At 66.3% G+C, this 56,813-nt stretch carries 52 protein-coding genes, 1 pseudogene and 1 riboswitch (1 of these 54 running past the window's edge); of the genes and pseudogenes, 29 read left to right on the forward strand and 24 right to left on the reverse strand.

The window, feature by feature from the left end:
- Positions 1-316: pseudogene (locus RT697_RS10235) on the reverse strand (MFS transporter); the annotation flags it as partial.
- An 82-nt stretch (positions 317-398) separates the two neighbouring features.
- Here RT697_RS10235 and RT697_RS10240 point away from each other — a divergent pair.
- Complete coding sequence (locus RT697_RS10240; protein WP_313698593.1) at positions 399-1,403, forward strand: Lrp/AsnC family transcriptional regulator; 1,005 nt, start codon at positions 399-401, stop codon at positions 1,401-1,403.
- A 64-nt stretch (positions 1,404-1,467) separates the two neighbouring features.
- Here RT697_RS10240 and RT697_RS10245 read toward each other — a convergent pair whose 3' ends face one another.
- Genes RT697_RS10245 through RT697_RS10255 form a run of 3 tightly spaced genes read right to left on the reverse strand, consistent with a single transcriptional unit; the run spans position 1,468 to position 6,053 of the window.
- Positions 1,468-3,957, reverse strand: coding sequence for a branched-chain amino acid ABC transporter ATP-binding protein/permease (locus tag RT697_RS10245; protein WP_313698595.1), 2,490 nt, complete (start codon positions 3,955-3,957; stop codon positions 1,468-1,470).
- On the reverse strand, positions 3,957-4,835 hold the full coding sequence (locus RT697_RS10250; RefSeq protein WP_313698597.1) for a branched-chain amino acid ABC transporter permease: 879 nt from the start codon (positions 4,833-4,835) through the stop codon (positions 3,957-3,959). The genes RT697_RS10245 and RT697_RS10250 overlap by 1 nt, the downstream gene beginning before the upstream one ends.
- 27 nt (positions 4,836-4,862) lie before the next feature.
- Positions 4,863-6,053: an ABC transporter substrate-binding protein gene (locus RT697_RS10255; RefSeq protein WP_313698598.1), complete on the reverse strand. Its 1,191-nt coding sequence runs from the start codon at positions 6,051-6,053 to the stop codon at positions 4,863-4,865.
- 230 nt (positions 6,054-6,283) lie between these two features.
- On the opposite strand from RT697_RS10255, the gene RT697_RS10260 reads away from it, so the two are divergent.
- The 3 genes from RT697_RS10260 to RT697_RS10270 are packed head-to-tail and all read left to right on the forward strand — an operon-like array spanning position 6,284 to position 8,677.
- Positions 6,284-7,240, forward strand: coding sequence for a polysaccharide deacetylase family protein (locus RT697_RS10260; protein ID WP_313698600.1), 957 nt, complete (start codon positions 6,284-6,286; stop codon positions 7,238-7,240).
- 59 nt (positions 7,241-7,299) lie between these two features.
- Positions 7,300-8,043: a GntR family transcriptional regulator gene (locus RT697_RS10265; protein WP_313698602.1), complete on the forward strand. Its 744-nt coding sequence runs from the start codon at positions 7,300-7,302 to the stop codon at positions 8,041-8,043.
- A 1-nt stretch (position 8,044) separates the two neighbouring features.
- A complete protein-coding gene (locus RT697_RS10270) occupies positions 8,045-8,677 on the forward strand; it encodes a flavin reductase family protein (protein ID WP_313698603.1) in 633 nt (210 codons plus the stop codon).
- A gap of 18 nt (positions 8,678-8,695) precedes the next feature.
- On the opposite strand, the gene RT697_RS10275 is transcribed toward RT697_RS10270, so the two are convergent.
- Positions 8,696-9,619, reverse strand: coding sequence for a LysR family transcriptional regulator (locus RT697_RS10275; RefSeq protein ID WP_313698605.1), 924 nt, complete (start codon positions 9,617-9,619; stop codon positions 8,696-8,698).
- 124 nt (positions 9,620-9,743) lie between these two features.
- On the opposite strand from RT697_RS10275, the gene RT697_RS10280 reads away from it, so the two are divergent.
- The 12 genes from RT697_RS10280 (at position 9,744) to RT697_RS10335 (ending at position 23,378) form a co-directional block, all read left to right on the forward strand.
- Entirely contained in the window at positions 9,744-10,724 is a 981-nt protein-coding gene (locus tag RT697_RS10280) for a tripartite tricarboxylate transporter substrate binding protein (protein ID WP_313698607.1), read from the forward strand.
- Between the two features lie 70 nt (positions 10,725-10,794).
- Entirely contained in the window at positions 10,795-12,216 is a 1,422-nt protein-coding gene (gene leuC / locus RT697_RS10285) for a 3-isopropylmalate dehydratase large subunit (RefSeq protein WP_313698609.1), read from the forward strand.
- Complete coding sequence (leuD, locus tag RT697_RS10290) at positions 12,213-12,863, forward strand: 3-isopropylmalate dehydratase small subunit (RefSeq protein ID WP_313698611.1); 651 nt, start codon at positions 12,213-12,215, stop codon at positions 12,861-12,863. Before leuC ends, leuD begins: the two co-directional genes overlap by 4 nt.
- Positions 12,864-12,900: 37 nt before the next feature.
- Positions 12,901-13,788 (forward strand): alpha/beta hydrolase, encoded by an 888-nt coding sequence (locus RT697_RS10295; protein WP_313698613.1) that lies wholly within the window; start codon positions 12,901-12,903, stop codon positions 13,786-13,788.
- A gap of 90 nt (positions 13,789-13,878) precedes the next feature.
- Positions 13,879-14,115, forward strand: a complete 237-nt coding sequence (locus RT697_RS10300) for a DUF1289 domain-containing protein (protein ID WP_409408354.1) — start codon at positions 13,879-13,881, stop codon at positions 14,113-14,115.
- A gap of 91 nt (positions 14,116-14,206) precedes the next feature.
- Positions 14,207-15,253, forward strand: a complete 1,047-nt coding sequence (locus RT697_RS10305; RefSeq protein ID WP_313698615.1) for a glycosyltransferase family 1 protein — start codon at positions 14,207-14,209, stop codon at positions 15,251-15,253.
- A gap of 61 nt (positions 15,254-15,314) precedes the next feature.
- A riboswitch (S-adenosyl-L-homocysteine riboswitch) is annotated at positions 15,315-15,449 on the forward strand.
- A 100-nt stretch (positions 15,450-15,549) separates the two neighbouring features.
- Complete coding sequence (gene ahcY, locus RT697_RS10310; RefSeq protein WP_313698616.1) at positions 15,550-16,968, forward strand: adenosylhomocysteinase; 1,419 nt, start codon at positions 15,550-15,552, stop codon at positions 16,966-16,968.
- Positions 16,969-17,091: 123 nt separating this feature from the next.
- On the forward strand, positions 17,092-17,427 hold the full coding sequence (locus RT697_RS10315; RefSeq protein WP_056327402.1) for a phage holin family protein: 336 nt from the start codon (positions 17,092-17,094) through the stop codon (positions 17,425-17,427).
- A 127-nt stretch (positions 17,428-17,554) separates the two neighbouring features.
- Positions 17,555-18,397: a methylenetetrahydrofolate reductase [NAD(P)H] gene (gene metF / locus RT697_RS10320; protein WP_313698618.1), complete on the forward strand. Its 843-nt coding sequence runs from the start codon at positions 17,555-17,557 to the stop codon at positions 18,395-18,397.
- 357 nt (positions 18,398-18,754) lie between these two features.
- Positions 18,755-19,633, forward strand: coding sequence for a DUF4123 domain-containing protein (locus tag RT697_RS10325; RefSeq protein ID WP_313698620.1), 879 nt, complete (start codon positions 18,755-18,757; stop codon positions 19,631-19,633).
- Positions 19,634-19,650: 17 nt separating this feature from the next.
- A complete protein-coding gene (locus RT697_RS10330) occupies positions 19,651-22,473 on the forward strand; it encodes a toxin VasX (protein WP_313698622.1) in 2,823 nt (940 codons plus the stop codon).
- A gap of 212 nt (positions 22,474-22,685) precedes the next feature.
- A complete protein-coding gene (locus RT697_RS10335; protein ID WP_313698624.1) occupies positions 22,686-23,378 on the forward strand; it encodes a DUF6708 domain-containing protein in 693 nt (230 codons plus the stop codon).
- Between the two features lie 229 nt (positions 23,379-23,607).
- On the opposite strand, the gene RT697_RS10340 is transcribed toward RT697_RS10335, so the two are convergent.
- On the reverse strand, positions 23,608-24,606 hold the full coding sequence (locus RT697_RS10340) for a tripartite tricarboxylate transporter substrate-binding protein (protein WP_313698626.1): 999 nt from the start codon (positions 24,604-24,606) through the stop codon (positions 23,608-23,610).
- Between the two features lie 181 nt (positions 24,607-24,787).
- Positions 24,788-25,840 carry a LacI family DNA-binding transcriptional regulator gene (locus tag RT697_RS10345; RefSeq protein ID WP_313698627.1) on the reverse strand — a complete coding sequence of 351 codons (1,053 nt, stop codon included), beginning with the start codon at positions 25,838-25,840 and terminating at the stop codon, positions 24,788-24,790.
- A gap of 225 nt (positions 25,841-26,065) precedes the next feature.
- Here RT697_RS10345 and RT697_RS10350 point away from each other — a divergent pair, with 225 nt between their 5' ends.
- The 7 genes from RT697_RS10350 (at position 26,066) to RT697_RS10380 (ending at position 33,322) form a co-directional block, all read left to right on the forward strand.
- Complete coding sequence (locus RT697_RS10350) at positions 26,066-27,157, forward strand: Gfo/Idh/MocA family oxidoreductase (protein WP_313698629.1); 1,092 nt, start codon at positions 26,066-26,068, stop codon at positions 27,155-27,157.
- A 32-nt stretch (positions 27,158-27,189) separates the two neighbouring features.
- Positions 27,190-28,104 (forward strand): sugar phosphate isomerase/epimerase, encoded by a 915-nt coding sequence (locus RT697_RS10355; protein WP_313698630.1) that lies wholly within the window; start codon positions 27,190-27,192, stop codon positions 28,102-28,104.
- 130 nt (positions 28,105-28,234) lie between these two features.
- On the forward strand, positions 28,235-29,413 hold the full coding sequence (locus tag RT697_RS10360; protein ID WP_313698632.1) for an aldose 1-epimerase family protein: 1,179 nt from the start codon (positions 28,235-28,237) through the stop codon (positions 29,411-29,413).
- Positions 29,410-30,171 (forward strand): SDR family NAD(P)-dependent oxidoreductase, encoded by a 762-nt coding sequence (locus RT697_RS10365; protein ID WP_313698634.1) that lies wholly within the window; start codon positions 29,410-29,412, stop codon positions 30,169-30,171. Before RT697_RS10360 ends, RT697_RS10365 begins: the two co-directional genes overlap by 4 nt.
- 31 nt (positions 30,172-30,202) lie before the next feature.
- Positions 30,203-31,396, forward strand: a complete 1,194-nt coding sequence (locus RT697_RS10370) for a CoA transferase (protein WP_313698636.1) — start codon at positions 30,203-30,205, stop codon at positions 31,394-31,396.
- Positions 31,393-32,541 carry a hypothetical protein gene (locus RT697_RS10375; RefSeq protein WP_313698638.1) on the forward strand — a complete coding sequence of 383 codons (1,149 nt, stop codon included), beginning with the start codon at positions 31,393-31,395 and terminating at the stop codon, positions 32,539-32,541. The genes RT697_RS10370 and RT697_RS10375 overlap by 4 nt, the downstream gene beginning before the upstream one ends.
- A gap of 10 nt (positions 32,542-32,551) precedes the next feature.
- A complete protein-coding gene (locus tag RT697_RS10380) occupies positions 32,552-33,322 on the forward strand; it encodes an enoyl-CoA hydratase/isomerase family protein (protein ID WP_313698640.1) in 771 nt (256 codons plus the stop codon).
- 63 nt (positions 33,323-33,385) lie between these two features.
- On the opposite strand, the gene RT697_RS10385 is transcribed toward RT697_RS10380, so the two are convergent.
- The 5 genes from RT697_RS10385 to RT697_RS10405 form a co-directional block, all read right to left on the reverse strand.
- Positions 33,386-34,249 carry a proteasome-type protease gene (locus RT697_RS10385; protein ID WP_313698642.1) on the reverse strand — a complete coding sequence of 288 codons (864 nt, stop codon included), beginning with the start codon at positions 34,247-34,249 and terminating at the stop codon, positions 33,386-33,388.
- Between the two features lie 77 nt (positions 34,250-34,326).
- Positions 34,327-35,130: a transglutaminase family protein gene (locus tag RT697_RS10390; protein WP_313698644.1), complete on the reverse strand. Its 804-nt coding sequence runs from the start codon at positions 35,128-35,130 to the stop codon at positions 34,327-34,329.
- Between the two features lie 13 nt (positions 35,131-35,143).
- Positions 35,144-36,118, reverse strand: coding sequence for an alpha-E domain-containing protein (locus RT697_RS10395; protein ID WP_313698646.1), 975 nt, complete (start codon positions 36,116-36,118; stop codon positions 35,144-35,146).
- 2 nt (positions 36,119-36,120) lie between these two features.
- Positions 36,121-37,551, reverse strand: a complete 1,431-nt coding sequence (locus RT697_RS10400; RefSeq protein ID WP_313698648.1) for a circularly permuted type 2 ATP-grasp protein — start codon at positions 37,549-37,551, stop codon at positions 36,121-36,123.
- Positions 37,552-37,776: 225 nt separating this feature from the next.
- Positions 37,777-38,451 (reverse strand): 5-formyltetrahydrofolate cyclo-ligase, encoded by a 675-nt coding sequence (locus RT697_RS10405; RefSeq protein WP_313698650.1) that lies wholly within the window; start codon positions 38,449-38,451, stop codon positions 37,777-37,779.
- Between the two features lie 69 nt (positions 38,452-38,520).
- On the opposite strand from RT697_RS10405, the gene RT697_RS10410 reads away from it, so the two are divergent.
- Together RT697_RS10410 and RT697_RS10415 are read left to right on the forward strand one after the other, a co-directional pair.
- Complete coding sequence (locus tag RT697_RS10410; RefSeq protein ID WP_409517420.1) at positions 38,521-40,659, forward strand: transglycosylase SLT domain-containing protein; 2,139 nt, start codon at positions 38,521-38,523, stop codon at positions 40,657-40,659.
- Positions 40,656-41,774 (forward strand): CCA tRNA nucleotidyltransferase, encoded by a 1,119-nt coding sequence (locus RT697_RS10415; RefSeq protein ID WP_313698654.1) that lies wholly within the window; start codon positions 40,656-40,658, stop codon positions 41,772-41,774. Before RT697_RS10410 ends, RT697_RS10415 begins: the two co-directional genes overlap by 4 nt.
- Before the next feature lie 126 nt (positions 41,775-41,900).
- Here the strand turns inward: RT697_RS10415 and RT697_RS10420 are convergent, their stop codons facing one another.
- The 5 genes from RT697_RS10420 to RT697_RS10440 form a co-directional block, all read right to left on the reverse strand.
- On the reverse strand, positions 41,901-43,088 hold the full coding sequence (locus RT697_RS10420; RefSeq protein WP_313698656.1) for an SAM-dependent methyltransferase: 1,188 nt from the start codon (positions 43,086-43,088) through the stop codon (positions 41,901-41,903).
- 412 nt (positions 43,089-43,500) lie between these two features.
- Complete coding sequence (locus RT697_RS10425) at positions 43,501-45,300, reverse strand: DEAD/DEAH box helicase (protein ID WP_313698658.1); 1,800 nt, start codon at positions 45,298-45,300, stop codon at positions 43,501-43,503.
- 276 nt (positions 45,301-45,576) lie between these two features.
- Entirely contained in the window at positions 45,577-46,341 is a 765-nt protein-coding gene (locus tag RT697_RS10430; RefSeq protein ID WP_313698660.1) for a uracil-DNA glycosylase, read from the reverse strand.
- A gap of 52 nt (positions 46,342-46,393) precedes the next feature.
- The gene (gene tenA, locus RT697_RS10435) at positions 46,394-47,056 is read right to left on the reverse strand and encodes a thiaminase II (protein ID WP_313698662.1); all 663 of its coding nucleotides are present in this window, start codon (positions 47,054-47,056) and stop codon (positions 46,394-46,396) included.
- A 109-nt stretch (positions 47,057-47,165) separates the two neighbouring features.
- On the reverse strand, positions 47,166-47,555 hold the full coding sequence (locus tag RT697_RS10440) for a DUF488 family protein (RefSeq protein WP_313698664.1): 390 nt from the start codon (positions 47,553-47,555) through the stop codon (positions 47,166-47,168).
- 511 nt (positions 47,556-48,066) lie between these two features.
- Between RT697_RS10440 and RT697_RS10445 the strand changes: the two genes are divergently transcribed.
- Complete coding sequence (locus RT697_RS10445; protein WP_313698666.1) at positions 48,067-49,242, forward strand: glycosyltransferase; 1,176 nt, start codon at positions 48,067-48,069, stop codon at positions 49,240-49,242.
- On the opposite strand, the gene RT697_RS10450 is transcribed toward RT697_RS10445, so the two are convergent.
- From RT697_RS10450 to RT697_RS10465, 4 genes are all read right to left on the reverse strand, one after another.
- The gene (locus RT697_RS10450; RefSeq protein WP_313698668.1) at positions 49,231-49,695 is read right to left on the reverse strand and encodes an HIT family protein; all 465 of its coding nucleotides are present in this window, start codon (positions 49,693-49,695) and stop codon (positions 49,231-49,233) included. The genes RT697_RS10445 and RT697_RS10450 overlap by 12 nt on opposite strands.
- Entirely contained in the window at positions 49,692-50,141 is a 450-nt protein-coding gene (locus RT697_RS10455) for a GNAT family N-acetyltransferase (RefSeq protein WP_313698669.1), read from the reverse strand. Before RT697_RS10455 ends, RT697_RS10450 begins: the two co-directional genes overlap by 4 nt.
- 23 nt (positions 50,142-50,164) lie before the next feature.
- Positions 50,165-51,631 (reverse strand): polyphosphate:AMP phosphotransferase, encoded by a 1,467-nt coding sequence (gene pap / locus RT697_RS10460; protein WP_313698671.1) that lies wholly within the window; start codon positions 51,629-51,631, stop codon positions 50,165-50,167.
- 80 nt (positions 51,632-51,711) lie between these two features.
- On the reverse strand, positions 51,712-52,575 hold the full coding sequence (locus tag RT697_RS10465; RefSeq protein WP_313698673.1) for an MBL fold metallo-hydrolase: 864 nt from the start codon (positions 52,573-52,575) through the stop codon (positions 51,712-51,714).
- A 126-nt stretch (positions 52,576-52,701) separates the two neighbouring features.
- On the opposite strand from RT697_RS10465, the gene RT697_RS10470 reads away from it, so the two are divergent.
- From RT697_RS10470 to RT697_RS10480, 3 genes are read left to right on the forward strand one after another with little or no spacing between them, the layout of a single operon-like run.
- Positions 52,702-53,037 carry a metalloregulator ArsR/SmtB family transcription factor gene (locus tag RT697_RS10470; protein ID WP_313698675.1) on the forward strand — a complete coding sequence of 112 codons (336 nt, stop codon included), beginning with the start codon at positions 52,702-52,704 and terminating at the stop codon, positions 53,035-53,037.
- Entirely contained in the window at positions 53,034-53,465 is a 432-nt protein-coding gene (locus tag RT697_RS10475; protein ID WP_313698677.1) for a YeeE/YedE family protein, read from the forward strand. Before RT697_RS10470 ends, RT697_RS10475 begins: the two co-directional genes overlap by 4 nt.
- Before the next feature lie 2 nt (positions 53,466-53,467).
- Positions 53,468-53,914: a DUF6691 family protein gene (locus tag RT697_RS10480; RefSeq protein WP_313698679.1), complete on the forward strand. Its 447-nt coding sequence runs from the start codon at positions 53,468-53,470 to the stop codon at positions 53,912-53,914.
- 28 nt (positions 53,915-53,942) lie between these two features.
- Here RT697_RS10480 and RT697_RS10485 read toward each other — a convergent pair whose 3' ends face one another.
- The 3 genes from RT697_RS10485 to RT697_RS10495 form a co-directional block, all read right to left on the reverse strand.
- Positions 53,943-55,211 carry a phenylacetate--CoA ligase family protein gene (locus RT697_RS10485; RefSeq protein ID WP_313698681.1) on the reverse strand — a complete coding sequence of 423 codons (1,269 nt, stop codon included), beginning with the start codon at positions 55,209-55,211 and terminating at the stop codon, positions 53,943-53,945.
- Positions 55,212-55,292: 81 nt separating this feature from the next.
- Positions 55,293-56,129, reverse strand: a complete 837-nt coding sequence (locus RT697_RS10490) for an ABC transporter ATP-binding protein (RefSeq protein WP_313698683.1) — start codon at positions 56,127-56,129, stop codon at positions 55,293-55,295.
- Positions 56,130-56,235: 106 nt separating this feature from the next.
- Positions 56,236-56,813, reverse strand: the final stretch of a protein-coding gene (locus RT697_RS10495) for an ABC transporter substrate-binding protein (protein WP_313698684.1). Its footprint extends 760 nt past the window's final position; the window shows 578 of its 1,338 coding nt (coding positions 761-1,338); its start codon lies off the right edge, out of view — the gene reads right to left on this strand; it ends in the stop codon at positions 56,236-56,238.

Raw genomic sequence — 56,813 nt, forward strand, 5'->3', positions numbered from 1 at the left:
CCGCCATCATCAGGATCGTCAGGCCCAGCGCGGCCTTGCGGCCATAGCGGTCGGAGAAGATGCCCAGCACCCATCCGCCGACCGGGCGCATGAAAAAGCCCACTGCAAAGATGCCGAACGTGGCGAGCAGGGCGGTGGTTTCGTTGCCGGGCGGGAAGAACTGGCTGGAAAAGAAGATGGCGAACGACGCGTAGATGGTCCAATCGAACCATTCCACCGCATTGCCTACACTACCGGCCAGAATCGTGCGGCCGCGCGAAACGGGCGGGGCGCTTGCGCCTTGCGCCGCGCGCAAGGTTGCGGATGTACTGCTCATGACGTCCTCAATTTGTGTTTTGTTTTTTGGTCAAATGAACCAATAAATTTTGTATTTTTATCAATGCGCGAACGTTAGATTAATGGATATGGACACGTCAAGTAAGGGTAATTCCCTAAGCGCCGCGTTGGACGACACGGATCTCGCGTGCGTCGTCGCGCTGCAGGCGCAGCCTCGCGCGTCCTGGCGCGAACTGGGCGCGGCGACGGGCATCGCCGAGCGAACCGTCGCGCGGCGCATCAAGCGCCTGATGGACGCGGACGCGCTGCGCGTCATCGCGGAACCGGACCCGCTGGCGACCGGACGCGGTGTGGTGCTGCACGCCTGGGTGCGCTGCCGGTCGGGCCGGGTGCCGGACGTGGCTGACCAACTCGCGCGGCTGGACATCAGTCAGCTCGTCGTGACGCTGGCCGGTTCCGCCGACCTGATGGCCGAGCTGACGTTGGCCGACGCGGCCGACATGCCGGACGTGGTGACGCGTGTGCTGCCGTCCATCGATGGGGTGGAGCACGTGGAGGCGCGCCTGGTGCTGCGGCCTTTCCGGCGCGCGGGCCAGTGGCGCATCCAGCCGCAGCCCGGCGGCGATGCGGACGCGCCGCTGCTTTCGCCGCCCGCAGCGCTGACCGAACCCGAGCAGCGCATGGTCGCGCACCTGATGCGCGATGGCCGCGCCAGCCTGGCTGAGCTGGCCGAACGGTCCGGCGTCAGCGAACCCACCGCGCATCGCCTGCTGCAGAACCTGGTGGAGCGCCGTGCGCTGAGTTTTCGCGTGGAAGTCGAGCCGGCGCTGGTCGGCTTTCCGGTGGAAGCGGTGATCTCGGTGCAGGTGCGCCCGCAAACGGTGGACGCGCTGGCCGCACATCTGGCGCTGGACCCCAATACCCGCTGCCTGTTCGGCACCAGCGGCGCGTCGCAGCTTTTCTGGCACGTGCTGTGCCGCGACAGCCTGCATCTGTGGGATGTGGTGACGCGGCGGCTGGGCGAGCTGGACGGCGTGCTGAACAGCGAGGTCGGCGTGGTGATGCGCGCGCACAAGCGTTGCGGCATCGTGCGGGCCGGCGCGCGGCTGGGGGCGGACGCCGCGTGATGCCCACGGGGGCCGCCTTTCCGCGGCCGCACTTCCAGGCGGCCGCCCAGGTGCTTCTCTTCCGCTATGCCCCGAGATACGCGCGCGCCAGCGCGCCGTCCTTCGCGATGTCTTCCGCGGCCCCGTGCGCGGCAACCCGGCCCGATTCCAGCACGTAAGCGCGGTCGGCCAGCGACAGCGCCAGCGCCGCCATCTGGTCCACCAGCAGGATGGTCATCGACTCCTTGCGCAGCCGGTCCAGCGCGTCGAACAGCTCGTCGATGATCTTGGGCGCGAGGCCCAGCGACGGCTCGTCCAGCAGCAGGATCACCGGCTTGGCCATCAGGCCTCGCGCGATCGCCAGCATCTGTTGTTCACCGCCCGACAGCAGCCCCGCGCGCTGGTGCAGCCGTTCGCGCAGCCGCGGAAAGCGCGTCAGCATTTCCTCGACACGCGCCTCGCGGTCCTGCGGATGCAGGAAGGCGCCCAGGCGGATGTTGTCCAGCACGCTCAGTCCCGGAAACACCTGACGTCCTTCCGGCACCAGCACCAGGCCGCGCGCCACGATGCGGTCGGCAGCCAAGCCGTGCAGTTCCTGACCCTGCAGGTGCATGCCGCCCTGCGCGGGCCGGTGCAACCCGGCCAGCGTGCGCATCAGCGTGGACTTGCCCGCGCCGTTCGCGCCCAGCAGTGCCACCATCTCGCCTTGCCTGACCTGCAGGTCGATGCCGTGCAGCACGGGATTGGCGCCGTAGCCGGTTGTCAGATTGCCCACGCCCAGGACCTCGGGCGGCAGCGCCTCGCCCGCCGGTCTGCGCCGCGCGGCGGGCGCCCGGCGCGCCGCCTCGTCGCCCAGATAGGCCTGCCGCACTTCGGGTGATTGCTGGATCTCGGCAACGCTGCCTTGCGCCAGCTCGCGTCCGGCGTCGATCGCCACGATGTGGTCGGACACGCCCATCACCAGCGTCATGTCGTGCTCGACCAGCAGCACGCCCGCGCCCGCCTCGGCAATGCGCCGCAGCAGCCCGGCAAGCCGCGTCTTGTCTTCGCGCGACAGCCCGGCCGCGGGCTCGTCCATCAGCAGCACGTCGGCATCGGTGGCCAGCGCGCGCGCAATCTCGACCAGCCGCCGGTCCACGTGCGGCAGGTCGGCCGCCGCGATGTTCAGCGCGCCTTCGTAGCCGCAGAACGCCAGCAGGGCGCGCGCGCGTTCGCGCACGTCGGGCGCCAGATACCGGCGCGACGCCAGCAGCCCGCCCAGGCGGCCGCGCAGCATGCCCAGCGCGACGTTGTCCTCGACGCTCAATGTGTCGAAGAGCTGCGAGGTTTGGTAGGTGCGTGCAATGCCGCTGCGCGCCACGCGATGCGCGGGCAGCGCGGCCAGCGGCGCATCGCCCAGCGCCACGCGGCCGCTGGTCGGCTGGTAATAGCCGCTCAGCATGTTGATGACCGTGGACTTGCCCGCGCCGTTGGGGCCGATCAGCGCCGTCACCGCACCGGGCGGCACCGTGAACGACACGGCCTGCACGGCGCGCACGCCGCCGAAGGTCATCGTGAGCGCGTCGGCCTGCAGCGTGCGGCGCGTGCGCGCGGTGGCAGGCAACGCGCCGTGGCGTGGCGCAAGCCCTTGCGTCTGCGTGCGCCGCCGCCAGCGCGCCAGCAGCCCGGCGGCGCCTTCCGGCGCGGCCCACAGCACCACCAGCAGGAAGGCGCCGAAGAACAGCAGGCGGTATTCCTCCAGGCTGGACAGCACTTCCGGCAGCAGGCCCACCACCACCGCGCCCAGCAGCGGCCCGGCCAGCGAGCCGGCGCCGCCGATGGTCACCGCCAGCACGAACAGGATGGACTGCATGAAGTTGAAGTTGTGCGGCGTGATCATGCCCGTGAGCGGCGCGTATAGCCCGCCCGCCAGGCCGACCACCGCGGCCGACACCATGAAGGCCACCGCTTTGACCACCAGCGGATTGATGCCGATGGATTCGCTGGCCGTCTCGCTGTCCTTGACCGCGCGCATGGCCGCGCCCCACGCGCCTCGTGACAGCAGCGCATAGCCGATCAGCGCCGCAAACACCGCCACGATGGCCAGCATGGCCACGCCTCGGTCGCCGCCCAGGCTGCCGAGGGCCGGCTGCACGATGCCCATCAGGCCGTTCTGCCCGCCCGTGACCGAGCCGCCCTCGATCAGCGCATGTTCCACGATGAAGCCGAAGGCGATGGTGATCATCGCCAGATACGGGCCTTTCACGCGCAGCGCGGGCACGGCAAGCAGCAGGCCGAACGCGCCGCACACCAGCGCGGCGGCCGGCCACGCCAGCCAGAAGCTCCATTCGGCCTGGCCGGTCAGGATCGCGACCGTGTACGCGCCGATGGCGTAAAAGCCCGCGTGGCCGAACGACATCTGGCCCGTCAGGCCCAGCAGCACGTTCAGGCCGATGCCGGCCAGCGCCAGTAGCGCCACGTTGCCCAGCACGAAGACGTAGTAGCCGTTGACGGTGGCGGCCAGCACCAGGGCCGCCGCGGCCAGCAGGGCGTACAGCGCCGGCGGCAGCCAGCGCATCGGGGATTGCTTGTTCATCAGACCTTCCTCACATCGGCGCGCCCGAACAGGCCATTGGGCAGCACGGCCAACATGACGATCACCAGCGTGAAGCTGATGATCTGCGTATACCCGGAGCCCAGCGCCACGGTGATCAGCGCTTCGACCACGCCAAACAGCAGGCCCGCGATCATCACGCCCCACGCGCTGGTGATGCCGCCCAGGATGGCGACCACGTAGGCTTTCAATCCGAACAGCGTGCCCATGTCCGCCGTCACGTTAAAGAGCGGCGCGACCAGCGCGCCGGCCACGCCCGCGAACAGCGTGGACACGGCGAAGGCGGCCATGATGGCGTGGCGCACGGGAATACCCATCAGCCGCGCGGCGTTCGGGTTCTGCACGACGGCAAGCAGCGCGACGCCCCAGCGCGTGCGGCGCGACAGCGTGTGCAGCGCGGCCGCCAGCGCCAGGCCGACCACGGGAATCAGCAGTTGCAGCGGATAGATGCCCAGGCCCAGCCCGCCGATCTCCAGCGGCGATTGCGCCAGCGGAGAGGGCAGGCTGCGCGGCTCCTTGCCGAACGTGAACATGACCACGTTGTCCAGCACGATGCCCAGCGCCACCGTGGACATGAGCCACGCATTGGAGCCGCGGCTGGCAAACGGCCGCACCGCCAGCCGCTCCACGACCAGGCCGTAGAGCGCACACAGCGCCAGCGCAAACAGCAGCGCCACGGCCAGCGGCCAGCCCAGCGTCTGGGCAAACGTGTAGGTCAGCACGGCGCCCAGCATCATGGAACTGCCCTGGGCGAAGTTCACCGTGCCGGACACGGCGTAGGTCAGGTAAAAGCCCAGGGCCATCAGCCCGTACATGCTTCCCAGTCCCAGGCCGCTGACGATGGCGGACATCAACAACATGCGCGTCTCCCGCGGCGTCCGGCCGCTTTACTGTGCGCCCTTGACGGGCAGGATGCGGTTGTCGATGAACTGCGTCCACACGTAGTCGTCCTCGCGCAGCGCGTCGTGCGAGGCCGGCGTGAAGGGCTGCTCATACGTCTTGATCAGGCCTTCGTACTTGCCGATCTTGTAGAAGCCCTGGCGCACCGCGTCGCCATCGGTCGAGCCGGCCTGTGCGATGGCCAGCGCCGCGAGCTGCATGCCGTCGTACGCGTTGGCCACGCCGACTGCCGGCGTGATGTCCTGCGGTCCCTTGATGTCGGAATACTTGGTCTTGAGCGCCTGCATCACCTTGTCGCCCACCGGTCCCTGCTTGCCGAAGAAGCTGTAGGTCTGCACGAAGTGCACGTTCTTGGCGTTGGGGCCGGCCAGTTCCGTGAAGCGGCCGCCGGCCGGACCCCAGTGCGACACGATAGGCACCTTCCAGCCCATGCGGTCCAGCGACTTCACCACCTGCGCGGACGGGCCCACGTTGCCGACCAGGAACAGCGTGTCGGCGCCCGCGGCCTTCAGCCGGCTCAGTTGCGGCACGATGTCCAGGTCGTTGGGCTGGAATTTCTCGACGCCGGCGGGCGTGATCTTGGCGGTGGCCAGCGCCGCGTTCAGGCCTTTCTCGTTGGATTCGCCCCAGGGGTTGTTCACCAGGATCATGCCGGGCTTGGCGCTCTGGAACGTCTTCTGTGCGTACTGCACCATCGCGCTGTCGACGATCTCGTCCATCGCCGACACGCGGAACACGAAGTTGGGATTGCCCTTGTTCTGCGTGATGGCGGTGCCGGCGGCCCACGGGCCCATGAACGGCACCTTTTCCTGGTTGACGATCGGCACGATGGCCATGGACACGGGCGTGTCCAGCCCGCCAAACAGCACGGCAACCTTTTCCTTGAAGATCAGCTCGCGCGCGGCGGCCATGCCCTTGGCGGGATTGCCTTCGTCGTCGCGCCGCACCAGCACGACCTGGCGGCCATCCAACAGGCCGCCCCGCGCGTTGATCTCCTCGATGGCGACCGTGATACCGCGCGTCAGCGCTTCGCCGGCGCGCGCCGACTCCCCGGACAACGCGGTGATCAGGCCGATCTTGATCGGGTCCGCTGCCAGCGCCGGCTGCGAGATGAGGCCCGCGGCGAAAAGGGCGGCGGCAGCCGCATGGCGCATGAAGGAACGACGGGTCGGGGTCATCGGGACACTCCTGAAAAAGTGGAATGAATCTTGCATGGGGTTAAGTGCTGCTTCGTTCCCTTATGCAAGATCCATGCCACCTGATCCCCGCAACCTGCCGCATGCCGTCTTCGCCCTGCCGCTGCGGGGCGTAGGGGAAGTAGATCGGATATGTACGCACCGATCGCCGGATTTTGTCGCCAAAACATCTGCGATTTTGTTCACAATCATGCTTCAGGATTTGCACCAAAATGAATCCATCTTCGCTTCCAAGCACTAAACCGGGGCGTGACGGCGACGCCGCCTGGACGCCGCAACCCCTTGCCTGCCACGGCCGGTTTCCGTATCGCGCCATCGCCGGGCGGGCCGACTACGCGTGGCCGAACGGCGCGCGCCTGGCCGTGTACCTGGGCTTCAACATCGAGCACTTCGCGTTCGGAGAAGGACTGGGCGCGGAACTCGGCCCGGCGTCGCCCCACCCCGACGTCCTGAACTACGCCTGGCGCGAATACGGCAACCGCGTGGGCGCCTGGCGCTGCCTGGAATTGTTTGACGAACTGCGCCTGCCTGCCGGCGTGCTGATCAACACCGCGCTCTACGAGCATTGCCCGGATCTGGTGGATGCCTTCCTGGCGCGCGGCGATGAGCTCATCGGACACGGCTACAGCAACGCGCACCGGCAGGGCGGCCTGCCTGAAGCCGAGGAACGCGCGCTGCTGGCGCACTGCCGCGACCGCATCCTGCGGCACGCGGGCAGCGAGCCGGCCGGCTGGCTGTCGCCGTGGATTTCGGAAAGCCACGCCACGCCCGACCTGCTGGCCGAGGCCGGCTACCGGTACACGCTGAACTGGTGCCACGACGATCAACCCATGCGCATGCGCACGCGCGGGGGCGACCTGTGGGCGATTCCGTACCCGCAGGAGCTCAACGACATTCCGATGATCATGGGCCGCAAGATGGACGCGCGCGATTTTGCCGATATGATCCTTGACCAGTTCGAGGAGATGCGCGCGCAGGCGGTACGCCAGCCGCTGGTCATGGGCATTGCGCTGCATCCCTACATCGTCGGCCAGCCTTACCGGCTGCGTCACCTGCGGCGCGCGCTGGCGCCGCTGGCCGCCGCCCGCGACCGTGGCGAGATCTGGTTCACCACGCCGGGCGAGATCTGCCGGCATGTGGACGGCCTGCCGCCGGGCGTGATCGATTAACGGGCCGTCGAACCCATCCGCCTACGTTATGTTGTTTTTCTTGTTGAACCGAGCTTCGCATGTCCACCAAAAGCGCCGCCAAGTCCCGCAGTCCCGCCACCGCTCGGTCCAAGACCGCCAAGCCCGCCATCCCCGACGCCGACATGGAGCGCCGCATCTGCGAAGCGGTCTACGAAAGCGTGATGAGCCAGCGCCTCACGCCGGGCACCAAGCTGCCCGAGGCCGCGATCTGCGACCTGTTCGGCGTGTCGCGGTCGGTGGCGCGCAGGGCCTTGCAGCGGCTGGCGCACGAGCACGTCGTGGACTTGCACCACAATCGCGGCGCGGTGGTGGCCGAACCGACGCCGGAAGACACCCGGCAGATCTTCCAGGCGCGCCGCGCGCTGGAGGCGGCGCTATTGCCGCTGGCTGCGGCCCGCGCGACGCGCGCCGATTACGCGTCGCTGCGCAAGCAATTGCGTGACGAGCACGCGCTGCTGCACCGCGCCGGACAACCGGCCTGGGCGCGGCAGGCCAGCGCGTTTCACGTGCGGCTGGGCGAATTGTCCGGCAACACCATCCTGCACGGCTACCTGGCCGAACTGGTGTCGCGCTGCTCGCTCATCGTGGCGCTGTACGAGCCGCCCGGCAATGCCGCGTGCGAACACGGCGAACACGTCTTGATCGTCGACATGCTGGAACGTGGCGACGTGGCCGAAGCCGTGCAAACCAACGACAACCACCTTGCGGATCTGGAGCGGCGCATCAGCCTTGAGCGCCCGCAGCCCGCGCAAACCCTTGCCCAGATGCTGGGACTGGCCTGACATGGAAATCGACTTCGACGCTATCACCGAGTATCAGCGCTACAAGCTGATGGCCAGCCTGATCGTGCCCCGGCCGATCGCGCTGATCACCACGCTGTCCGAAACCGGCGTGGTCAACGCCGCGCCGTTCAGCATGTTCAACATGCTGGGCGAGGATCCGCCCATCGTGATGGTCAGCATCAACCGCCTGGAAGACGGCGGGCTGAAGGACACCGCGGTCAACATCGCGCGCGATCGCGAGTTCGTCGTGCACCTGACCGACGAGGCCATGGCTGAAAAAATGCACCGCTGCGGCGACCGCCTGCCATCGGATGTCAGCGAGTTGGCGCACGCGGGCCTGGACGCCGCGCCCAGCCACCGCGTCGCGCCGCCGCGCATCGTGCAGGCGCCCGTCGCGTTCGAATGCACGTTGTTTGAAACCATGGAGACCGCCAGCCGCCAGATCTTCATCGGCCAGGTGCGCTGGCTGCATGCGCGCGATGGCTTGATCGATACGGAGACGTGGCGCGTGCGCCTGCAGGATTACTTTCCGGTGGGCCGGTTTGGCGCCAGCTTCTACGTGCGGACGCGGGATCGCTACGCCATCGACGCGGAAAAGAACGCGCCAGCCAGCACGCCCATCGACGAGATCTGAGGCCTCACATCTGAGGCCTCACCACACGGCGGCATCCGAGCCGGGCGCCCGCAGGCGGCGCGCGAAGCGCCGCGACAGGAAATCCACGAACGCCAGCGTCTTGGCCGGCAGGTTCAGCCGCTCCGGGTACAGCGCGTGGATGTCCGCAGGCGGCGTGCTCCAGTCGGACAGCACTTCGCGCAACCGGCCCGCGCGCAGGTGCGCCGCGGTTTCCCATTCGGACCGCATGACGATGCCGTGGCCGTCCAGCGCCCATTCCAGCGCGCTCTGGCCGTCGTTCGAACTGACCGTGCCGCGCACCTTGACGGTTTCCGCACGCGCGCCGGATTCCAGCCGCCAGGTGCCGTAGGCCACGTCGTTCTCCCGCACGACGATGCAGCGGTGGCGCTGCAGGTCGCCGGGCGCGCGCGGCTCGCCATGAATCTCCAGGTAGCGCGGCGACGCGCACAGCAGGCGCCGGTTCGAGGCGATCCGGCGCGCCGTCAGCCGCGCGTCCGGCAGGTCGCCGAAGCGCACCGCCACGTCAAAGCCTTCCTCGATCAGATTGAGCGGCCGGTCGGTCAGGCGCATCTGCACTTCCACGTCGGAATACTGGCGGCAGAAGTCCGAGACGGCGGGCACGATGTGGGCGCGTCCGAAACCGAACGTGGCATTCAGGCGCAGCAGTCCCTGCGGTTGGGCACGGGCGCTGGACACCGAGCGTTCCAGCGCCTGCAGGTCGGCCAGGATGCGCGTGCCCTCGGCCAGGTACAGCTCGCCTTCCTGCGTGACGCTGACGCGGCGCGTGGTGCGGTTCAGGAGCCGAACGCCCAGGCGCTGCTCCAGCTTGGCCAGCCGGGTGCTGACCGCGGGCGGCGTCAGCCCCAGTTCCCGCGCCGTGGCCGAGAGGTTGCCGTGCTTGACCACCAGCGAAAAGAAGGCGAGATCGGAGAGCGCGTCCATGGCTATTTATAAATTGGATTTAATAAAGATTTATAAATTCAGCAAATTATAAGAACGAAACCGGCCTATACACTGGGTTCACCGATACAGAGCCGCGCCACGCGGCCACACGAGGAGACCCGAAATGAAGATAGCCAGATTGGCCGGCGCATTGTGCGCGGCCGTTGCCGCATCCTGTTGGGCCCATGCCGCCGGGGCCAGCAACGCCTTTCCCGAACGCGCGGTGACGCTGATCGTGCCGTTCGCGCCGGGCGGCAGCGTGGACATCGCGGCCCGCCTGATCGCCGATGCCTGGGCGAAGGAACTGGGGCAGAGCGTGATCGTGGAAAACCGCGCCGGCGCGTCCGGCAACATCGGCATGACGGCCGTGGCGCGCGCCGAGCCCAACGGCTACACGCTGGGCATCAACACCATGTCGCTGGCGATCAATCCGGCGCTCTTCAAGACCATGCCCTTCGATACCGCGAAGGACCTGCGCTCGGTCGGCACGGTGGGCACGTCGCAGCATGTGCTGACGGTCACCAACAACCTGCCCGTGGCGTCGGTGAGCGAGCTGCTCGCGTATGTGCGCGCCCGTCCCGCCAACGACCTGAGCTTTGGCTCGGCCGGCACCGGCAGCACGTTCCACATGGCCGCGGAGCTGTTCAAGTCCGTGTCCAAGACGCAGATCCTGCACGTGCCGTACAAGGGCGGCGGCCCCGCGATGCTGGACACGATCAGCGGGCAGGTGCAGATGAGCTTTCCGGTGTTGTCCGCGGCCAAGCCGCAGGTCGACGGCAAGAAGCTGCGCGCTCTGGGGGTGACCGGCACGACGCGTTCGCCGCTGTTGCCCGACGTGCCGACCATCGCCGAGTCGGGCCTGCCGGGCTACGAATTCAATACGTGGTTCGTCGTCAGCGCACCGGCCGGCACGCCGCAACCGGTGATCGACACGCTGAACGCGAAGCTGGCGCAGGCGCTGCGCTCGGACGCGCTGACGCAACGCATGCAGAGGGAAGGGTTTGAGCCCCTGATCACCGCACCGGACAAGACAGACGCCATGGTGGCCGCCGAGATGGCGCGCTGGTCCGGCATCGTCAAGGAAGCCGGAATCCAGGCGAACTGAACGGCGGAAACGCAAGCAATACCCGCCCGCGCGCGCCGCGGGCGTCTCTTTCAAGCAAGGAAGCACTGACATGCCCGGCATGACGCTATACGACAAACTGGTGGCCAGCCATGAGGTGGCCCGGATCGATGCCGAGCACGTGCTGCTCTACGTCGACCTGCACATCATGAACGAGTACACCAGCCCGCAGGCCTTCAGCGGCCTGGCCGCGCGGGGCCGCGACGTGTTGCGCCCCGGGCAGCAGATGGCGGTGGTGGACCACATCATCCCCACACACAACGTGCCGCCCGCGCTGCGCGTGATTGCGGACGATGCCTCGTCGCGGCAGGCGTTGAACCTGAAGCGCAATTGCGACGAACAGCGCATCGCGCTCTTTGACACCACCGATCCGCTGCAGGGCATCGAACACGTCATCGCGCCGGAGCACGGCATGATCCTGCCCGGCATGGTGGTGCTGTGCGGCGACAGCCACACCACCACGTACGGCGCGCTGGGCGCCCTGGGCTTTGGCATCGGCACTAGCGAAGTCGAACACATTCTGGCGACGCAGACGCTGGTGTACCGCGTGGCGCGCAACATGCGGATCCGCATCGACGGCGTGCTGCCGGCGCACGTGTCGGCCAAGGATCTGGTGATCTACGTCGTGCATCGCATCGGCGCGCAGGGCGCGCGCGGGCATGCGGTGGAGTTCTGCGGCGAGGCGGTGGCCGCGCTGTCGGCCGAAGCGCGCATGACCCTGTGCAACATGACGGTCGAAGCCGGCGCGCGCGCCGCGCTGATCGCGCCTGATGCCGTCACCGACGCGTACGTCACGGCGCACGCGCCGCAACTGCGCGGCGCGCTGCTGGACGAGGCGCGCGCCTGGTGGGCCACGCTGCGCTCGGACGGCGACGCGCGCTTCGATGTGGAACACGCGTTCGACGCGGGACGCATCGCGCCGTTTGTGACCTGGGGCACGAGTCCCGATCAGGCGATGCCGGTTGATGGCGCCGTGCCGGATCCGCGGGACGAGCCCGACGCGCTGGCCCGGCTGGCGCTGGAAAAGGCCATGGACTACATCGGCCTGGCCGCGGGCGCGCCCATCGCGGGGGTGCCGATCGACCGCGTCTTCATCGGTTCCTGTACCAACGGCCGCATCGAGGATCTGCGTGTCGTGGCGGATCTGGCGCGCGGCAAAAAGGTGGCGGCGGGGGTGCGCGCGATGGTGGTGCCGGGCTCCGGCGCGGTGCGCGCGCAAGCCGAAGCCGAAGGGCTGGCCGCCGACTTGATCGCGGCGGGCTTTGAATGGCGTCAGCCCGGCTGCTCGATGTGCCTGGCCATGAACGACGACGTGCTGCGCCCCGGCGAGCGCTGCGCGTCCACCACGAACCGCAATTTCGAGGGACGGCAGGGGCGGGCAGGGCGCACGCACCTGATGAGTCCCGCGATGGCCGCGGCCGCTGCGCTGGCCGGCCGTATCGTCGACGTGCGCACCTGGAGGGATGCCAAATGAATGCCATGACCGAAGGCGTGGCCGCGCCGCTGCCGTATTCCAACCTGGACACCGACCAGATCATGCCCAAGCAGTTCTTGCGCATCATCGACAAGGCCGGGCTGGACAAGGGCCTGCTGTACGACCTGCGTTTTGACGAAGCGGGCGCGCCGCGGCCGGACTGTGTGCTGAACCAGCCGGCGTACGCGGGGACATCCATCCTGGTGGCCGGCCCCAATTTTGGCTGCGGTTCCAGCCGCGAGCACGCCGTCTGGGGCTTGCAGCAGTTCGGCATCCGGGCGGTCATCGCGTCCAGCTTCGGCGAGATCTTCTACTTCAACGCGCTCAACAACGGCCTGTTGCTGGTGACGTTGCCGCCCGCCGAGGTCGACGCCTTGCTCGCGAAGGTGTCCAATACGACGGCGCCCGGCGCCAACCGTGTCGGCATCGACGTGATGGCCGGGCAGGTGCGCGCGGCCGACGGCTGGACCGCACACTTTGACCTGCCGGCGCGGCATCGGCAGATGTTCGCGCAGGGGCAGGACATGGTGGGCGCGACGCTGCAGCAACTGCCCGAGGTCGAGCGCTTCGAAGCCGCCCATTGGGCGCGCTTTCCGTGGATGAAGGACGTGGCGCGTCAGGTGCGCGACCGGCTGGACGCCGCCTAGCGCGCGACGCGCGGGACAACGAAAGGAGATGACGCAGATGACCGCCTTTTTCGACCTGCCGGTGCGGCGCTTTCCGGCCAACGGCGTGGAGATCGCCGCCCGCATCGACGGCTCGGGTCCGCCCCTGCTGCTGTTGCACGGCCATCCGCAGACCCACGCCATCTGGCACCGCGTCTGGCCCGAACTGACGCGCCATCGCACCTGCGTGGCCGCCGATCTGCGCGGCTACGGCGACAGCGGCAAGCCGGCCGGCAGCGCGGACCACGCCGCGCACTCCAAACGTGTCATGGCGGCGGACATGGTGGCGCTGATGCGCGGACTGGGCCACGAGCATTTCGAGATCCTGGCGCATGACCGCGGCGCGCGCGTCGCGCACCGGCTGGCGCTGGACCACCCCGAGGCCGTAAGCCGGATGATGCTGCTGGACATCGCGCCCACGCTGGATATGTACGAAGGCACGACGCGCGCGTTTGCGCAGGCCTATTTCCACTGGTTCTGGCTGATCCAGCCGGCGCCCGTGCCGGAAACGATGATCGAGCATGACCCCATCTTCTACCTGCGGTCCGTAATGGGCGGGCGGCCGGGCGGATTGGCGCATTTTTCCGCCGAGGCCATGGCCGAATACGAACGCGCCGCGCGCCAACCGGGTTGGGCCACCGGCCTGTGCGAGGACTACCGAGCGTCCGCCACGATCGACCTGGACCACGACAAGGCCGGCCGCGCCGCCGGCGAGCGCCTGCGTATGCCGGTGCGCGCGATGTGGGGCGAACGCGGCGCCGTGGGCCGCAATTTCGACGTGCTGGCGCTGTGGCGTGCGGTGGCCGACGACGTGACCGGCGGCCCGCTGCCCGGCGCGCATTATCTGGCCGAGGAAACGCCGGATGCGGTGCTGGCCGAAGCGCAAGCATTCTTCGGCTGGCGTTGAACAAGCGGGCCGCGCCCGCTGTCAATCAAGCCTCGGCAGGCGATAGGGCTATCCAAAAAGGGACGCACCCCTGGTGTTAACCTTCGGCCCATGAATCGTTACTTCGCCGATCTTTCCGAATTGCCCGACGCCGAGGATGCGCAACGCGCCTTCAAGATGTCGGATTCACCCTGCGTGGCGGTGTGCTCCACGCTGTTCGACGACATCTGCCGCGGGTGCGGGCGCACCGCCATGGAAGTCGCCAACTGGGTGTTCATGACGGAAGAAGAAAAGCGCGAAGTCTGGATCCGCATCAAGTCGCAAGGGTATCCGCGGCGCAACAACTGACGCCGCTGCGCACGGACGCGCTTGCGTCCCCGTCTTGGGCCTGTCACATGGCGCAGGCTGAATAGCGCCATTGCCCACTTCCGGCTCCATCATGCGCATCGTTCTCGTCACGGATGCCTGGCATCCGCAAGTCAACGGCGTCGTCCGCACCTGGTCGACCATGCGGCAGATCCTCAGCGACTGGGGCCACGAGCTGATCGTGGTCAGTCCCGAGGGCAGCCGAACCATCCCCGCGCCCTCCGAACCCGATCTGCGGCTGTGCCTGCAACCCGGCCGGCAACTGCGCCGCATCCTGGGCGACACCATCCCCGACGCGTTGCACATCGCCACGGAAGGCCCGCTGGGCCTGGCCGCCCGGCGCATGGCGCTGCAGCGGGGCTGGCGCTTCACCACGTCGTTTCACACCATGTTCCCGGACTACCTGCAGGCGCGCATGGGCATCCCCGCCGCGCTGCCGTGGCGCTACCTGCGCTGGTTCCACCGGCCGTCGCAATGCGTGCTGGTGCCCACGCCCACGGTGCGCGACATCCTCGTGCAGCGGGGCCTGGCGAATCTGCGCGTCTGGTCGCGCGGGGTCGATCCACGCAAGTTCCAGCCGTCGGCCAGCCAGGCGTTTCAGGATCTGCCTCGGCCCGTCTGGCTGAGCGTGGGCCGCGTGGCCAAGGAAAAGAACCTGGATGCCTTCCTGTCCCTGGATTTGCCGGGCAGCAAGGTGGTGGTGGGCGCGGGACCGGACGAGGCGCGGTTGAAGAAGCGCTTTCCGGACGCGATCTTCCTGGGCATGCAGCAGGACGGCGCGCTGCCGGGCTTTTACGCGGCCGCCGACGTGTTCGTGTTTCCCAGCCTGACCGACACGTTCGGGCTGGTGATGCTGGAGGCGATGGCCTGCGGAACCCCGGTGGCGGCCTTTCGCAGTGAAGCGCCGCTTGCCGTGGTCGAGGAGGGCGTCACGGGCCGGCTGGACGACGACCTCAAGCGCGCCTGCCTGGCCGCGCTGCCGCTGCACCGCGACGTGGTGCGGGCGCAGGCGCTGACCCGCAGCTGGGATTCGGTCGCCTCGGATCTGCTGGACGCACTGGTGCCGCTGACTCAGGGCGATTCGCGTGGGGCGGCCAACGACTGGGCGGCCACAACCTGAATCAGACGCGCCGCCCGGATTTTCTAGCCGTGCGGCGCGCCAACCTTGTACAATGCCCGGCAATCCTGAGGAGCGTTGCGACGACCCTGCGGTCCCCCATGTGTCTTACCCATGCGGACCCCGGCTCGCCAGGCTCAGGAATCCTTGTTCAAGCGCCGCGCCTTGCGCGTCGCTACAGCAACGGCGCTCACCTTTGTCGCGTATGGCGGGAAAGGCGAGCACTCGACTGTCGTGGTGTATTCGCGTTGTCCGGCCATATCGTGCGCCGTTCGTATTTCACGTGGAGCCTACACACCATGAACGCTGTGACTGATAAATCCTTTTCCGACTACCTCGTCGCCGACATGTCGCTGGCCGGCTGGGGCCGCCGCGAACTCGCCATCGCCGAAACCGAAATGCCCGGCCTGATGGCCATCCGCGAGGAATTCGCCGCGTCGCAGCCCCTCAAGGGCGCGCGCATCGCCGGCAGCCTGCACATGACCATCCAGACCGGCGTGCTGATCGAAACGCTGGTGGCGCTGGGCGCCGAAGTGCGCTGGGCCTCGTGCAACATCTTCTCCACGCAGGACCACGCCGCCGCCGCCATCGCCGCGTCCGGCACCCCGGTCTTCGCCGTCAAGGGCGAGACGCTGGAAGAGTACTGGCAGTACACCCACAAGATCTTCGAATGGCCCAATGGCCAAAACGCCAACATGATCCTCGACGACGGCGGCGACGCCACGTTGATGCTGCACCTGGGCACCAAGGCTGAAAAGGACATCTCGGTCCTGGCCAACCCGGGCAGCGACGAAGAGCGCATCCTGTTCGCCGCCATCAAGGAAACGCTGAAGCGCGATCCGAAGTGGTACTCGACCCGCCTGGCGCTGATCAAGGGCGTGACCGAAGAAACCACCACGGGCGTGCATCGCCTGTACCAGATGTCGCAGAAGGGCGAGCTGGCCTTTGCCGCCATCAACGTCAACGACTCGGTCACCAAGTCCAAGTTCGACAACCTGTACGGCTGCCGCGAATCGCTGGTTGACGGCATCAAGCGCGCCACCGACGTCATGGTCGCCGGCAAGATCGCCGTCGTGGCCGGCTACGGCGATGTGGGCAAGGGTTGCGCCCAGGCGCTGGTCGCGCTGCGCGCGCAAGTGTGGGTCACCGAAATCGACCCGATCTGCGCCCTGCAGGCCGCCATGGAAGGCTTCAAGGTCGTGACGATGGAAGAAGCCGCCGCTCACGGCGACATCTTCGTCACTGCCACCGGCAACTACCAGGTCATCACGCGCGAACACATGAACGCGATGAAGGACCAGGCCATCGTCTGCAACATCGGCCACTTCGACAACGAAATCGACGTCGCCGGCCTGGCCGATTGCAAGTGGGAAGAGATCAAGCCGCAAGTCGACCACGTCATCTTCCCGGACGGCAAGCGCATCATCCTGCTGGCGCAGGGCCGTCTCGTGAACCTGGGCTGCGCCACCGGCCACCCCTCGTTCGTGATGTCGTCCTCGTTCGCCAACCAGACGATCGCCCAGATCGAACTGTTCACGCGCAACGAAGCCTACAAGTCCGGCGAAGTCTACGTGCTGCCCAAGCACCTGGACGAGAAGGTCGCCCGCCTGCACCTGAAGAAGCTGGGCGTCAAGCTCACGACGCTGCGTCAGGACCAGGCCGACTACATCAGCGTGCCGGTCGAAGGCCCCTACAAGCCCAATCACTACCGCTATTGATGGATGTAGCACAATAGGAAAATTCCGCGCCATGTCGGCGCGGGTTTTCTGGTCCGCGGATCACGCCCGTCGCCGCCCGGCGCCGACGGGTCCGCGGAGCGTCAATACAGGAGTTCGAACATGGTGACACTGATACTCGTCTGGATCCTGAACGCAGTGGCCTTGCTGGCCGTTGCCTACCTGCTGCCCGGCATCACGGTGGCCAGTTTCGGTTCGGCGCTGATCGCCGCGCTGGTGCTGGGCCTGGTGAACATGCTGGTCAAGCCGGTCCTGGTGCTGCTGACGCTGCCCATCACGATCGTTACCCTTGGGCTCTTCCTCATCGTCATCAACGCCTTGTTGTTCTGGTTCGTGGGCTCCGTGCTCAAGGGCTTCCAGGTCAACGGGTTCTGGTGGGCCGTGGGCGGCGCCATCCTGTACAGCATCATCTCCGGCCTCCTGACCAAGCTGATCCCGTAGGGGGGGCCCCCGAGCGCTGCGCGCTTCCCCCAGGGGCGTGCCTGCGGACCGGCGGAGCCCGGATCCGCGGCACCCCGCGGGTGGGGCACCTGCTGAATGCGGCGCATGGCGCCATAAAAATACTGATATGTCCGAATCGAACTCTCCTGCTTTCAGTCTGGAATTCTTTCCCCCGCGTGACCTCGCCGGCCAGGAGCGTCTGGTGCGCGCGGCCAAGCAGATGCTGGCCATTCAGCCCAAGTACGTCAGCGTGACGTTCGGCGCGGGCGGTTCCACGCGCGCGGGCACGGCCGATGCCGTGCGCACGCTGCGCAATCTGGGCTGCGATGCGGCGCCCCACCTGTCGTGCGTGGGATCGTCGCGCCAGGATCTGCGCGACATCCTGCAGGCCTACAAGAGCGAAGGCGTGCGGCGCGTGGTGGCCCTGCGCGGCGACCTGCCGTCGGGCATGGGCGGCGACGCGGGCGAGCTGCGCTACGCCAACGAACTGGTGTCGTTCATCCGCGAGGAAACCGGCGACTGGTTCCACATCGAAGTGGCCGCCTATCCCGAAATGCACCCCCAGGCTGCCAATCCCTCGGCCGACCTGGACCATTTCGTGACCAAGGTGAAGGCCGGCGCCGATGCCGCCATCACGCAGTATTTCTTCAACGCCGACGCCTATTTCGACTTCGTCGACCGCGCCCGCGCCAAGGGCGTGAACGTGCCGATCGTGCCGGGCATCATGCCCATCACGAACCACACGCAGCTCCTGCGGTTCTCGGAAATGTGCGGCGCCGAAGTGCCGCGCTGGATCCGCCTTCGTCTGGCCGAGTTCGGCGACGACAAGGCCTCCATCCGCGCCTTTGGTGCGGACGTCGTGACCGAGCTGTGCCAGACGCTGCTGGACAACGGCGCGCCGGGCGTGCACTTCTACACGCTGAACAGTTCCGAAGCGCCGCTGGCGATCTGGAAGGAACTGACGGTGTAAGCGGTCCGCTGCGCGCGGCTGCAGGCTTGCCGCCCGCCGCTATGGCAAAAGGCCGGCGATTCCCACGGTCTTCATGAGATAGTCATCCGATCCCCACGAAGCGATACGCTGAGTGGGGATTTTTCTTTCTGTGAAACCGCCCATTGGCAACGTCGCAGATGAACGGCGATTCGTTAGCCGGTCCAAACTCTTTGACAAATCAGACCCGCTCTTCTGAGCTTTCGAACTATTCATATGTCCAAGGGGACGGCCCCGCCGTAGATTGAACGACTTTTCGTTCATTTGACGAGTGACACTCACATGGCGGGTGCAGCGACAGAATTGATGGCCGAGGCGTCTCGATGGAGGCGTCGGGTGGTGAAGGCATCGCAATGCCCCGATTGGGTCTCGCTTGAACCGAGAGCCCGCGCCTGGATTCTTCTGGACGGCGCGCACAGCGACACGCTCGAGAACGACCTTCTGCAAATCAAGCGTGGATTCGAGTACCGCTGGGTCTGGCGCGACACGCCTCGGGAGTACCGAAATCCGGGCTATCGCCACGGCCCCCTGCTGGCGCCGCTCGACGAGGCCTTGTTCACCTACGCCGTCGAACATTGGCTTCGCCAACAAGCAGGAATCATCCTGGTGGCCGCAGACGATATCGATCCCCTCGTCGCTCACCTCCAACAGTTGCATCAACTGGTAGGCACAGACGGATTTCCCATCAGGTTCAGCCTTAATGGCGCACGGGCGCTTGAAGAGGTCTGCGAAGGCTTGACGGCGCAGTCCCTGTCCAGGCTGTTCGGCCCCATCCGATGCGTCATCTGGTATGCGGGCAACGAGCATCAGGGCGAATGGCTGGTTGCGGACTCTCCCGTACAGGGACAGGCCGCACCCGCGCTGGACGAGCCCATCGTCCTGACAAAAGCCGACGAGATTTCACTCGATCAGGCCAGCCTTGCGTGGTTCGTGCGCGACTGCGTGCGCAGTATTCGCCGACAAACGCCCGCGTACGACGACCCCGAGAATGAACCGGACTTGTGGCGGCGCACTGGCCTGTTCGTCCGTGAAGCTGCGGATCAGCTTGCGCTCACGCTGGAGCGTGACGTTCGCCACTACGTCGATCTGCGATTTCGGTACCCCCAAGATTTTTTCGCGAACGATAGCGTGCTTCGGGAACTCCTGATCGAACGGCTCATTCCCGGAAAGCAGCGATTGGTGGATGCCGAAGCACGACTCTCGGCGCTTTCGGCGTAGTCGAGGAAACCCGTCACGTGAACTTCAAAAAGGCACTGGGCTCCATCCGCCCGAACGAGAAACGCCTGGGAAAAGCCATCTCCCCACCGCCCTGCGAACGCGGCGTTCCCCTATATCCGCTGCGCTATGGCATTGCCGATTACGCGTGGGATGGGGAAGTGTTTCCTCGTCTGAACACGGCGGGCTACCCCCCGCTCACCGCGGGCAAAGCGTACGGTTTGCGCACGTTGCGCCCGGGCACCTACGTCTATCTCTGCTACTTCGAGCATGGACGCATGTGGACGCAACACTACCAAGTCACCGAAGACGTCAAGTTCGCTCGCATCTGGTGGAGCGATGCCGACGATCAGGATGCAACGCCGGGCCGGTTAAGCCGGCCCGATACGGTAGGCGCCCAGACATATCTTTTCGCGCCAGATGCGAATACTGCCGAAACCGTACACATCCTGGTCAGTGACACGCTGCTGTCCCACCGCACGCTCTGGGCCATCGAGACCAATGAGGGCGATCTTCGCGATGCGTTGAGCACGCAATGCAGGCCTGCCGGCAATCCCTATCAGGAACACATCTTCGACGCGACGCTGCTGGGTCAGGCGGCGCCCGAACTCGTCTCGCCATCGGGACACGGGGCGCCCAAGCCTTTTGTGTGGAGCGAAATCCAGTTCCCAGAAGAGGCTCCAAACCACCACAACATACTGGGCAATATGTATATCGCCTTGCTGCCACGTAAGGATTTCACGCCTCTGGTGGTGGCATTGCAGGATCCGATTGGGATTGCCAGCGAGCTTCATTACCTAATTACCCGTGCCGTGGCGTTAAAGACGGAATATGCGGGCCAAAACGCGCACAAGCTGCAAAGCGCAACGTTCATCCGCGATTACTTCGAGGGAATGAAGAAACAGGCGGGAAAAAACCCGGACTTGGCTTATACGCTTGCAAAACAACAGAACCTGGTGAATTACGCCGGCGCAATGTTATTTCCCGGCGTTTATGCCAAGGAAATCAAAGCGTTCGACAGCACTATTGCAGCAGCGGTAATGGACTCGCTTGCGTGGGTTCGCCTTATCGATCCGTCGCGGCTATTGGGCAAAGCGCTGCACTGCTTTGACCGCAGCGTGATTCACAACGCACATGACTACGAGAACGCGGTTCTTCAGTGCATTGGCGGGCTGGTGCATTCCAAAGATGGAATACAGGTTTTGAACGATCTGATCAGTTTGCCCGTCGACAAAAGCCCTTATTGGCTCGCGCTTGCAAATGGCAGCGAACTGCTTCTTGGCCGTCTGAAGTCGAGCTCGGGTGAGATTGCCAAGAATCTTTTCAGCGTTATGGACAAATTTCTGGAGGAGCACAAACTAACTGCGGCCTCCAACGCGCTAGTCGGGCTGCTGCAGGCGGTGCCGGAAACCAAAGTAGCAGATGTACTGATGCCACGTCTGCGGCATGTGATGGAGGTCAGGGCCGGCTTCACCATTGTCCGCTATGACATCGGCCAGGGGGATTTGCAGCGAGCCGCTTATGAGCTCCAAGGGTATCAAACACTTGGGAAAGACGACTTGCGTGGGTGGAAGATGCCAGCTCCGAAGATTAATCATGCAGATTCGGGTAATAGGACGTCAGTCTATGACTGGGTGAAGGTTGGTGAAACCACGTACCGCGAGATCGACACCGCAATAGCAAACGGGTCACCGTTGCCGCCGCCTAGGCCTGTTCAGATGAAAGGAAATCCGTTTGTAAATATGCTGAATCGTGTTCAGGGTCCCGGCGGGCATCTATTTACAGGGCTAGGCGGGCTTCTAGCAATCAAGGGGATGAGGGATTCGTTGGTGTCGCTGAATTCGTCTACTTCAAAGGCCGCGGATGCTATATCGCTGATAGGTGCTTTATATACTTTGATTGGGGCTGGAATCGAAAGCCGCTCTGCCATTGCGGTAGTTATTTTTGAAAGGCGCGGAAACGTTCTTTTGGCAAATAGTGCGAGGATTATTGCTGCCAAATTGGGCGTCGCCGTTTTCGGCGCTGCGGGAGCAGGCATTGCGGCCTTAGCAGATGTAGTCAGAGCGATCAAGGCATTTGGCGAGAGTAATCCGGAACAAGGAAAATTATTATTTGGCTCAGCGCTCGCAGCGGGAACGCTGGCACTTGCCATGGCGGCTGGGGGAGTGGCGGCAGCCGCTTCCGTTGCAACAGGTGCGCCTATTCTGGTTCTCGGGCTTACCCCTTGGGGTTGGGCTCTTGTCGCCGCTGGAGCGGTTGTCGGTGGCTTGGCGTTGTCGGTTGGAGTAATTATGACGGCGCATGGACCCGTTGAAATATGGCTCAAACATAGCGCCTGGGGCGTCAACAGCCCACGTTACTCCAATCAAGAGGAACTGGACGCAGTCCATGGTTTGCTCTACCGACCACGATTCTCGGCGGAGTGGGATAAGGCATCTGGCTACGCCGTAGGCCAGCTTCGCATCAGCTGCCAATTGCCTGAAACCAACGACATCCCGGGAGAAAAATTCCAGACAAAATTGGCTTTCACCTTAAACGGAAGCCGGCTTGCTCCGGTAGAAGGGCCGATCGCGTACGCTCCCGGCACAATCCCCGTCGATTACCGCCATGAGTGCCTGGTTACGCGCTTGGGCGCTAGAGGAAGTGAATGCGGCTGGTCAATCCAAATGCACGAAGATGCCAAGGTGGAACTCGAGTATCTCTATTTCCCGGACCCTGATTCGCGCCCTGACATAGCGTTGCGGCAACCGAACGCGCCAAAGCCGTTGCAGTTCTCATCGGGCGGATGGCTGTCTGACCCGATCAGTTCAGCCTTACTCGAACCGGTTCAGAGGCCAAAGTAATGTCTGACACCAAACGCCTGCCAAGAAGTCTCCGGTTCGGCGGTACGCCTCTGTACCACCACCGGCCAACGGGAGCGCATCCTCAGCCGGACGGGGTTAGGCGCGTCAATGAACGATGTGTCGAGCTCGAAACGTACGCAAATTTTACGCAAAGTGGGGCCGCCAGACATATCGGGCTCGGTGTGGTGGTAGCGATAGCGGGGGTCATCTTGATGCTGGCCATTCTGAACGAGGAGAATTCGAATCTCGAAAACTACCTTTCGATTATCATGGCCGCACCCGCATTGCCTGCAGTCACGACACTGATTTACTTTGCCAGCGGAGCGCATCGAACCCGTGGCGCTTATGTTCGAATTAATCGGCGTACCCAGAAGCTGTATTACGTCTTTCCCAGAGATAAACGACTTCACGTTATCGATTGGGCTCACATCGAGGCTCTGGCCGGCTACATTCCGATATTTTCGGGCACCATCAATACGTCCAGACATCCGCTGTACCTGTTCGGCGTGGATTTAGCCATGACTCCACCCACCGAGATCTGTGTGGCATGTGGGAACATTGGAGTAGCGGTCGGCGACCGATCGGCCAAGGCGTTGTGGGCCTATCTTCAGGCCTTTATGACCCACGGTCCCGAAGGCTTGCCTGAACCTGCACCGTTGCCTCCTCGACTAAGCCGCAAACAGAAAGCCCTCCAACCGTACCGAGACTGGCTCGCAGGTTTGCGCCGCACACTCGCCAAGCCCTACGGCATGTTGAAAGCGCCGATCACTATCCCGCTTTGGCTTGGCTGGCTATTGATCAATGCTATCCCGGACAGCGTGGAGGCCTTTGTTCAATACAACGTGCCGTACGCGCAGTTCCCAAAAGACATTGACGAGTTGTGTGGCTTTGAAGAAGCCCAGTAGCCGGCCCTTGGCAGGGGCGACCGCATTCAGCCGTAAAACCACTCGCACGCGATGGCGTCATGAGTCTGGACACCCGCGCCAGGCTCAACTCTAGTGATGGAGCGGGGCGTGTCCCCAACCGATTCCATGTTGATTTGAGCAAAGCCCGATTTATGCCAGCACTCTTGCGCCGGCATAAATCGGGCTAGCCATGGCTTACGTTGGCGCACTGGGGACGCCGTGGCAAGCATCAATCCGCGTACACGCCCGCCTTGCGAATCACGCCGCCCCACTTGTCGACCTCAGACTTCAGCCACGTCTGCAGACCCTCGGGCGTCTGCTTCGCTTCGGGCACGATCTCGGCGCCCAATTCGGCCATCTTCTGCGTGAAGACGGGGTCCTTCAGCGCGGCGCGCAGCGCGGCGTTGAACTTGTCGATCGCCTCGGGCGGGGTGCCCTTCGGCGCGTAGACGCCGTGCCACACCTTGACCTCGAAGTCCTTCAGGCCGCCTTCCTTCAGCGTGGGCGCGTTGGGCAGCGTCTTGATGCGGTCAAGCGTGGTGACGCCGTACAGCTTGACGCGTTCGGCCTTGATCTGCGGGATGGTTTGCGTGGTCTGGTCGCACAGGACGTCCACCTGTCCGCCCAGCAGCGCGGTCATGGCCGGTGCGGTGCCGGCGTAGGGGACCGTCGTGAACTGCACGCCCAGCGACTCCTGCAGCAGCATGCCGCACAGCTGCGACACGGCGCCCAGGCCGGCGTTGGCCAGGTTGATCTTGTTGCCGTTTTCCTTGGCGTACTTAATGAAGTTGGCCATGCCGTCGGCCGGCAGGTCCTTGCGGCCCAGCAGGGTCATCGGCACGTCGGCGACCTGGCCGACATAGGCGAAGTCGGTCAGCGGATTGAACGACAGCTTGCGGTAGAGCGCGGGCGCCGTGGCCATGCCGTTGTGGTGGATGAGAAAGGTGTAGCCATCGGGCGCGGCACGCGCCACGTACTGCGAGGCCAGCGTGCCGCCGGCGCCGGTGCGGTTTTCGATGACGATGCTCTGTCCCAGCGTCTTGGCCATCGAGGCGCCCAGGCTGCGGGCCACGACGTCGGTGGGACCGCCTGCGGCAAACGGCACCACCAGTGAAATCGGGTGATTCGGGTAGGTTCCCTGCGCGCCGGCGTTGCCAAAGGCCAGGCAGGACAGAGCCACCATGGGCCAGGCTGCGCGCTTGAGGGCGCGCGCGTATGGGTGGGACATGTCTCGCTCCTTGTAGTCTCTTCGGCCCGCGATGCCGCGCATGGCGGGCAGGCATCGGCAGTGTGGCGCGACAAGGGCGAGGTTGGGAATTCGTGGATTCGCAAGCCGGGCTTCGGCGCGCGGAAAGGAGGGTTTACGCGGACTTGCCCGCAGAAGCGCTAAAAAGCGTGCCTGTAACGCATCACGGCTCCGGAATGTTTTCCCGGAAGATCACCTGCAGCCGCGGCAGGTAGCTGGGTTCGGGTGCGCCCTTCACCGCCGCCACCAGCAGCTTGACGATCTCGCGTGCCTCGACACGCGGGTTCTGGTCGATCACGGCGTCCATGGTGCGATCGAGCAACAGACGGCGCGTGGCTTCGGTGAGATCGTGGCCGACGTAGACGATCCGAGGGGCTGAGGCCGCCTTGTTCGCTCGAACCTCGTTCGGCCATGCCTCCGCCGGCCGCGCCTCCTTCAGCGCCCGCGCGATGCCCTGATTGCCCGCGCCGATGTTGTAGATCGCGTGCGGCGGGTCTTTGCGCAGCAGATCCTGCGTGACGGCAAAGGCGCGGTCGCGGTCGTCGCCGATCTCGAGCGTGTGGGCGATGCGCAGGTGCGGAAACTCTTCGCTCAGCAGCGAGCGAAAGCCCATCTCGCGCTCTTCGTGGCCGCGATAGGCCAATGACCCCACGAACACCGCGACCTTGCGTTCGGTGTGCTGCGGCAGAAACCGGCCCAGCAACAGCGCGGCAAGGCGGCCCGCGGCGCGGTTGTCGATGCCCACGTACCCCAGGCGCGCCGAGATCGGTATGTCCGACACCAGGGTGCTCACATGCACGCCGCTGTCTCGCAGCGCCATGATGGCGTCGCGTACCTGGGGATGGTCCAGCCCGACCAGGCCAACCGCCTGCGTCTGCTCGCGCAGTTCGTAGAGCTTTTTCGCGAGCTTGTTGGCGTCGAATCCCTCGATCAGATGCAGGCGGGCCTGCACGTCGGGGCGGGCGGCGGCTTCTTCGAGCAGGTGCCGGCCCAACGCGGTCATGAAGCTGTTGGTGCCGGCGGGCAAGACGAAATCGACCCGCACGTCCTGACTGGCGGCCTCGGCGCCCGGGACGAAGTAGCCCAGGCGATTGGCAATCGCCAGCACGCGGTCGCGTGTCTTGCCACGCACGCCGTCGCGGTCGTTCAGAACCCGGTCCACGGTAGCGGTGGACATGCCGGCTTCACGGGCAATGAGGGAAATGGTGGGGCGCATGCGGGATCAGGCTCTCGATACACCATCAGGACGATGGCAGCGCGGCCATCATAAGCCATCATTTGCAATCATTCGAGATCAAAAAGGTAACTCGACGGCCCTATGAGCGGCAGCCGTCTTTACCCCTGATTGTTTTGATGTGATTATCGCGGCTCAATACATCAAACACAGCACGGCAGGATGCCAGGCAGTCGACAGTGCATACCAGGCCGGCAGGAGGAGCACATGTCGAACCCTACCCTGGTGCCCGACCCGCCCGTTCGGGAACGGCGCTTTCGCATCGGCTGCATCGGCGCCGGCATGATCATGGCCGAGTGCCACCTGGCGGCCTACCAGCAGGCCGGCTTCACGGTGGCGGCGATCGCATCGCGTACCCGCAGCAAAGCGGCCGCGGTCGCCGAACGCTACGGCATTCCGCGGGTACATGACGATCCCCTGGCCCTGATCGCCGATCCGCAGATCGAGATCGTGGACATTGCGTATCCGCCCGACCAGCAGCCTGCGCTGATCCGCGCCGCATTGCGCGCCCCGCACGTGCGCGGCGTGCTGGCGCAGAAGCCTCTTGCACTGTCGCTGGAAGAAGCCCGCGCCCTGCGCGACGAGGCGCGGGCCGCCGGCAAGATCCTGTCGGTGAACCAGAACATGCGCTACGACCAGTCGATGCGCACGCTCAAGCAGCTGCTCGACCAGGGCGTGCTGGGCACGCCGGTGTTCGCGCAGATCGACATGCACGCGATCCCGCACTGGCAGGACTTCCTGCGTGGCTATGACCGCCTGACGCTCTCGAACATGAGCGTGCATCACCTCGATGCGCTGCGTTATCTGTTTGGCGAGCCCACCGAGATCACCAGCATCACGCGCCCCGATCCGCGCACCGAGTTCGCGCATCAGGATGGGCTGGTGACCACCATGCTGCGTTTTGGCAACGGCCTGCTCGCGCTGTCGCTGGAAGACGTGTGGTCGGGTCCGCGGGCCGAGGGATACCCCGACGACCAGCACATCCGCTGGCGCGTGGAAGGCACCGAAGGCGTCGCGCGCGGCACCATCGGCTGGCCCACCGGCGAGCCGTCGACCTTGAGCTACGCCTCGCGCGCGGCCGAGGGCCACACCGACGGGCGTTGGGTGACGCCCACGTGGGACACGATGTGGTTTCCGCATGCCTTCATCGGCGTGATGGAACAGTTGCAGTACGCGCTGGCCAGCGGCACCGAGCCTGCGTTGAGCGTGACCGACAACGTACGCACGATGGCGCTGGTCGAGGCCGCGTACACGTCCATCGCCGAAGGCCGCACAGTACGGCTGCCGGCTGTCGAATAACCAGACAGAAAAAACAGACGGAGACAACCCTCATGATCCAGACCGGAATCTTCTCGGGCTACTTTCCCTATGAGCTGGAGCGCACCGCCAAGGTGATCCGCTCGCACGGCTTCAACACCGTGCAGCTGGACCTGCATTTCAAGGACATGGAGCTGGGCCCGGGGCAGCTGACCGCGCAGAAATGCACGCAGATCCGCGACACCTTCCGCCACTACAACCTGCCGGTGTCCTGCATCTCGGCCTATACCAATATCGTGCATCCCGATCCCGCCGAGCGCCAACGCCGCAACGGTTATCTCAAGGAGATCCTCACGCACGCGCGCCAGCTGGGTTCGCCTTACGTGATCTCGGAAACCGGCACGTTCGACACCGAAAGCGACTGGGTGCATCACCCCAAGAACAAGACCGAGGAAGGCTGGGACCAGTGCCGCGCGGTGATCGGCGAGCTGTCGCAACATGCCTATGACCATGGCGCGGTGTTCCTGCTGGAGACCTACGTGAACAACGTGGTGGGATCGGTCGAGGAAACGCTGCGCATGTTCGCCGAGGTGGATCACCCGGGACTGGGCCTGCTGATGGATCCGACGAACTTCTTCGAAGCGCACAACATCGACCACATGGACCGCACGCTCAATCAGGTGTTCGACGCGCTCTCCGACAAGATCTGCATCGCGCATGCCAAGGACGTGAAGCGTTCGGGCGATGACAAGTCGGAAAAGCACAGCGACATCGGTGACGAGGGCGCGGCTGAGAGCCATACCTTCCGTGGCGTGGGCGAGATCGAATTGCCGGCGCCGGGCCTGGGCGCGCTCAACTACGACCTGTACCTGCAGCGCCTGGCGAAGAAGCACCCCAACATTCCCATCATCATCGAACACCTGACCGAAGACGACGTGCCGCGCGCCAAGGCCTTCCTTGACGAGCGGCTGCGCGTGAACGGTCTGTAGGCCGGCGCCGCAAGCAGTACCGGCGCGCCGCGAGGCCATCCTCGAACCAGGCCCGCGGCGCGCCGCTCGAACACGATTCCGAACACCGACACCGGTGGACGCGCGCCCGCGCATCCGCCAGGGAGAACTCATGCCTGACATTTACGGGACCTGGATGACGCGCCGCGACGTAGAGGCGCGCACCGGACAGCTTGCGCAGTTTGCCGGCGTACGCCTGATGACGCTGGACGACGGGCTGGAACGCGGCATCCGCATGCTGGAGTTCCGCAGCGGCACAGGCCTGCGTTTCACGGCGCTGGTGGATCGCGCGATGGACATCGCCGACTGCGAATATCGCGGTATGGCCATGGGATGGCAATCGCCGTCGGGCTTTCGCCATCCCGGCCTGCATGACTACGAAGGCGAGGGCGGACTGGGCTGGATGCGCTCGTTCTCGGGCCTCATGATCACCTGCGGGCTGGACCACATCCTGTTCATGTACGACGCGCCCGCCGACAACTACGTGTACGGCCCCCGCAAGACGGCCAAGCAATCCATCCATGGCCGCGTCGGCACCATTCCCGCGCGGCTGACCGGTTATGGCGAACGCTGGGACGGCGATCGCTGCGTGCTGTGGGCCGAAGGCGTGGTGAGCCAGGGCACCGTGTTCGGCGAGCACCTCGAGCTGCACCGCCGCATCGAGATCGAGGTGGGCACCAACGACATCAAGCTGTCGGACCGTGTCGTGAATCGCGGCTTCTACCGCACGCCGCACATGCTCTGCTATCACATCAACCTGGGCTATCCGGTGCTGGACGTCGATTCACGCTATCTGGCGCCGATCCGCGATGTGGTGTGGGCCGCGCACGAGCAGGACTACCGCAAGCAGGGCGTGGGCTACCGCCGCATGCCGGCGCCGCAGCAGGGCTTTCATGAGCAGGTGTGGCAGCACGAGATGGCGGCCGCGGCCGACGGCAGCGTGCCGGTGGCCCTGGTGAACGATGCGCTGGGTCTGGGCATGCAGGTCAGCACCTACAAGCATCAATTCCCCTGCCAGTACCAATGGCAGAACCTGCAGTCGGGCCAATACGCGATGGGCATCGAACCCTCCACCAACCATGTGCTGGGCCAGGGCGCGGCGCGCGAACGCAATGAGCTCATCTGGCTCGAGCATGGCGACGAGCGCTGCTACGACACCACGTTCAGTGTGCTGGGTTCGGCTGCCGACATCGCTGCCTGCGAAGCCCGCATCCGTGCGATCGCGGTGCAGCCCGAGGCCGACTATCCGCCGCTATCGGGGCGCTTTGCGCCCATCGCGGGGCGCAAATGAGCGCGCGCTTCTCCTTGCAGGGCCGCCGCATTCTGTACACGGGCGCGGCGGGCGGCTTTGGCGTGGAAACCACGATTGCGCTGCTGGAAGCGGGCGCCGGCGTGATCGCGCTCGATAACCACCCCGGGCATATCGATCGCTTGCGCAGCACGGTGCCGGCGCAGTTCGCCGGCCAGCTTGAGATCCTGCAGGCCGACCTTGCCGACGCCAGCGCGCTGCAATCGCACCTTGAGCGGCTGACCGCCGAGGGCACGATCGATGTGGTCATCAACAACGCGGCAATCTATCCCTCGCGCCCGTTCGAGGAATACAGCGATGCCGAGCTGGCGCGCGTGCACCGTGTCAATGTGGAGGCGGCCGTGCAGATCGTGCGTGCGGCGCTGCCGGGCATGCGCGAACAGCAGTGGGGCCGCGTGATCAACATCTCGTCGATCACGCTGTCGGGCGGTTGGGAAAACCTGCTGCCCTATGTGCAGTCCAAGGGCGCGATGGTGGGCGCAACGCGCGCCTTCGCCCGCGAATTCGGCAAGTGGGGCATCACGGTCAACGCCATTTCGCCGGGCGCGTTTCCGACCGACGCCGAGAAGATCCATCCCGATCCCGTGGGCTACAACCGCATGGTGCTCGAACGCCAGTCGGTGAAGCGCCGCGGGCACGCCGGCGACATCGCCGCGGCCATCTTGTTCCTTGCCTCGGACGAGGCGGGTTTCATTTCCGGACAGACGCTGGCGGTGGACGGCGGCTGGGTCATGCATTGAGGCGCATCGGCGCCACGCAAAGGTAGAAGCAATGAGCATTCTTTCTGGCTACAAGGTTCTGGACTGCTCCATCGCCATGGCGGGGCCGTTCGCGGCGCAGCGCCTGGGCGACCTAGGCGCCGACGTCATCAAGATCGAGCCGCCCACCGGCGAATGGCAGCGGCACGCGCCCGCCGGCGGCATCACGGGCAACAAGATCAACGTGTCGTTCCTTTCGCTGAACCGCAACAAGCGCTCGCTCGCGATCGATCTGAAGAGCGCCGGCGGCAAGGAGATCATCCAGAAGCTCGCGGCGCAGGCCGATGTGTTCATCCAGAACTACCGGCCGGGTGTCGCCGGCCGCCTGGGGGTGGACTACGAGACCCTGTCGGCCCTGAATCCCCGTCTTATTTATGTATCGATGTCGGGCTTCGGCGAAGACGGCCCGTATGCCACGCGCCCCGGGCAGGATCTGCTGTTGCAGGCGATGTCGGGCGCGATGCTGTCGTCGGGCCGGGCGGGCGAAGCGCCCCGCGCGGCGGGCCAGTATGTGGTCGACGCCGTCACCGCGTATTGCGCCTTCGAAGGCGTGCTGGCCGCGCTGCTGCACCGCGAGCGCACCGGCGAAGGCCAGAAGGTCGAGGTCAACATGCTGGATGCGATCACCACGATCCAGATGCAGGAGCTTTCGGTGTACACCGTGGGGCACAAACCGCAGGTGCGCAGTGCCGAGCCGCATGCCCACGTATATATCCGCGCGCCCTATGGCACCTTCGCGACGACCGACGGTTATCTGGCGCTGGCCATGCCCGACATGAACGTGCTGGCGCGCGTGACCGAAGAGCCGCGCCTGGCGGCGTACACCGAGCGCGACGGTTGGGAAAAGCGCGACGAGATCTACGCGCTGGTGCGCGACACGTTGGCAAAAGCCTCGACCGCCGACTGGTTCGCCAAGCTGGATGCCGCCGGCATCTGGTGCAGCCCCGTGTATGGGTACGCCGATCTGGTCGACGATCCGCAGATCGCGCACAACGGCACGTTTGTCGAGTATGACCATCCGACCGAAGGCCGGATCAAGACGCCGGGCTTCCCGATCCGCTTTTCCAAAACGCCGAGCCAGGTGGTGCGCGGCGCGCCGCTCACCGGTCAGCACACCGACGAAGTGCTGCGCGATTTTGGCTTCAGCGATAACGAGATCGCCGCGCATGCGGCCTCGGGCGCGGTGCTGCGCGGGGCTTCGGAATGAGCGAGCGCGCGCTGCCGTATCGCGGCCTGACATGGGATCACCCGCGCGGCTTCAATGCCCTGCACGCGGCGACCGCCCACACGCCGCTGGTGCACTGGGACAAGCAATCGCTCGAAGGCTTCGAGTCGGCGCCCATTGCCGAACTCTGCGCGCGCTACGACCTGGTGGTGCTGGATCACCCGCATCTGGGCGAAGCGCTGGCGCACGATTGCCTGCAGGCGCTGGACACGGTGTTCGCGCCCGACGAACTGGCGCGGATCGCACGTGACAGCATCGGGCTGTCGTACGACAGCTATCGAATGGCCGATCGCCAATGGGCGCTGCCGCTGGACGCCGCCACGCAGGTGATGGCCACGCGCGCTGATCGACTCGACGGCCCTGTGCCGCGCACCTGGCACGAGGTGCTGACGCTGTCGCAACGCAGCGGTTCGGTCGCGCTCAGCTGGGGCGGTCCGCATCCGTTTTTGTCGCTGCTGTCGATCGCCGCCGCCATTGCGCCTGATGCCGACCTGCGGCCGCACGGCGCCTGGCACGACGAGGCGACGCTCGCCGGCGCGTGCGACGTGCTCATCGAATTGGCACGACGCACGCCCGCGCAAGCCCTGGCGTACAACCCGATCGCGCTGCTCGGCCACATGAGCTCGCGCGATGACATCACGCTCTGCCCGCTGGTCTATGGCTACGTGAACTACGCGACGGCCGCAGTCGCCAATCCGCTTACGTTCCGCGACGCGCCCCAGGCCGATGCCGGCCGGCCCGGCTCAATCCTCGGGGGCACCGGCATTGCGATATCTCGGCGTTGCATCGTGGGGCCGGAATTGCGCGCGCATCTGTTGTGGCTGCTGGCCGCCGAGACGCAAAGCCGCTTCATTCCGCAGCACGAGGGACAGCCCAGCCATCGCGGCAGCTGGACCGATGAAAACGTGAATGCGGCGAGCGGCAACTTCTATGCCAACACGGCCCGCACGCTTGAAGCCGCGTCGATCCGGCCGCGTCACGATGGCTACATCGCCTTCCAGAGCGAAGCCTCGCAGTTTCTGCGTGACGGCGTCGCGGCCCGCGCGTCCTCACACACATTGGCGCGCGGCCTGACCGAGCGTTTCGAGGCCAGCCTGGCCGCCACCCCCAAGCACCCCGCAGCATAAGGATGTCGACGTGAGCGCACTCGTCAATCTCAGTATCGATGGCCATGTCGCCATCATCGAACTCAACCGTCCCGAGAAGCTGAACGCGATGACGCCCGAGATGGCGGACCTGCTGATCGCGGCGGTGGAGCAATGCAATGCCGACGCGCAGGTGCGCGCGGTGATCCTGACCGGCGCGGGGCCCAAGGCCTTCTGCGCCGGCTCGGACATCACCGAGCTCGACCGCTACGCGACGCCTTGGGATTTCCGCAATCGGCTCGACTACTGCGATTGCGTGCGCATGTTGAAGAAGCCCACGGTGGCGGCGATCAACGGCTATACCTTCGGCGGCGGCCTGGAGATGGCATTGGCCTGCGATATCCGCATCGCCTCCGACAACGCGCGGCTGGGCGCGCCCGAGATCAAGCTGGGCTGGATCGGTGGGGGCGGCATGACGGCGCAGCTTGTCCATGCGATCGGCCCGAGCAACGCCGCGCTGATGGTGCTGACCGGCGATCCCATCCGCGCGGAGCAGGCGCTGGCCTGGGGCCTGGTGAGCGAGGTGGTCCCGCAGGAGCAGTTGCGCGAGCGCGCGCAGGCGCTCGCCGCCACCATCGCCTCGCGCGCGCCGATTGCGGCCGAGACGGCACGCGTCAATCTGCGCGCCGCGCTGTCGATGCCGCTGGAGAAGGCCGTGGAATACGAGCGCGATCTGCAGGCGATCTGCTTTGCCACCGCCGACGCCAAGGAAGGCCGCAAGGCATTTGAAGAAAAGCGCGCGCCTAAGTTCGAGCGGCGCTGACGGGTGGGGCGCTGACGAATGGGGCGCTAACGAATGGGGCGGCTCCGCGCGGTCGGAGGCGCCTCAGTTGGGCTGGTCCTTGCCCGGGTCTTCGGCCAGCACCTGCGGCGTTGCGTAGGGGGCGTGGGCGGTGTTGACGGGCTCCATGCGCAGCGGCTGGTGCACGCGCGAGGGCGGCACCAGCGAGCCGGGCGCGTCGGGGTTGGTCCACGACGGATCCGGGATCTCCGCGAAGACCTGGCGCAGGCGTTCGCCCCAGGAGCCGCGGATCATGCGGAAGTACTCGTTGTGCTCGTCGATGCTGGCAAAGTGCGTCACGCGCAACGAATTGGCGGTGTACACCAAGAGGTCCAGCGGCACGCCCACCGAGATATTCGAGCGCAGCGTGGAATCCATGGAGATAAGCGCGCACTTGGCGGCTTCGTCCAGCGAGGTGTCGGGCTGCAGCACGCGGTCCAGGATGGGCTTGCCGTACTTGGCCTCGCCGATCTGGAAATACGGGCATTCCTGGCCGGCCTCGATGAAGTTGCCCGCCGAATACACCTGGAACAGGCGGCATTGCTCAGTGCCGATCTGGCCGCCGAAGATCATGCTGACGTTGAAATCCACGCCCTGCTCGTGCAGGGCCGCGGCCTCGCTGCGGTAGACCTCGCGCACCGCCGCGCCCACCAGCCGCGTGGCCGCGAACATGTCGGGTGCGTTCCAGAGGGTGTCGGCGCCTTCCTCGCGCTGGCGGGTCAGCACGTTCAGCACGGCCTGGCTTACCGCCAGATTGCCGGAGGTCATCAGGACCATGACGCGCTCGCCCGGCAGTTCGAAAACGGTCATCTTGCGAAAGACGCTGATCTGGTCGACGCCCGCGTTGGTGCGGGAGTCGGAGAGAAACACCAGGCCGGCGTCGAGGCGGGCGGCTACGCAATAGGTCATGATCGGAAAGAGGGAAAAACCACCACGCATTGTATTGCGGCGCGGCGGGGCGGATGTAACTGCCTACTGCTGCGGGCTTACTGCTGCGCGCCGGTCTGGACCTGGACGCTGATTTCCATCGATTCCTCGCCGCCACCCGTGCGCACGCCGCGCACGGGCGAGGCCGAGTCGTAGTCCCGGCCCACCGCCAGCCGGCAATGGCACTCCGAGGCGAACTGGTTGTTGGTGATGTCCACGCTGGTCCAGCCCACGTCGGGCAGCCACACATCGGCCCACGCGTGGCTGGCCGCATGCTCGGCGGTGGTGTACAGGTAACCGCTGACGTACCGCGCCGGCACGGCGAGGCCGCGCACGCACGCCAGGAACAGATGGGCGTGGTCCTGGCACACGCCGAGGCCCAGGGCCAGCACCTGATCGGCGGCGGTCGTGACGTCCGTGGTGCCGGGCACGTAGGCCACGCGGGCGTGGATCGCCGCGGCCAGGTTCAGGATGTCGTCCGAGGTCGACAACCCGTTCGGCAGCACCGAGCGCGCAAAGGCCAGAATCGTTTCATCCGCCTGCGTCAACCGCGTGGGTACGCAATACGCATGCACCGGCAGGCGGCTGTCTTCGCCGCCCAGCACGCCGCGCGTCAGCGGCGCCACCAGCACCTGGCCGGAAACGCGCAGCTCGATGTCGCTGTGCGGCCGGTTCAGCGTCAGGGTGTGGGTGATGTTGCCGTAGGCGTCGACCTGCTTGTCCAGTTCGCCCGGGGCCTCGATGTGCCAGCGCAGCACGCGCTGGTGCTCGTCGTCGCGCGGCGTCAGGCGCAGGGTCTGGATGCTGTAGTTGACCGGCGCCGTGTAGCGGTAATGCGTGACGTGCGTGATGATCTGCTTCATTGCCTGCTCCGTGTTAGGCCGACAGCGGCACCAGGAAGTCCTGGCTGATCCGGTTGCCCAGGTCGTTGATGCGGTCCAGGAAGCGGTCCAGGTAGCGGTGCAGTCCGCTCGTCAGAATGTCTTCGACGCGCCCGTACTGCAGCTCAGCACACAGCATGCCCGCGCGCCGTTCGGTTTCGGTCGAACGCTGATTCGAGACGCGCGCCAGGTCGCCCGCCACCGCCCGCATCGAGGCGAGCAGCGATCGCGGCATGTCGCCATGCAGGATCAGCAGCTCGGCCACGCGGTCGGGCGTGATGACATCACGGTACACCTTGCGGTAGATCTCCAGGCCGGACACGGAACTGAGCAGCGCCGACCAGCGGTAAAACTCGCTTTGCACGGCGGCCGTGCCGGCCGGTTCAACGCGGCCGTCCTGCGCGCCCGCGCCGCCGCGTTCGTGGAATTTCACGTCCAGCATGCGCGCGGTGTTGTCGGCGCGCTCCAGGTGCATGCCGATGCGCATGAAGTACAGCGCCTCGTCTTCCAGCATGGTGGCGATCGTGACGCCACGCGCCAGATGCGAGCGGAATTTCACCCATTCGAAGAACTCGCCCGGATTGCGCTCCAGCAGCCCGGTGTGCAGGTGCTTGAGCAGTTCGAGCCAGGTGGTGTTGTAGGTTTCCCAGACTTCGGTCGTCAGGCTGCCGCGTACGGCGCGCGCGTTCTCGCGGGCGGCGCGCATGCAGGAATAGATCGACGAGGAATTCGCCGGGTCGCGCACCATGTACTGCAGCACGTCGTGCGGCGAGATGGAGGCGTACTTGCTTTGATACAGGCCCTGCAGCTCGGAAATGCGCAGCACGCCCAGCCACGAGCCTTCGCGCGTGCGCGTGTCCTGCGGCAGCAGCGACATCTGCAGGTTCACGTCCAGCATTCGGGCGGTGTTTTCGGCGCGCTCGGTGTAGCGGCACATCCAGAACAGGTTGTCGGCGGTTCGGCTCAGCATGGTCAGTCCTCCAGCACCCAGGTGTCCTTCGTGCCGCCGCCCTGGCTGCTGTTGACCACCAGCGACCCCTCGGTCAGCGCCACGCGGCACAGCCCGCCCGGCACGGTGCGGATCTCCTTGCCGCACAGCACGTACGGACGCAGATCCACGTGGCGTGGTGCGACGCCGGATTCCACGTAGGTGGGCGTGGTCGACAGCGCCAGCGTGGGCTGCGCGATGTAGTTGGCGGGGTTGGCGCGCACGCGGTCCCGGAACGCCTCGACCTCGGCGCGCGAGGCCGACGGCCCGACGAGCATGCCGTAGCCGCCCGCGCCGTGCACTTCCTTGACCACCAGCTCGTGCATGTTGGCCAGCACATGGGACAGCTCGTCCGGCCGGCCGCAGCGCCAGGTGGGCACGTTCGACAGGATGGGTTCTTCGTTCAGATAGAAGCGGATCATGTCGGGCACGTACAGATACGTGGACTTGTCGTCGGCGATGCCGGTGCCGATGGCGTTGGCCAGCGTGACGCGGCCGGCGCGGTACACCGACAGCAGGCCCGGCACGCCCAGCGCGGAATCGGCGCGAAACGCCAGCGGGTCCAGAAAATCGTCGTCCAGCCGGCGGTAGATCACGTCCACTTTGCGCGGTCCGCGCGTGGTGCGCATGTAGACGTTGTTCTGCTCGACGAACAGGTCCTGGCCTTCGACCAGTTCCACGCCCATCTGCTGCGCCAGGAACGCGTGCTCGAAGTACGCCGAGTTGTACATGCCCGGCGTCAGCACCACCACGGTGGGATCGTCGCCGCCATGCGGCGCGACCTCGCGCAGGTTGTCCAGCAGCAGGTCGGGGTAGTGAGCCACCGGTTCGACCTTGATGCGGCCGAAGGCATCGGGCATGAGCCGCATCGACATCTTGCGGTTTTCCAGCATGTACGACACGCCCGACGGCACGCGCAGGTTGTCCTCCAGCACATAGAACTCGCCCGCGCCCGCCCGCACGATGTCCACGCCGGCGATATGGCAGTAGATGTCCTCGGCCACGTCGACGTCCTGCATCTCGGGGCGGTACTGCGCGTTCAGGAAGACCTGCTCGGCCGGCACGATGCCGGCGCGCACGATGTCGTGACCGTGGTAGATGTCGCGGATGAACAGGTTCAGCGCGCGCACGCGCTGCTTCAGGCCCGCTTCCAGGAGCCGCCATTCGTCGGCGGGGATGATGCGGGGGATCAGGTCGAAAGGGATGAGGCGTTCGGTGCCGGCGGCGTCGCCCGCGACCGAGAACGTGATGCCGACGCGGCGAAAGCTCAGGTCGGCCTCGAGCCGGCGCACGGACATGGCCTCGTCCGACTGCTCGTTGTGCCAGCGCTCGAACGCCTGGTAGTGGGCGCGAATGCGGTTCTCGCCATCGCGCATTTCGTCATAGGCGGATGGACGGGCGGGTCGGTCCTTCATGGCTCCTCCGGTGCAGATGTGTATATCTACAAGCAACCCGCATGCCAGCTTTGCCGGATGCGGCCGCTTTGGAGTCAATATGCGCTGGAGACGGGGGAATTGCCATCCCCACGGCGGACGACGGGGCAATCGGGGACAGGCCGCGCCGCGGCGGGCGCGGAGGTGGTGGCGGGCGCACCACGCTGGTGCGCGCTGGCGAAGCTGCCGGTGCGTCAGGCTGGTGCGTCAGTTCATCCGATACGAATGCAGCACCGATCCGCCCGTCCTGCCTTCCTCGAGCGGCGCATGCGGCACCCAGCCGTCCTGGGTCAGCACCGCGTCCAGCCGGACATCGTGTGCGGCGGGGACGTATCCCGGATCCAGCTCGCCGCTGCTCCAGGCGATACCGATGGCGGTGAAGGCGTGGCCGCGTTCGCGCAGGGCGGCCAGCGTGCGATCGTAATAGCCGCCGCCATAGCCCAGGCGGTCGCCCTGTTCGGTGTAACCGAGGGTGGGCACCAGGACCACGTCGGGCAGCAGTTCGGGGCCGGCCACGGGCTCCTGGATGCCATAGGGGCCGGCGCGCAGCTCGGCCTCGGGTGTCCAGGGCAGGAACGCCAGCGGCGCATTGCGCTCGCGCACCACGGGCAGGGCGACGGTCATGCCGGCCTCGGTCCATTGCGTCAGCAGGGGGCGCAGATCGGGCTCGTCGGCCATGGGCCAGAACGCGGCGACGGTCGTGGGGGCCGGATTGCCCGCCTGCACGGCCTGGTCGCGGGCCACGTTCAGCCACGTGAACAGGCGTGCGCGCATGAGCAAAGCGCCTCGGCTGCGCTGGTCTTCCGGCAGATCGGCGCGCAATTTTCGCAATCGCGTGCGCTCCTGGACTGCGGTATCCTCTTGAGTATTTTGCGTAGTCATGCTGTGGCTGTAACCGGGGGGTTGAAGATGAAGGCAAACATGCTGAAGACGAACTTGCGTAGGCTCAGCATGCGGGTGCGTCGAGAGACAGGCGCCCAGCAGCCCCCACGGTATCAGAAATCCTCGTCGCAAGCCGCCGGCGCCCGCTCCGGGCTGCACCGCGGGTTGGTCCGCTTTCTCCCGCTGGTGGCGCTGGTCACCGCAGCCTGTGCGCCCGTCGATGCGCAGCAGCGCAGCGCCGCCGTCAATCCTCAGCCCCAGCCCGCCGTGCAGGCCGCCCAGCCGATGATCGCGGTGCCGCCCGTGGCGCTGGCGGGCCTGCCGCCCACCGCCGAAACCCCCGCGCTGGCCGCCGTGGTCGCCGCCCGCGAGGCGATGAGCCGCAAGCAGTGGTCCGTCCTGGGTGTGCTTGTGCCGCAAGCCAAGGGCGATCCGCTGGGCATGTACCCCGAGTACTGGCTGCTGCGCTACCAGCTCTGGACGCCGCCCGCCTCGGGCCGGCCCGTCGCGGCCCTGCAGCAGTTCATCAACAGCAATGGCGACGCCTATCTGGCCGACCGCCTGCGCGGCGACTGGCTGCTGGCCGCCGCCCGCAGCGGCGACTTCGAAACCGTGCGCAAGCTGGCGCCCGTGAAGAACAGCAACGCGCAGATCGAGTGCGCGATCCTGGACGGCAAGCACATGACCGGGCAGCGCGCCACCGCCGCGCAGGCCATGGCCGTCTTCGCGCCCGGCAGCGCGTGCTGGGCGTTGTACGACCAGCTCGTGGCCGACGGCATCCTGGGCTGGGAGCAGCTCGAACCCCAGTTGCGGGACGCCATCGAGGCCAACAAGACCACCGACGCGCGCAAGTTCGTGCAGTACATGTTCGAACCGCGCGACGTGAAAACCTACGACGTCCTGATGAAGGACCCCATGAAGTGGCTCACGCGGCAGGACCGCATGCCGGTGGGCCGCAACGAAAAGGAACTGGTCACGATCGCGCTGGCCCGCCTGGCGCGTTCCGATGTCAGCGTCGCCGATTCCTATCTGCGCCGCGAATGGGCCAAGTCGATGTCCAAGCAGAACCTGGCCTGGGTGCGGGGGCAGTACGCGCTGGCCGCCGCGCTGGGCTTGGACAGCCGGGCCAACGACTGGTACCGCGAGGCCGGCCACATCCGCATGACGGAATACAACGCCGCCTGGAAGGTGCGCGCGGCGCTGCGCCAGCCCAAGATCGACTGGAAGTGGGTCATCGAATCCATCGACGAGATGCCGGCCTCGCAGCAGGCCGAGACCGCGTGGGTGTACTGGAAGGCCCGCGGCCAAGCCGCGCAGGGCCACAAGGAAAAGGCCCAGGCCGCCTATGCCAGCATCGCCGACCGCTTCGATTTCTACGGCCAGCTCGCGGCCGAAGAACTGGGCCGGCGCATCAACGTGCCGCCGCGTCCGGCGCCCATCAGCGACCGCGAGATCGCCGCGGCCCGCGCCAATCCCGGCCTGCAGCGCGCCGTGCTGCTGTTCCGCCTGGGCTGGCGTGCCGAGGCCGTGCCGGAATGGAACTTCACGCTGCGCGGCATGAACGACCGCCAGCTCATGGCCGCCGCCGAACTGGCCCGCGCCGAGAACATCTACGACCGCGTGGTCAACACGTCGGACCGCACCGAGAAGGAATTCGACTTCAGCCAGCGCTTCATCGCGCCGTTCGAGGGCCGCGTCACTGCCAAGGCCAACGCCATCGCGCTGGATCCGGCGTGGGTGTACGGGCTGATCCGCCAGGAATCGCGCTTCATCATGGATGCGCGTTCGCACGTGGGCGCGTCGGGCCTGATGCAGCTCATGCCCGCCACGGCCAAGTGGGTCGCCGGCAAGATCGGCATGAGCGACTTCACGCCGGGCAGCGTCAACGATTTCGACACCAACACCGAACTGGGCACCAACTACCTGAACATCGTGCTGCGCGACCTGAACGGTTCGCAGATGCTGGCCAGCGCGGGCTACAACGCCGGGCCCGGCCGGCCCCGCAACTGGCGCTCGACGTTCACGCATCCGGTCGAAGGCGCCATCTTTGCCGAGACCATTCCGTTCACCGAAACGCGCACGTACGTCAAGAACGTGATGTCCAACGCCACGTACTACGCGGCGATGTTCACCGGTCAGCCGCAATCGCTGAAGGAACGCCTGGGCAACATCGTGCCGGCGGGCACTGAAACCGCCGCGGCGCAATGACGCGCGATCCGGCCACCGACGGCCTGCGCGCCTATATCGTCGGCGGCGCCGTGCGCGATGCGCTGCTGGGCCTGCGGCCTGGGGATCACGATTGGGTCGTCGTGGGGGCCACCCCCGAAGACATGACGCGCCGCGGCTTCATTCCGGTCGGGGGCGATTTCCCCGTCTTTCTGCATCCGCGCACGAAAGAGGAATATGCGCTGGCGCGCACCGAACGCAAGTCCGGGCGCGGCTACAAGGGCTTCACCTTTTATACGGGCACCGACGTCACGCTGGAAGAAGACCTGCGCCGCCGCGACCTCACGGTCAACGCGATTGCGCAGGACGAAGACGGCAAGCTCGTGGACCCGCTGAACGGCGAGCAAGACCTGCGCGCCCGCGTCTTCCGGCATGTGGGCGAGGCGTTCGAGGAAGATCCCGTGCGCATCCTGCGGCTGGGCCGCTTTGCGGCGCGCTTTGGCGATTTCAGCGTGGCGCCGGAAACGATGGAACTGTGCCGCCGCATGGTGGCGGCCGGCGAGGCCGATGCGCTGGTGGCCGAGCGTGTCTGGAAGGAACTGTCGCGCGGCCTGATGGCGAAAACGCCGTCGCGCATGCTGGGCGTGCTTGCCGAATCTGGCGCGCTGGCGCGCGTGATGCCCGAATTGCAGGGGGTGGAGGAAGTCGGCCCGCAGGTGGATCGCGCCGCGGAGCAGGGGCTGCCGCTGACCAGCCGCTACGCCCTGATGTGCCGCCTGACGCCCGAGCGCGAGGCGCTGGGCCGCCGGATGCGCGTGCCGACCGAATGCAACGACTATGCGCGCCTGCTGCCGGACGTGCTCGATGCATTGGACGCGCTGGACGCCATGCCGGACGGCCCGGACGGCGCCAATGCGCAACTTGTGCTGATGGAGCGCGCCGACGCCCTGCGCAAGCCTGAACGCTTCTTTGAACTGCTGGATGCCGCGGCCGTGTTGCGCGCGGTGGATATGCCCGCCTGGCAGGAACGGGTGGCGGCGGTGCGCGGCGTGGACGCGGGCGCCATCGCCAAGGCGTGCGCGGGCGAGCCGGCGCGCATCAAGGAAAGCGTGCGTCAGGCGCGACTGGCGCGATTGGTGGATCTGCAGGCGGGCTGATCCGGCCGGCCGTTGCGGCGCTTGCCGCAGTTTCCCATCGCAGCCGCTTGCTGCAGTTCCTCGCCGCAGCTGCTTGCTACAGATACGCGTCGCAGCTGCTCAGCGCAATTGCTCGCTCTTCGTCGCTTACAGCTTGCCCAGCCGGTCGCCGCGCGAGAACCCGGACAACGGCGCCGTCATGCCGCGGCCGATGGCCAGCACCTTGAACAACTCGCCCATCTCGGCCTCCGACAGCAGCTTCTGCACGGGCGCCACGGCTTGCGCGTAGGCCTGGGCATCGGACGGGTCCAGCCCGGCCAGCAGATCCATCAATCCGGCGTTCATCAGAAAGCGGGCCTGCGACGTGTAGCCCAGCACCTGCATCCCAGCCTCAAGTGCGGCTTCCGCCATCGCGGTGAAATCCACGTGCGCGGTGATGTCCTGCAGGCCCGGCGCGGTGAAGGGGTCGCCATGCGCATGGTGGCGCAGGTGACACATCAGCGTGCCGCCGGCGCGCTGGGGATGGTAGTACTCGCTGCGCGGAAAGCCGTAGTCCACCAGCAAAGCCGCGCCGCGCTCGAGCCAGTTGCCCATCGCCGCGATCCACGCCTCGCCCTGCAGATTGATTTCAGACACATAGCCCGGCAGCGCGGGCATGCGAGCCGCAACGGCGGCAGCCAGGGCCGCCGGCGCCGGCCGATCTTCCCACGTGAATCCGCCGTCCGCATCCACGGCCACGCCGCGTTCCTGCACCTGACCCGCATCGCTCCAGGCAAAAAGCGACACCGGCATCGCGTCCAGCACCTCGTTGGCCAACACGCAGCCCGAAAATGCGTTGGGCAGCGCATCCAACCATTGCACCCGGTCGCCGAAGGCGGCCAGCCTTTCAGCCTGGCGGGCGCGCAGGTCCGCCGACACCTCCAGGATCAGGTAGCGCGTGCCGGCCAGGCCCAGCGAATCCAGTTCGCGCAGCACGCCTTCGGCCAGCGCGCCGGTGCCGGCGCCGAACTCCAGCACGGTGTGCGTGTCCGTCTGGCGCAGCACTTCGGCTGCCTGGCGCGCGAGCGTGCGCGCAAACAGCGGCGTGAGCTGTGGCGCGGTCACGAAGTCGCCGGCCGGCGTCTTGCCGCCGTCGTCCGCATCGGCCAGCTTGACGTTGCCCGCCGCGTAATAGCCCAGCCCGGGGGCATACAGGGCTTCCGCCATCCAGTGATCGAACGGCAGCCAGCCGCCGTTGGACGCAATCGCGGCGCGCAGATGCGCGGCAGCGGCGCCGCTGTGTTCGAGCGCGGCGGGGGAAAGCGGGGGGAGATTGGCGGGAGCGGGGCGTTGCATGGGCGCAGGAAACGTGGGCAAAACGGCATTGTCCCAAAAAAGCCTCCGCCCTGAACTGGCGGGAGAATTTTGTCGGAACCGGCGCCATGCATTTCTCGACGGTGTCAGACACCCATGCTGCGCCGAGGCAGCATGGACGGCGTCTCCGTAGGGTGTCAGACACCTAGATTTGCGGCAACGCGGCCAGGTGTCAGACACCCCTAAGAATCGGCCAGGTGTCAGACATCCCTAAGAATCGATCAGGTGTCTGACATCCCTAAGAATCGGTCAGGTGTCTGACACCCCTAAGAATCGACCGTCAATGAGATAAGGTGCTGCGGGGTGTCTGACACCGGGTTCAGAAGCGAAACCGCGCCGACATAAAAAAAACCCCGAGGCATGGCCGCGGGGCTTTTCGAATCAGACGCGAGGATCAGCCGCGGCGATCGTTCGACTTGCCGAAGCGCTTGGCGGGGGCGCCAGGACGCTTGTCGAACGAGGGCTTGCCACGGAAACCGCCTTCGGGACGGTCACCGCCGCGGAAGCCGCCTTCGCGCTGCGGACGGTCACCGAAGCTGGGACGGTCGCCAAAGCTGGGACGCGCATCGCGGTCGCCACCACGGAAGCCGCCTTCACGCGGGGCGCGCTCGCTGAACGGGCGGGCATCGCGCTGCGGACGGTCGCCATAGCTGGGACGGTCGCCGAAGCTGGGACGCGAATCGCGGTCGCCGCCACGGAAGCCGCCTTCACGCTGGGGGCGGTCGCCGAAGGGACGGTTGCCCTGGTAGCCGCCTTCGCGCTGGGGACGATCACCGAAGCTGGGACGGTCGCCGAAGGAACGCTGCGGGCGGTCGCCAAACGGACGATCTTCGAACGAACGGTTGCCTTGGTAGCCGCCGTCGCGCGGCTTGAACTCGCCACGCGGGCCGCCGAACGAACGGCCTTCACGGGGCGCGCCATCACGCGGTGCGCCGTCGCGGTTGCCGGCATAGCCGCCCGAATGGCGCGAGCCGCCGAAACCGCCGGGACGCTTGCCGAAAGGCTTGCCATACGGCTTGCCACCACCGCCGCCGCCCGTGGACGGACGCGGGGTGCGCTTCGGTTCCAGGCCGGCGATCACTTCAGGGGTGATGGACTGGCCGATGTAGTGCTCGATGCGGCGGACCTTGTGGCGCTCGGAGTGCGTCGCCAGCGTGAAGGCCAGACCGTTGCGGCCGGCGCGGCCCGTGCGGCCGATGCGGTGCACGTAGTCTTCGGCCTGCATCGGCAGGTCGAAGTTGACGGCGTGGCTGATGCCTTGCACGTCGATGCCACGGGCGGCCACGTCGGTGGCGACCAGGATGCGCAGCTGGCCGCGCTGCAGTTGCGACAGCGTGCGGGTGCGTTGGCGCTGGTTCATGTCGCCGTGCAGGGCGGCGGCGGCAAAGCCTTGGTCGGCCAGGCGGTCGGCCAGGTCGTCCGCGCCGCGCTTGGTCGACGTGAAGACGATGGCCTGATCCAGCGAGGCGTCGCGCAGCACGTGATCCAGCAGTTGCATCTTGTGGCTGGCATCGTCCGCGTACAGCAGGCTTTGCGTGATGTTGGTGTGCTTTTCCTTGGCGCCGGCGATCTCGATGCGCTGCGGCTCGCGCATCATGCGCGAGGCCAGCTTGGCGACGGTGCCGTCCAGCGTGGCCGAGAACAGCAGCGTCTGGCGGTCTTCAGGCAGACGCTCGACGATGGTCTCGATATCTTCAATGAAGCCCATGTCCAGCATGCGGTCGGCTTCGTCCAGCACCAGCGTGTGCACGGTGTTCAGCTTGACGCGGCCGGATTGCAGGTGGTCGATCAGGCGGCCGGGGGTGGCGACCAGCACGTCAACGCGGCGCGACAGCGCCTTCAGTTGCGCGCCGTAGGGCATGCCGCCCACGACGGTCGCGGTGCGCAGGTCGGCCAGCTTGCGGCCGTAGGTGCCGGTGGCTTCCGTGACTTGCAGGGCCAGTTCGCGGGTCGGGGTCAGCACCAGCACTTGCACGCCGACGCCCTTGTTGGCGGGCATCTGGGCGATACGGTGCAGGGCGGGCAGCATGAAGGCGGCGGTCTTGCCGCTGCCGGTCTGCGAGGACACCATCAGATCATGGCCGGCCAATGCTTGCGGAATGGCGGCGGCTTGAACGGAGGTGGGGGTGGTGAAGCCAGCTTCTTGAACGGCCGACAAAAGGGCGGGCGCGAGACCCAGGGTATCGAAAGACATTACTTTCCCTTGCCGCAATCAATGCGACGCAGTGCTTGGTCGGGCCAGGGGATTAGGCGGCCGGATCCAGGCGACGGTTGATGGAGCATCGTGCCGACCGGATCAACCATGCGCGTGGCGCGTTCTCTTGTACTGATGGAACGCAGGGCGAAAGGAAAGGGGTCAGGAATCGATGATAGTTCGGCATGAGGCCGGGGATAGGCTTCCCGGCAGTCTGCAAAAAATTCCGCTAAATCAAGGCGGTAAATGCCGAACTCGTTTTGTGCAGTGCGGCGATCATAACCTGAATTCGCTCTGCAATGGAATTATTTTTTTGTCCAGCCCCCAATCAATAGGGTTTTTCCCTTGGTTTTGCAGCCAGGTGTTGGTGGCCCGGAAATGGCCGCATCCGAGGAACGGCACGGGCGGGCGCCGGGCGGACAGCGGAGACGGATGATTGGACATCAGGACAAGGTGGCCACTGTCGGGCGGAAGCAACAGACGCTTGGCCTGCGCGTGGGCGCCCCACAGCATGAAGACCTTCGGCGAGGGGTCGCGCGCAACGTGCGCGATCAGGGCACCCGTCACCGTTTCCCAGCCGCGCTTGGCGTGCGAGGCGGGCTGGCCGTCTTCGACCGTGAGCGCCGTGTTGAGCAGCAGCACGCCTTGGTCGGCCCAGGGGCTCAGGTCGTTGCCTGCCGGGACGCTCAGGTCCGGGTAGTCGCGCGCAATTTCGTTGAAGATGTTGCGCAGGCTGGGCGGACGCTTGCAGTCGTCAGGCACCGAAAACGCCAGGCCTTGCGCCTGACCGGGACCGTGGTAGGGATCCTGGCCCAGGATCACGACGCGCACGTCCGACGGCGCCAGGCCATGCAGCGCACGAAAGGGTGTGGCGGGATACACCACGGCGCCTTGCGCGAGGCGCGCTTCCACATGCGCGGTGGCGGCGGCCAGCGCGGCGGCGACAGCGGGGTCGGCGGACAGGGCGGCCTGCCAGGCGGCGGGCAGTTGCGCGGCCTGGGCGGCCAGGGCGTTGGGCGTAAGGCGGTTGTCGATCGGCATGGGCGCGATTTTGGCACACCGGCCCATCAGCCGGATCGGACCGTCAGCGCGTTCAGACCGGCCATCCGGATTGCCGATGCGCCGAATCCCAGAACATCCATTCGAGCTGTGCGGCATGGGTGTACGCCTGGTGCATCGCGGCCAGCGTCTGCGGCGAAGCCGTTTCCGCCGTGCGGTCCACGCTGGCGATCACGGCGCGGACCAGCGCGTGGAAATCGTCGCCGGCGTAGGTGTCGATCCACGCCGCATACGGATTGGGCCGCACGGCGCGCGCGTGGATGTCGCGTCCGATCTCGGCGTAGATCCAGAAGCAGGGCAGCAGGGCCGCCAGGACTACGGGATAGGGCGCGCTCCAGGCGGTGGCGATCAAATAGCTGGTGTAGTGATGGCTCGCCGGCGTCAGCGGCGTGGCTTCGAAGGTGGCGGTGTCGATGCCGAACTGCTGCATGAAGCCCGCATGCAGGCTGCGCTCGGCGACGACGGCGCCCTTGGCGGCCTCGGCAAACTGCACCACGCCGTCGGCATCGTCGGCCTTGGCGGCGGCGATGGCGAGCGCCCGTCCGAACGCCACCAGATAGTGCGCGTCCTGGATCATGTAGTGCTTGAACGCGTCCTCGGCAAGCTGGCCGCTGGCCAGTTCGCGGTTGAACGGCATGTCGCGCGTTTTTTCATAGAGCGCGGCGTTGCGGGTCCAGGCGTCGGAGCTGAAAGACATGGGATTCCTCTGGGGCAAGGCTTTGGCGCGCGGGGATGCGCGCCATCAGCGGGGCATAAGGGTGATAAGGCGAGAGCGCAGGCGGATCGCGGAATGGGGGCCGGTTTGATCAGGCCGCGCGCTTGCGGTGATGACGGGCGTAGTCGAAAAGCGCGTCGCGCAGCACCACTGCCTGGTTGTGCTCGGTATTGCGCGCCCCAAAGAGCAGGGTGAGGGGACGGTCGCCCGCGGCTTCCAGTAAAGCCGCCATGCGCGCCTGCTGTTCTGGCGTGGCAAGTTCAGCCAGATACTTGGCGCGGAAGTCGTCCCAGCGGTCCTCAATGTGGCTGAACCACTTGCACAGTTCGGCGCTGGGGGCGATATCGCGGGCCCATTCGTCCAGGCCCAGGTCTGCGCGGCGCAGCCCGCGCGGCCACATGCGGTCCACCAGGGCAAGGTAGTGACCTTCCGGACCGGTGCCTTCATAGACACGCTGCACGACGATGCTGGACGATTTCATGCCGGCTCCTGCGACTGAGTGTGCGGCCAGTCTACTGCACCCCTGGCGCGCGCAGGATCCGTGCGCGCCGGCGGCTTGATGTCGCGCACAGGCTCAGGCGCAACGAGAAGTGTGCCGCATGGACGACACTCTGGTTTCGCAGCGCGAACCTGAATAGTAGCTGAACGGATAGAATATGCGCCGATATTCCAGCGAACAGCGCTCAACGTCGGGGGAAGCTGCGCTATCTGCGCTTTATGCACACTAAGTAGTCCGTCGACAAGCTTGTCGCGCCGACGGGTTCTGGATTACATTCTCTTAATCTCTATGTAACAACCCTATTGCAGGCCGACTTCGTCGGCTTTTTTTGAACCCACGATCCTGTCGTGGCTTCGCCAGGCCGCCTGGCGCCCCTCGCCGTCATGCCGTCACGCCATTCTTCAGTCCTGCTTCCCTTGCCCGGCATCGCCGCCATCCTTTGCCGCCGTAAAGGCATTGCGCAAGGTGCGTCTTCTTGTCTGCACCGCCGCCCATGCTGAATTCCGCCGATCAGTCCGCTAGCCAGCCCGGGACGGGCCGCCGCCTGCGCATCCTGCACACGGAAGCCGCCACGGCCTTCGGGGGCCAGGAATTCTGCATCTTCAAAGAGATGGTTGCCATGCGCGAGCGCGGCCATCACCTTGAAGCCGTCTGCCAGCCGCACGCCGAGCTGGCGCAGCGGCTGCGCGACGCGGGGTTTACCGTGCACACGGTGAAGATGGGCGGGGCGCTCAATTTCATGCGCGCCGTGGCGTTCGTGCGACGCGTGGCGGCGCGCGGCCGTTTCGACGTCGTCAATACGCACAGCCGCAGCGACACGGTTCGCGCCGCGATGGGCGCGCGCCTTGCGGGCACGCCGCTCATCGTGCGCACCCGTCACCTGGCCAAGCCGATCAATTCGCTGTACGCCTACACCTGGCTGGCGCACCGCGTCATCGCCGTGAGCAAACACGTGCACCGCCAATTGCTGGATCGTGGCGCGTCGCCCTCGTCCATCGCCATCGTCCACTCCCCGATCGTGGTACCCGAATACGACAGCCAGCGCAGTGTCCGGCAAGAACTCGGTCTGCCTGACGACGCGCTCGTGGTGGGTTGCGTGGCGGTCATGCGCGCGGAAAAGGGCCATGCGGACCTGATCGACGCCTTTCACCGCGTCCTGACTGCGTTTCCCCAGGCCCATCTGGTGCTCGCCGGGGACGGCATGCCGGTGTTCGAGCGCCTGAAGGCGCAGGTGGCGGCGCTGGGCATCGAATCCCGCGTGCACTTTCTGGGCCGGCGGAACGACATCGGCAACGTGTTGCAGGCGTTCGACGTATTCGCCCTGCCAACCCACCGTGAAGCCTTTGGCACCGCGTTCGTCGAGGCCGCCGCCATGGGCGTGCCCGTGATCGGCACCGACGTGGGCGGCGTGCCCGAAACCATGCAGGCCGGGGTCACCGGTTTGCTGGTGCCGCCGCAGGACCCCGCGGCGTTGGCCGCCGCGCTGGAAAGCCTGCTGGGCGATCCGGAACGCCGCCGCCGCATGGGCGAGGCGGGGCGTGATCTCATTCGCGGCCAGGGACTTTTCAGCGTCGGCCGCGCGGCGCAACTGGTCGAAGCGGCTTACGTGCGCTGGCTGGGAGAACGGCGTGGGCCGGCCTCCGAGACATCCCGCGATTCAGTGCCATAACAACGCGTTCATGGCTTCGGCCAGCCGGTCCCGGTAGCGGGGCAGCAGGGCTTGCACCTGCTCCTGCCGGTCCTTCCAGGAATCGGGCTCGGCGCCCCGCGCGATGCGTGGCGCCGCCCAGATCGGATCCGGAAAATGCCGGTCGCCGCGCCAGCGCGGGATCACATGCCAATGCAGGTGCGGCACCATGTTGCCCAGCGACGCCAGGTTGATCTTGTCCGGCGTCAGAATCGCCTGCTGCGTTTCCTCCACCACATACACCGCCCGCATCAGCAGGTCGCGACCGTGCGTCGACAGGCTGGTCATCTCGGCCAGGTGGCCGTTCCAGATCACGCGCGTGAAGCCCGGATAGTCGGCATCGTCGACCTCGATGATGCGCAGGTGCGGTCCGCGCCACAGCAGCGTCCCGCCGTCTTCCTGGCACAGCGGACAGTTGGGATCGCGCGCGCTCAAGCCATCACCTTGCGGTACTGGATGAAGCCGGAACGGTCGGCAATGCGGTCGTAGAGCTGCATGGCGGTCGCGTTGGTTTCGTGCGTGAGCCAATAGACGCGGGCGCAGTTGGCCGCGGCGGCTTCGGCGTAGACGTGTTCGATCAGCTTGCGGCCCGCGCCCGTGCCGCGCGTGTCCTGGTCCACATAGAGATCCTGCAGGTAGCAGTAGTCGCCGGCGGTCCAGGTGGAACGATGGAAGATCCAGTGCACCATGCCGACGGCGCGGCCGCTTTCATAGGCCAGCGCCGCGTGCATGGGCTCGGCGGGGTCCAGAAAGCGCGCCCAGGTGTTGCGGGTGACGGCGTCGTCGATGCTGACGCGGTAGAAGTCCTGGTAGCCCTTCCACAGCGGCAACCAGGCGTCGAAGTCGGCGGCGACGATGGAACGGATTTCTGCGGTACTCATGGCGCAAGGCCTCCTGGGGGTCTTCAGAGTTGGGTTTCCATGGCGTCGACGATATGCCGCAGCACCTGCAGGCGAGCGTAACGCTTGTCGTTGGCCGACACCAGATGCCACGGCGCGTGGGCCACGTCGGTCCGCGTCATCATCTCGTTGGCCGCCGCCGCGTATTCGTTCCACTTGTCGCGGTTGCGCCAGTCGTCGGGCGTGATCTTGAAATTCTTGAACGGCGATTTCTCGCGTTCGCGGAAACGCTTGAGCTGCTCGTCGGGCGTGACGGCCAGCCAGAACTTCAGCACCAGCGCGCCGCTGGCGGCAAGCTGTTCCTCGAAGTCGTTGATTTCGGCGTACGCGCGGCGCCACCGGGCGGGCGGTGTCAGCTTTTCGACGCGCTCGACGAGCACGCGGCCGTACCACGAGCGGTCGAAGATGCCGATGCGGCCGTGGCTCGGAATGCAGCGCCAGAAGCGCCACAGATAAGGCCGGGCCAGTTCCTCTGTCGTGGGGGCGGATATGGGGGTGATGTCGACCTGCCGGATGTCCAGCGCGTGCGTGACGCGGCGGATGGCGCCACCCTTGCCTGCGGCGTCCTGGCCTTCGAACACCAGGATCAACGAGCGATTCCTGAACTTGTCGGAGCGGGCGGCGCGCGCTAGCCGGCCTTGCAGCAGGCCGAGTTCGGATTCGTAGTCTTCCTTGTCCACCTTGGCGTCGTAGTCCAGCTTGCCCAGTCTGTCCACGATGCGAGTCTTGCTGGAATGCGCCACAAAAGCGGGCGGCAGGCGCGGCACGCCGCGCCGGCGCAGGGCGCCGAGCACCGCCTCGGCGGTGCGGGCGGCGCGCATGTTTTCATCGGCGCTGGGGATCACCACCCACGGCGCATGGCCGCAGTCGGTGTGGTTGAGGACGACGTGGGCGCCGGCCCGGATGCGGTCGAACCGCTTGTTGACCTTCATGTCGACCGGGCTGACCTGCCAGGCCGTATCGGGGTTGGCCAGGAGGCGCTGCGCCCGCGTCTTCTGTGCCTTGGCGGACAGGTGAAACCACAGTTTGACGATCTGCACGCCTTCGGCGGCCAGCATGGTCTCAAAGCGCATGATGGCGGCCGAGTGCGCCTCGATTGCGTCCGCGTTGGGCTTCTTGCGCACGGCTTCGATCAACAGCGGCACATACCAGGAACCGAACACGATGCCCGTGCTGCCCTTGGGCGGCAGGTCGCGCCAGTAGCGCCACAACGGCGGGCGCTCGAGCTCGTCGCCTTCGCGCGGGCCGTAGGCCAGCGTGCGGATGTGACGTGGATCCATCCATTCGTTCAGCAGGTTGATCGTGGCGCCCTTGCCGGCGCCGTCGATGCCAGCCACGACGATAAGCAGCGTCTTGTCGGCCTGCCGCAGCCGCTCGTACTGCGCATTGAGCAGCGCGACCCGCAGCCGCGCTTCGAGCGCCTTGAATTCGTCTTTGGACAGAGTGGGGTCGGCTTCGGCTTCGGCAAACATGGATACGTCGGATCGGGTGGCTGCGATCGGGCGATCTTGCGGGATAAGGCCGCGCGGCGCAAGTGCGCCGCGGCCGGGCGTCAGAGCGCGTTGACGGGAATCTTGAGATAGCGCACGCCGTTGTCCTCGGGCGGCGGAAAATGACCGGCGCGGATATTCACCTGGATCGCCGGCAGGATCAGCGTGGGCATCGACAGCGTCGCATCGCGCCGCGTGCGCATGGCGACGAATTCGTCTTCGGTAATGCCGTCGCGCACGTGGATGTTGCCGCGGCGCTGGTCGGCCACGGTGGTTTGCCAGGTGGCCTCGCGGCCTGCGGGCGGATAGTCGTGGCACATGAAAAGCCGCGTGTCGTCAGGCAGGCTCAGCAGGCGCCGGATCGACTGGTACAGCAGATGCGCGTCGCCACCGGGAAAATCGCAGCGCGCCGTGCCCACGTCCGGCATGAAGAGCGTATCGCCCACGAACGCCGCATCGCCGATCAGGTACGCCATGTCGGCCGGCGTATGGCCAGGCACATGGATGGCCGTGGCGGTCAGCGCACCGATCTGAAAGGTCTCGCCGTCGGCGAACAGATGGCCGAACTGCGAGCCGTCGAGCTGGAATTCCGGCTCCAGGTTCAGGATGGTCTTGAAGACGCCCTGCACGGTGCGGATGCTCTGGCCGATGGCGATGACGCCGCCGAGCTGGCGCTGCAGATACGGAGCGGCCGACAGATGATCGGCATGGGCATGGGTTTCCAGCAGCCAGACCGTCCGCAGTCCGCGCTCGCGCACGTAATTGGCCACGAGATCGGCGCTGGCGGTGCTGCTGCGGCCGGACTTGGGATCGTAGTCCAGCACCGAATCGATGATGGCGCACGCGCCGCCCGGCGCGGGCTCGTGGACGACGTAGGTAATGGTCGCGGTGGCGGAGTCGAAGAAGGCCTGGATGTGCGGGTTCATGGGGGCTCGCGTGAAGGCCGCGCGGGCGGCCTGATCAGGTCGATTTACGAAAATAAATAATATTTGCGCATAGTTTATTCATAAATATAATGACGCCGCTATCCCCCACGTGTCCGACACCCAGTCATGAACGCTCCACTTACCGATTGCGAAGTTGCCGTCCTGCGCCAGTCCGCCACACAGGCCTGCGCACTGCTCAAGGCGTTGGCCAATGAAGACCGCTTGCTGCTCTTGTGCCAGCTGGTCCAGAATGAACGCAACGTCGGCGAGCTGGAATCGCTGACCGGCATCCGCCAGCCGACGCTGTCGCAACAGCTTGGCGTGCTGCGCGACGAAGGTCTGGTCGCGACGCGGCGCGAGGGTAAATACGTCTATTACCAGATGGCCAGCTTCGAGGTCAGCCAGGTGATGAAAACGCTATCCAGTTTGTACTGCGGACGCGCCATGGAGTCACTCAAGTGAACGTGGACTGGTCCGCCTTCACCCCGGCCGCCGGCACGGCGGGCGGCCTGCTCATCGGCGCCGGCGCGGTGCTGCTGATGCTCGGCGCGGGGCGCATCGCGGGCATCAGCGGCATCGTGGGCGGGTTGCTTGCGCCCGAGCGCGGCGGGGGCTGGCGCATCGCATTCCTGCTGGGGCTGTGCGCCGCGCCCTGGCTGTTCCGACTTTTTTCCGAGCTGCCTTCCATCACGGTCGAGGCCAGCACGCCGCGCCTCATCGTCGCCGGCCTGCTGGTCGGCATCGGCACGCGCTACGCGTCCGGATGCACCAGCGGACACGGCGTGTGCGGTCTGTCGCGCGGATCGCGCCGGTCGCTCGCCGCCACCCTGATCTTCATGACTGCAGGTTTCATTACTGTCTACGTGCTGCGGCACGTGGCGAGCGTCTGACCATGGCCGCGCTCTACGCCTTCGCCGCCGGGCTCGTCTTCGGATTGGGCCTGCTCATATCGGGCTTGGCGGACCCGGCGCGCGTGCTGGGCTTCCTGGATCTGGCCGGGCTGTGGAATCCCACGCTGGCATTCGTGATGGGCGGCGCCGTGCTGGCGACCAGCATCGGCTATGCGCTGGTGCGGCGGCGCCGGGCCAGCCTGTCCGGCGAGCCCATGCGCTGGCCGCAAGCCAGCCGGCTCGACGCACGGCTGGCCGCGGGCAGCCTGGCGTTCGGCGTGGGCTGGGGTCTGGCGGGCTTCTGCCCCGGACCCGCGCTGGTCGCGGCAGCAGCCGGCATCGGCGACGCGGCGGTGTTCGCGGGGGCGATGATCGCCGGCATGGGCATCCATGCCTTCATCACGCGGGCCCCGCGCCGCGAGGACAGCGCCACCGGCCCGCGCGCCTAGCTGCAGGCTTGCCGGCGAGGTTGATTGCCTATTCGTACGTCCGGATGTCGTCGATGACCTTGCCGTCGTTCGGCAGGCCGCCCTCGGCCACCCATTCGACATCGGCCCGCAGCTTCGTCACATCGCGCGCCGAATCGGCAATGCGGCGGGCCAGCTCGTCGTTCTGTTCGCGCGACTCCACCTTCAGCACCATCCGGTCCGACCCGGTGCTGCCGCTGATGACAAGCCGCGCGCGCAGGATCTCCGGATGCCGCCGCGCCACGTCCGCCACCTGCGACGGATGCACGAACATGCCGCGCACCTTGGTGGTCTGGTCGGCGCGCCCCATCCAGCCCTTGATGCGCGTGTTGGTGCGCCCGCACGGCGAGAGGCCGGACATCACCGCCGACAGGTCGCCGGTGCCAAAGCGCACCAGCGGGTAATCGGGATTCAGCGTGGTCACCACGACCTCGCCGACTTCGCCTTCCGGCACGGGCTCGCCGGTGCCGGGGCGCACGATCTCGACAATGATGTCCTCGCCCACCACCAGCCCTTCGCGGGCAGGCGTCTCGAACGCGATCATGCCCAGGTCGGCGCTGCCGTAGGCCTGGTAGCCGTCGATGCCGCGCGCCGCCAGCCAGTCGCGCAGCGAAGGCGGAAAGGCCTCGCCCGAGACCAGCGCGCGCCGCAGCGAATCGAGCTTTACGCCAAGCTCATCGGACTTTTCAAGAATGATCTTCAGGAAGCTTGGCGTACCCGTATAGCCGCTGGGCGCCAGGTCCTGGATCGCGCGCACCTGCTGCTCGGTCTGCCCGGTGCCGCCGGGAAACACGGTGCAGCCCACGGCGTGGGCGGCCGTTTCCATCATCGAGCCGGCCGGCGTGAAGTGGTACGAAAAGCAGTTGTACGCCAACTCGCCGGCGCGAAAGCCCGCCGCGTACAGGGCGCGTGCGAAGCGCCAGTAATCCGACCGCGCGCTCTCCGGTTCGTAGATCGGCCCGGGCGAAGCGAACACGCGCATCGCTTCGCCCCAGCCGATGGCGGAGAATCCGCCGAAGGCCTTCTCGGCACTGGCGGGCCGCGCGCCGTCGTCGCGGCTGTGCTGCTGGCGTTCCAGCAGTTCATGCTTGCGCAGCACCGGCAGCCGGGCCAGCGCCGCGCGCGAGGTGATCGTGGCGGGGTCCACGCCGCGCAGTTGCTCGGCGATGGCCGGCGCGCGTGCGATGGCCCGCGCAATCGCCCCGGGCAGGGCGGCCATCAGTTCGCGCTCGCGTTGCTCGGGCGCTCGGGTTTCGCGGTCATCGAAAAACTCGGACATGGGATCGCACCTTCTCGTGTGCCGGTTTGCGGCGCCGTTGCCGGCGCCATGCGGCAAGCGCTGGCTTGCCCGCGTCGGGAATCAGGCCAGCCAGCGTTTGCGGCGGCGGTAGAACTTGTTGTCTCGGAAACTCTTGCGTTCGCCGCTGGAAATGCCCAGGTAGAACTCCTTCACGTCCTCGTTCTGCGCCAGATCGGAAGCCGCGCCGTCCATCATCACGCGCCCGTTTTCCAGGATGTAGCCGTAGTCGGCGTAACGCAGCGCGATGTTGGTGTTCTGCTCGGCAAGCAGGAAGCTCACGCGCTCGCGCTGGTTCAGGTCGCGCACGATTTCGAAGATCTCTTCGACGATCTGCGGCGCCAGGCCCATCGACGGCTCGTCCAGCAGAATCATGTTGGGGTTGGCCATCAACGCGCGGCCGATCGCGGTCATCTGCTGCTCGCCGCCCGACGTATACCCGGACTGGCTGGTGCGGCGCTGCTTCAACCGCGGGAAATACTGGTACACGCGTTCCAGCGCGGCCGTGGTGTCGCCCCGGCTCATGCTGCGCGTATAGGCGCCCGTCAGCAGGTTTTCCTCGATGGTGAGGTGGGCGAAACAATGCCGGCCTTCCATCACCTGCACGACGCCGCGTTTGACCAGTTCGGCAGGCGTCAGGCGTTCGATGCGCTGGCCGCGGTACTGGATGTTGCCCTTGGTGACGTCGCCGCGCTCGCCCTTGAGCAGGTTCGAGATGGCGCGCAGCGTCGTGGTCTTCCCCGCGCCGTTCGCGCCCAGCAGCGCCACGATCTTGCCCTCCTGCACCTGCAGGGACACGCCCTTGAGGACCAGGATGACGTGGTTGTAGATCACCTCGATGCCGTTCACATCGAGCAGCACCTGAGGGGCGTCGGCGGCGGCAATATTGGCGTCGTTCATAAACCTTCCTGCAGCGTGGCGGCGGCCGGCCGGAGAGCCGGCCGCCGGTTCATATCAACCTGCGTTGCGCACCCGCGGCGCTAGGACCGCGGGCGCTCCAGAAGCATCACTCGCACTTGCGCGGCGTGATGTTCTTTTCCTTGGCGTACTTGGCCGCCGATTCCTTGACCATCGGGTCCAGGATCGTCTTGTCGGCCTGATACCAGTCGGAGACCACTTTGAACTTGGAACCGTCCCACTGCACGATGCGGGCCCAGTCGTCGCCCTTGTGGTTGGCGCACGAGGTCTTGACCGGACGCATGATCTGGCCAAAGCCCAGCTTGTCGAGCTTTTCCTGCGTCAGGTCCAGGTTCTCGAAGCCCCAGCGCACCTGCTCCGGCGTCAACGCCTTGCCCTTGCCGTACTTTTCTTGCGCGGCGCGGATCGCTTCCACCTGCAGCATCGAGATCATCATGCCGCGCGTGTGGGCGATGGTGCCCAGCGTGGTCTTGCCGGTCTTGTCCGCGCCCTGGCCCTTGTCGTAGACGTACTTCTTCAGATCGTCGTAGACCTTGTCGCTGTCGGCGCCGCTGTTGTGGATGGTGATGGCGTTGTAGCCCTTGGCGACATCGCCCAGGTCCTTGACGTCGCCTTCGGAGCCGGCCCACCAGATCGCGTACATCTTGTCGCGCGGATAACCGCTGG

It is taken from the genome of Achromobacter sp. (assembly GCF_032113835.1).
In the GTDB taxonomy this organism is placed as follows: Bacteria; Pseudomonadota; Gammaproteobacteria; order Burkholderiales; family Burkholderiaceae_B; genus Achromobacter.

Bases quoted from the DNA above. Each gene is read 5' to 3' on its own strand.
- RT697_RS10240 (WP_313698593.1), top strand. From the start codon at position 399: ATGGATATGGACACGTCAAGTAAGGGTAATTCCCTAAGCGCCGCGTTG.
- RT697_RS10245 (WP_313698595.1), bottom strand. From the start codon at position 3,957: ATGAACAAGCAATCCCCGATGCGCTGGCTGCCGCCGGCGCTGTACGCC.
- RT697_RS10250 (WP_313698597.1), bottom strand. From the start codon at position 4,835: ATGTTGTTGATGTCCGCCATCGTCAGCGGCCTGGGACTGGGAAGCATG.
- RT697_RS10255 (WP_313698598.1), bottom strand. From the start codon at position 6,053: ATGACCCCGACCCGTCGTTCCTTCATGCGCCATGCGGCTGCCGCCGCC.
- RT697_RS10260 (WP_313698600.1), top strand. From the start codon at position 6,284: ATGAATCCATCTTCGCTTCCAAGCACTAAACCGGGGCGTGACGGCGAC.
- RT697_RS10265 (WP_313698602.1), top strand. From the start codon at position 7,300: ATGTCCACCAAAAGCGCCGCCAAGTCCCGCAGTCCCGCCACCGCTCGG.
- RT697_RS10270 (WP_313698603.1), top strand. From the start codon at position 8,045: ATGGAAATCGACTTCGACGCTATCACCGAGTATCAGCGCTACAAGCTG.
- RT697_RS10275 (WP_313698605.1), bottom strand. From the start codon at position 9,619: ATGGACGCGCTCTCCGATCTCGCCTTCTTTTCGCTGGTGGTCAAGCAC.
- RT697_RS10280 (WP_313698607.1), top strand. From the start codon at position 9,744: ATGAAGATAGCCAGATTGGCCGGCGCATTGTGCGCGGCCGTTGCCGCA.
- leuC (WP_313698609.1), top strand. From the start codon at position 10,795: ATGCCCGGCATGACGCTATACGACAAACTGGTGGCCAGCCATGAGGTG.
- leuD (WP_313698611.1), top strand. From the start codon at position 12,213: ATGAATGCCATGACCGAAGGCGTGGCCGCGCCGCTGCCGTATTCCAAC.
- RT697_RS10295 (WP_313698613.1), top strand. From the start codon at position 12,901: ATGACCGCCTTTTTCGACCTGCCGGTGCGGCGCTTTCCGGCCAACGGC.
- RT697_RS10300 (WP_409408354.1), top strand. From the start codon at position 13,879: ATGAATCGTTACTTCGCCGATCTTTCCGAATTGCCCGACGCCGAGGAT.
- RT697_RS10305 (WP_313698615.1), top strand. From the start codon at position 14,207: ATGCGCATCGTTCTCGTCACGGATGCCTGGCATCCGCAAGTCAACGGC.
- ahcY (WP_313698616.1), top strand. From the start codon at position 15,550: ATGAACGCTGTGACTGATAAATCCTTTTCCGACTACCTCGTCGCCGAC.
- metF (WP_313698618.1), top strand. From the start codon at position 17,555: ATGTCCGAATCGAACTCTCCTGCTTTCAGTCTGGAATTCTTTCCCCCG.
- RT697_RS10335 (WP_313698624.1), top strand. From the start codon at position 22,686: ATGCTGGCCATTCTGAACGAGGAGAATTCGAATCTCGAAAACTACCTT.
- RT697_RS10340 (WP_313698626.1), bottom strand. From the start codon at position 24,606: ATGTCCCACCCATACGCGCGCGCCCTCAAGCGCGCAGCCTGGCCCATG.
- RT697_RS10345 (WP_313698627.1), bottom strand. From the start codon at position 25,840: ATGCGCCCCACCATTTCCCTCATTGCCCGTGAAGCCGGCATGTCCACC.
- RT697_RS10350 (WP_313698629.1), top strand. From the start codon at position 26,066: ATGTCGAACCCTACCCTGGTGCCCGACCCGCCCGTTCGGGAACGGCGC.
- RT697_RS10355 (WP_313698630.1), top strand. From the start codon at position 27,190: ATGATCCAGACCGGAATCTTCTCGGGCTACTTTCCCTATGAGCTGGAG.
- RT697_RS10360 (WP_313698632.1), top strand. From the start codon at position 28,235: ATGCCTGACATTTACGGGACCTGGATGACGCGCCGCGACGTAGAGGCG.
- RT697_RS10365 (WP_313698634.1), top strand. From the start codon at position 29,410: ATGAGCGCGCGCTTCTCCTTGCAGGGCCGCCGCATTCTGTACACGGGC.
- RT697_RS10370 (WP_313698636.1), top strand. From the start codon at position 30,203: ATGAGCATTCTTTCTGGCTACAAGGTTCTGGACTGCTCCATCGCCATG.
- RT697_RS10375 (WP_313698638.1), top strand. From the start codon at position 31,393: ATGAGCGAGCGCGCGCTGCCGTATCGCGGCCTGACATGGGATCACCCG.
- RT697_RS10385 (WP_313698642.1), bottom strand. From the start codon at position 34,249: ATGACCTATTGCGTAGCCGCCCGCCTCGACGCCGGCCTGGTGTTTCTC.
- RT697_RS10390 (WP_313698644.1), bottom strand. From the start codon at position 35,130: ATGAAGCAGATCATCACGCACGTCACGCATTACCGCTACACGGCGCCG.
- RT697_RS10395 (WP_313698646.1), bottom strand. From the start codon at position 36,118: ATGCTGAGCCGAACCGCCGACAACCTGTTCTGGATGTGCCGCTACACC.
- RT697_RS10400 (WP_313698648.1), bottom strand. From the start codon at position 37,551: ATGAAGGACCGACCCGCCCGTCCATCCGCCTATGACGAAATGCGCGAT.
- RT697_RS10405 (WP_313698650.1), bottom strand. From the start codon at position 38,451: ATGACTACGCAAAATACTCAAGAGGATACCGCAGTCCAGGAGCGCACG.
- RT697_RS10410 (WP_409517420.1), top strand. From the start codon at position 38,521: ATGCGGGTGCGTCGAGAGACAGGCGCCCAGCAGCCCCCACGGTATCAG.
- RT697_RS10415 (WP_313698654.1), top strand. From the start codon at position 40,656: ATGACGCGCGATCCGGCCACCGACGGCCTGCGCGCCTATATCGTCGGC.
- RT697_RS10420 (WP_313698656.1), bottom strand. From the start codon at position 43,088: ATGCAACGCCCCGCTCCCGCCAATCTCCCCCCGCTTTCCCCCGCCGCG.
- RT697_RS10425 (WP_313698658.1), bottom strand. From the start codon at position 45,300: ATGTCTTTCGATACCCTGGGTCTCGCGCCCGCCCTTTTGTCGGCCGTT.
- RT697_RS10430 (WP_313698660.1), bottom strand. From the start codon at position 46,341: ATGCCGATCGACAACCGCCTTACGCCCAACGCCCTGGCCGCCCAGGCC.
- tenA (WP_313698662.1), bottom strand. From the start codon at position 47,056: ATGTCTTTCAGCTCCGACGCCTGGACCCGCAACGCCGCGCTCTATGAA.
- RT697_RS10440 (WP_313698664.1), bottom strand. From the start codon at position 47,555: ATGAAATCGTCCAGCATCGTCGTGCAGCGTGTCTATGAAGGCACCGGT.
- RT697_RS10445 (WP_313698666.1), top strand. From the start codon at position 48,067: ATGCTGAATTCCGCCGATCAGTCCGCTAGCCAGCCCGGGACGGGCCGC.
- RT697_RS10455 (WP_313698669.1), bottom strand. From the start codon at position 50,141: ATGAGTACCGCAGAAATCCGTTCCATCGTCGCCGCCGACTTCGACGCC.
- pap (WP_313698671.1), bottom strand. From the start codon at position 51,631: ATGTTTGCCGAAGCCGAAGCCGACCCCACTCTGTCCAAAGACGAATTC.
- RT697_RS10465 (WP_313698673.1), bottom strand. From the start codon at position 52,575: ATGAACCCGCACATCCAGGCCTTCTTCGACTCCGCCACCGCGACCATT.
- RT697_RS10470 (WP_313698675.1), top strand. From the start codon at position 52,702: ATGAACGCTCCACTTACCGATTGCGAAGTTGCCGTCCTGCGCCAGTCC.
- RT697_RS10480 (WP_313698679.1), top strand. From the start codon at position 53,468: ATGGCCGCGCTCTACGCCTTCGCCGCCGGGCTCGTCTTCGGATTGGGC.
- RT697_RS10485 (WP_313698681.1), bottom strand. From the start codon at position 55,211: ATGTCCGAGTTTTTCGATGACCGCGAAACCCGAGCGCCCGAGCAACGC.
- RT697_RS10490 (WP_313698683.1), bottom strand. From the start codon at position 56,129: ATGAACGACGCCAATATTGCCGCCGCCGACGCCCCTCAGGTGCTGCTC.